At 59.7% G+C, this 56,899-nt stretch carries 54 protein-coding genes and 1 other annotated feature (1 of these 55 only partly in view); of the genes, 31 read left to right on the top strand and 23 right to left on the bottom strand.

Annotated features, from left to right (window positions below):
• The 5 genes from nrdD to tal form a co-directional block, all read left to right on the top strand.
• Positions 1–832: the end of an anaerobic ribonucleoside-triphosphate reductase gene (gene nrdD / locus CZ322_RS00800; RefSeq protein ID WP_087069819.1), read on the top strand. The gene continues 1,328 nt to the left of window position 1, outside the view; 832 of the gene's 2,160 nt are visible here — the last part of the coding sequence; its start codon lies beyond the left edge, outside the window; the stop codon is at positions 830–832.
• Positions 833–994: 162 nt separating this feature from the next.
• Positions 995–1,624, top strand: a complete 630-nt coding sequence (gene nrdG, locus CZ322_RS00795) for an anaerobic ribonucleoside-triphosphate reductase activating protein (protein WP_087069818.1) — start codon at positions 995–997, stop codon at positions 1,622–1,624.
• Between the two features lies 1 nt (position 1,625).
• Entirely contained in the window at positions 1,626–2,897 is a 1,272-nt protein-coding gene (locus CZ322_RS00790; RefSeq protein WP_159454962.1) for an MFS transporter, read from the top strand.
• A 36-nt stretch (positions 2,898–2,933) separates the two neighbouring features.
• Positions 2,934–3,344, top strand: a complete 411-nt coding sequence (locus tag CZ322_RS00785) for an OsmC family protein (RefSeq protein WP_087069816.1) — start codon at positions 2,934–2,936, stop codon at positions 3,342–3,344.
• A gap of 117 nt (positions 3,345–3,461) precedes the next feature.
• Complete coding sequence (gene tal, locus CZ322_RS00780) at positions 3,462–4,565, top strand: transaldolase (protein ID WP_087069815.1); 1,104 nt, start codon at positions 3,462–3,464, stop codon at positions 4,563–4,565.
• On the opposite strand, the gene CZ322_RS00775 is transcribed toward tal, so the two are convergent.
• The 4 genes from CZ322_RS00775 to CZ322_RS00760 form a co-directional block, all read right to left on the bottom strand.
• Complete coding sequence (locus CZ322_RS00775) at positions 4,562–6,124, bottom strand: glycoside hydrolase family 32 protein (RefSeq protein WP_087069814.1); 1,563 nt, start codon at positions 6,122–6,124, stop codon at positions 4,562–4,564. The genes tal and CZ322_RS00775 overlap by 4 nt on opposite strands.
• A gap of 2 nt (positions 6,125–6,126) precedes the next feature.
• A complete protein-coding gene (locus CZ322_RS00770) occupies positions 6,127–7,005 on the bottom strand; it encodes a carbohydrate ABC transporter permease (protein WP_087069813.1) in 879 nt (292 codons plus the stop codon).
• The gene (locus CZ322_RS00765; protein WP_087069812.1) at positions 7,002–7,985 is read right to left on the bottom strand and encodes a carbohydrate ABC transporter permease; all 984 of its coding nucleotides are present in this window, start codon (positions 7,983–7,985) and stop codon (positions 7,002–7,004) included. The genes CZ322_RS00770 and CZ322_RS00765 overlap by 4 nt, the downstream gene beginning before the upstream one ends.
• 66 nt (positions 7,986–8,051) lie before the next feature.
• Positions 8,052–9,350 (bottom strand): ABC transporter substrate-binding protein, encoded by a 1,299-nt coding sequence (locus tag CZ322_RS00760; protein WP_087069811.1) that lies wholly within the window; start codon positions 9,348–9,350, stop codon positions 8,052–8,054.
• Between the two features lie 232 nt (positions 9,351–9,582).
• On the opposite strand from CZ322_RS00760, the gene CZ322_RS00755 reads away from it, so the two are divergent.
• Positions 9,583–10,599: a LacI family DNA-binding transcriptional regulator gene (locus CZ322_RS00755; protein ID WP_087069810.1), complete on the top strand. Its 1,017-nt coding sequence runs from the start codon at positions 9,583–9,585 to the stop codon at positions 10,597–10,599.
• Positions 10,600–10,614: 15 nt separating this feature from the next.
• Here the strand turns inward: CZ322_RS00755 and CZ322_RS00750 are convergent, their stop codons facing one another.
• The 3 genes from CZ322_RS00750 to CZ322_RS00740 are packed head-to-tail and all read right to left on the bottom strand — an operon-like array spanning position 10,615 to position 12,947.
• The gene (locus CZ322_RS00750) at positions 10,615–11,655 is read right to left on the bottom strand and encodes a hypothetical protein (protein WP_087069809.1); all 1,041 of its coding nucleotides are present in this window, start codon (positions 11,653–11,655) and stop codon (positions 10,615–10,617) included.
• A gap of 2 nt (positions 11,656–11,657) precedes the next feature.
• Positions 11,658–12,614, bottom strand: coding sequence for a nucleoside hydrolase (locus CZ322_RS00745; RefSeq protein ID WP_087069808.1), 957 nt, complete (start codon positions 12,612–12,614; stop codon positions 11,658–11,660).
• Positions 12,615–12,653: 39 nt separating this feature from the next.
• On the bottom strand, positions 12,654–12,947 hold the full coding sequence (locus CZ322_RS00740) for a YgjV family protein (RefSeq protein WP_087069807.1): 294 nt from the start codon (positions 12,945–12,947) through the stop codon (positions 12,654–12,656).
• Positions 12,948–13,069: 122 nt separating this feature from the next.
• On the opposite strand from CZ322_RS00740, the gene mtnA reads away from it, so the two are divergent.
• The 11 genes from mtnA to CZ322_RS00685 all read left to right on the top strand — a co-directional run bounded on the left by mtnA (position 13,070) and on the right by CZ322_RS00685 (position 23,066).
• Positions 13,070–14,092 carry an S-methyl-5-thioribose-1-phosphate isomerase gene (gene mtnA, locus CZ322_RS00735; protein WP_087069806.1) on the top strand — a complete coding sequence of 341 codons (1,023 nt, stop codon included), beginning with the start codon at positions 13,070–13,072 and terminating at the stop codon, positions 14,090–14,092.
• A gap of 23 nt (positions 14,093–14,115) precedes the next feature.
• Positions 14,116–15,183 (top strand): BMP family ABC transporter substrate-binding protein, encoded by a 1,068-nt coding sequence (locus CZ322_RS00730; RefSeq protein ID WP_087069805.1) that lies wholly within the window; start codon positions 14,116–14,118, stop codon positions 15,181–15,183.
• Positions 15,184–15,249: 66 nt separating this feature from the next.
• Positions 15,250–16,770, top strand: a complete 1,521-nt coding sequence (locus CZ322_RS00725) for an ABC transporter ATP-binding protein (protein WP_087069804.1) — start codon at positions 15,250–15,252, stop codon at positions 16,768–16,770.
• Positions 16,760–17,959, top strand: a complete 1,200-nt coding sequence (locus CZ322_RS00720) for an ABC transporter permease (protein ID WP_087069803.1) — start codon at positions 16,760–16,762, stop codon at positions 17,957–17,959. The genes CZ322_RS00725 and CZ322_RS00720 overlap by 11 nt, the downstream gene beginning before the upstream one ends.
• A complete protein-coding gene (locus CZ322_RS00715) occupies positions 17,959–18,879 on the top strand; it encodes an ABC transporter permease (RefSeq protein WP_087069802.1) in 921 nt (306 codons plus the stop codon). The genes CZ322_RS00720 and CZ322_RS00715 overlap by 1 nt, the downstream gene beginning before the upstream one ends.
• Positions 18,860–19,309, top strand: a complete 450-nt coding sequence (locus tag CZ322_RS00710) for a cupin domain-containing protein (RefSeq protein ID WP_087069801.1) — start codon at positions 18,860–18,862, stop codon at positions 19,307–19,309. Before CZ322_RS00715 ends, CZ322_RS00710 begins: the two co-directional genes overlap by 20 nt.
• A 1-nt stretch (position 19,310) precedes the next feature.
• On the top strand, positions 19,311–20,084 hold the full coding sequence (locus CZ322_RS00705; protein WP_087069800.1) for a GntR family transcriptional regulator: 774 nt from the start codon (positions 19,311–19,313) through the stop codon (positions 20,082–20,084).
• A gap of 42 nt (positions 20,085–20,126) precedes the next feature.
• Positions 20,127–20,723: a class II aldolase/adducin family protein gene (locus tag CZ322_RS00700; protein WP_234984398.1), complete on the top strand. Its 597-nt coding sequence runs from the start codon at positions 20,127–20,129 to the stop codon at positions 20,721–20,723.
• Entirely contained in the window at positions 20,720–21,484 is a 765-nt protein-coding gene (locus CZ322_RS00695; protein WP_087069798.1) for an SDR family NAD(P)-dependent oxidoreductase, read from the top strand. Before CZ322_RS00700 ends, CZ322_RS00695 begins: the two co-directional genes overlap by 4 nt.
• A gap of 15 nt (positions 21,485–21,499) precedes the next feature.
• Complete coding sequence (locus tag CZ322_RS00690; RefSeq protein ID WP_234984397.1) at positions 21,500–22,273, top strand: MTAP family purine nucleoside phosphorylase; 774 nt, start codon at positions 21,500–21,502, stop codon at positions 22,271–22,273.
• A gap of 19 nt (positions 22,274–22,292) precedes the next feature.
• Complete coding sequence (locus tag CZ322_RS00685; RefSeq protein ID WP_087069796.1) at positions 22,293–23,066, top strand: nucleoside phosphorylase; 774 nt, start codon at positions 22,293–22,295, stop codon at positions 23,064–23,066.
• A gap of 34 nt (positions 23,067–23,100) precedes the next feature.
• Here CZ322_RS00685 and CZ322_RS00680 read toward each other — a convergent pair whose 3' ends face one another.
• A complete protein-coding gene (locus tag CZ322_RS00680) occupies positions 23,101–23,931 on the bottom strand; it encodes a hypothetical protein (RefSeq protein WP_087069795.1) in 831 nt (276 codons plus the stop codon).
• A gap of 271 nt (positions 23,932–24,202) precedes the next feature.
• Between CZ322_RS00680 and CZ322_RS00675 the strand changes: the two genes are divergently transcribed.
• Complete coding sequence (locus CZ322_RS00675; protein WP_087071115.1) at positions 24,203–25,576, top strand: class II fumarate hydratase; 1,374 nt, start codon at positions 24,203–24,205, stop codon at positions 25,574–25,576.
• A gap of 62 nt (positions 25,577–25,638) precedes the next feature.
• Here CZ322_RS00675 and CZ322_RS00670 read toward each other — a convergent pair whose 3' ends face one another.
• From CZ322_RS00670 to CZ322_RS10050, 6 genes are all read right to left on the bottom strand, one after another.
• Positions 25,639–26,598, bottom strand: a complete 960-nt coding sequence (locus CZ322_RS00670; RefSeq protein ID WP_087069794.1) for an SGNH/GDSL hydrolase family protein — start codon at positions 26,596–26,598, stop codon at positions 25,639–25,641.
• Positions 26,599–27,165: a dihydrofolate reductase gene (locus tag CZ322_RS00665; protein WP_087069793.1), complete on the bottom strand. Its 567-nt coding sequence runs from the start codon at positions 27,163–27,165 to the stop codon at positions 26,599–26,601.
• A 9-nt stretch (positions 27,166–27,174) separates the two neighbouring features.
• Positions 27,175–27,975: a thymidylate synthase gene (locus tag CZ322_RS00660; RefSeq protein WP_087069792.1), complete on the bottom strand. Its 801-nt coding sequence runs from the start codon at positions 27,973–27,975 to the stop codon at positions 27,175–27,177.
• Between the two features lie 110 nt (positions 27,976–28,085).
• The gene (locus CZ322_RS00655; protein WP_159454961.1) at positions 28,086–28,544 is read right to left on the bottom strand and encodes a DUF2505 domain-containing protein; all 459 of its coding nucleotides are present in this window, start codon (positions 28,542–28,544) and stop codon (positions 28,086–28,088) included.
• Between the two features lie 94 nt (positions 28,545–28,638).
• Positions 28,639–28,899, bottom strand: a complete 261-nt coding sequence (locus CZ322_RS00650) for a helix-turn-helix domain-containing protein (RefSeq protein ID WP_087069790.1) — start codon at positions 28,897–28,899, stop codon at positions 28,639–28,641.
• A 37-nt stretch (positions 28,900–28,936) separates the two neighbouring features.
• Positions 28,937–29,494 (bottom strand): DUF2335 domain-containing protein, encoded by a 558-nt coding sequence (locus CZ322_RS10050; protein ID WP_200807157.1) that lies wholly within the window; start codon positions 29,492–29,494, stop codon positions 28,937–28,939.
• Between the two features lie 214 nt (positions 29,495–29,708).
• Between CZ322_RS10050 and galK the strand changes: the two genes are divergently transcribed.
• On the top strand, positions 29,709–30,890 hold the full coding sequence (gene galK, locus CZ322_RS00640) for a galactokinase (protein WP_087069789.1): 1,182 nt from the start codon (positions 29,709–29,711) through the stop codon (positions 30,888–30,890).
• A gap of 7 nt (positions 30,891–30,897) precedes the next feature.
• Here galK and galE read toward each other — a convergent pair whose 3' ends face one another.
• The 3 genes from galE to CZ322_RS00625 form a co-directional block, all read right to left on the bottom strand.
• The gene (galE, locus tag CZ322_RS00635) at positions 30,898–31,914 is read right to left on the bottom strand and encodes a UDP-glucose 4-epimerase GalE (protein ID WP_087069788.1); all 1,017 of its coding nucleotides are present in this window, start codon (positions 31,912–31,914) and stop codon (positions 30,898–30,900) included.
• 52 nt (positions 31,915–31,966) lie between these two features.
• Positions 31,967–33,523, bottom strand: coding sequence for a galactose-1-phosphate uridylyltransferase (locus tag CZ322_RS00630; RefSeq protein ID WP_087069787.1), 1,557 nt, complete (start codon positions 33,521–33,523; stop codon positions 31,967–31,969).
• 66 nt (positions 33,524–33,589) lie between these two features.
• Complete coding sequence (locus CZ322_RS00625; protein ID WP_159454960.1) at positions 33,590–34,774, bottom strand: ROK family transcriptional regulator; 1,185 nt, start codon at positions 34,772–34,774, stop codon at positions 33,590–33,592.
• A gap of 73 nt (positions 34,775–34,847) precedes the next feature.
• Here CZ322_RS00625 and CZ322_RS00620 point away from each other — a divergent pair, with 73 nt between their 5' ends.
• The 6 genes from CZ322_RS00620 (at position 34,848) to CZ322_RS00595 (ending at position 41,780) form a co-directional block, all read left to right on the top strand.
• On the top strand, positions 34,848–35,846 hold the full coding sequence (locus CZ322_RS00620) for a carbohydrate ABC transporter permease (RefSeq protein WP_234984396.1): 999 nt from the start codon (positions 34,848–34,850) through the stop codon (positions 35,844–35,846).
• A gap of 16 nt (positions 35,847–35,862) precedes the next feature.
• On the top strand, positions 35,863–36,774 hold the full coding sequence (locus CZ322_RS00615) for a carbohydrate ABC transporter permease (protein WP_087069786.1): 912 nt from the start codon (positions 35,863–35,865) through the stop codon (positions 36,772–36,774).
• A 73-nt stretch (positions 36,775–36,847) separates the two neighbouring features.
• The gene (locus CZ322_RS00610) at positions 36,848–38,212 is read left to right on the top strand and encodes an ABC transporter substrate-binding protein (protein WP_087069785.1); all 1,365 of its coding nucleotides are present in this window, start codon (positions 36,848–36,850) and stop codon (positions 38,210–38,212) included.
• 78 nt (positions 38,213–38,290) lie between these two features.
• The gene (locus CZ322_RS00605; RefSeq protein ID WP_087069784.1) at positions 38,291–39,817 is read left to right on the top strand and encodes a glycoside hydrolase family 36 protein; all 1,527 of its coding nucleotides are present in this window, start codon (positions 38,291–38,293) and stop codon (positions 39,815–39,817) included.
• A gap of 84 nt (positions 39,818–39,901) precedes the next feature.
• On the top strand, positions 39,902–41,224 hold the full coding sequence (locus CZ322_RS00600) for a family 16 glycosylhydrolase (protein WP_087069783.1): 1,323 nt from the start codon (positions 39,902–39,904) through the stop codon (positions 41,222–41,224).
• 133 nt (positions 41,225–41,357) lie between these two features.
• Entirely contained in the window at positions 41,358–41,780 is a 423-nt protein-coding gene (locus tag CZ322_RS00595) for a hypothetical protein (RefSeq protein WP_087069782.1), read from the top strand.
• Between the two features lie 25 nt (positions 41,781–41,805).
• Here CZ322_RS00595 and CZ322_RS00590 read toward each other — a convergent pair whose 3' ends face one another.
• The 4 genes from CZ322_RS00590 to CZ322_RS00575 form a co-directional block, all read right to left on the bottom strand.
• Positions 41,806–42,309 carry a hypothetical protein gene (locus tag CZ322_RS00590; RefSeq protein WP_087069781.1) on the bottom strand — a complete coding sequence of 168 codons (504 nt, stop codon included), beginning with the start codon at positions 42,307–42,309 and terminating at the stop codon, positions 41,806–41,808.
• Positions 42,306–43,472 (bottom strand): MFS transporter, encoded by a 1,167-nt coding sequence (locus tag CZ322_RS00585; protein WP_087071112.1) that lies wholly within the window; start codon positions 43,470–43,472, stop codon positions 42,306–42,308. The genes CZ322_RS00590 and CZ322_RS00585 overlap by 4 nt, the downstream gene beginning before the upstream one ends.
• A gap of 69 nt (positions 43,473–43,541) precedes the next feature.
• Positions 43,542–43,757, bottom strand: a complete 216-nt coding sequence (locus CZ322_RS00580) for a hypothetical protein (RefSeq protein WP_087069780.1) — start codon at positions 43,755–43,757, stop codon at positions 43,542–43,544.
• Complete coding sequence (locus tag CZ322_RS00575) at positions 43,738–45,123, bottom strand: amino acid permease (RefSeq protein ID WP_234984395.1); 1,386 nt, start codon at positions 45,121–45,123, stop codon at positions 43,738–43,740. The genes CZ322_RS00580 and CZ322_RS00575 overlap by 20 nt, the downstream gene beginning before the upstream one ends.
• 150 nt (positions 45,124–45,273) lie before the next feature.
• On the opposite strand from CZ322_RS00575, the gene CZ322_RS00570 reads away from it, so the two are divergent.
• On the top strand, positions 45,274–46,731 hold the full coding sequence (locus CZ322_RS00570) for a sensor histidine kinase (RefSeq protein WP_087069779.1): 1,458 nt from the start codon (positions 45,274–45,276) through the stop codon (positions 46,729–46,731).
• A gap of 111 nt (positions 46,732–46,842) precedes the next feature.
• Here CZ322_RS00570 and CZ322_RS00565 read toward each other — a convergent pair whose 3' ends face one another.
• Entirely contained in the window at positions 46,843–47,103 is a 261-nt protein-coding gene (locus tag CZ322_RS00565) for a WhiB family transcriptional regulator (RefSeq protein WP_016441656.1), read from the bottom strand.
• Positions 47,104–47,339: 236 nt separating this feature from the next.
• On the opposite strand from CZ322_RS00565, the gene ligA reads away from it, so the two are divergent.
• Positions 47,340–49,940: an NAD-dependent DNA ligase LigA gene (gene ligA / locus CZ322_RS00560; protein ID WP_087069778.1), complete on the top strand. Its 2,601-nt coding sequence runs from the start codon at positions 47,340–47,342 to the stop codon at positions 49,938–49,940.
• On the opposite strand, the gene CZ322_RS00555 is transcribed toward ligA, so the two are convergent.
• Positions 49,937–51,178 (bottom strand): phospholipase D-like domain-containing protein, encoded by a 1,242-nt coding sequence (locus CZ322_RS00555; RefSeq protein ID WP_087069777.1) that lies wholly within the window; start codon positions 51,176–51,178, stop codon positions 49,937–49,939. The genes ligA and CZ322_RS00555 overlap by 4 nt on opposite strands.
• 80 nt (positions 51,179–51,258) lie before the next feature.
• Between CZ322_RS00555 and gatC the strand changes: the two genes are divergently transcribed.
• From gatC to CZ322_RS00535, 4 genes are all read left to right on the top strand, one after another.
• On the top strand, positions 51,259–51,555 hold the full coding sequence (gatC, locus tag CZ322_RS00550; protein ID WP_026429253.1) for an Asp-tRNA(Asn)/Glu-tRNA(Gln) amidotransferase subunit GatC: 297 nt from the start codon (positions 51,259–51,261) through the stop codon (positions 51,553–51,555).
• Positions 51,556–53,085: an Asp-tRNA(Asn)/Glu-tRNA(Gln) amidotransferase subunit GatA gene (gene gatA, locus CZ322_RS00545; protein ID WP_087069776.1), complete on the top strand. Its 1,530-nt coding sequence runs from the start codon at positions 51,556–51,558 to the stop codon at positions 53,083–53,085.
• Between the two features lie 3 nt (positions 53,086–53,088).
• Positions 53,089–54,588 carry an Asp-tRNA(Asn)/Glu-tRNA(Gln) amidotransferase subunit GatB gene (gatB, locus tag CZ322_RS00540; RefSeq protein WP_087069775.1) on the top strand — a complete coding sequence of 500 codons (1,500 nt, stop codon included), beginning with the start codon at positions 53,089–53,091 and terminating at the stop codon, positions 54,586–54,588.
• A 119-nt stretch (positions 54,589–54,707) separates the two neighbouring features.
• Positions 54,708–55,892, top strand: a complete 1,185-nt coding sequence (locus CZ322_RS00535) for an NAD(P)-dependent malic enzyme (RefSeq protein WP_234984537.1) — start codon at positions 54,708–54,710, stop codon at positions 55,890–55,892.
• Between the two features lie 586 nt (positions 55,893–56,478).
• Positions 56,479–56,899: a sequence feature (16S ribosomal RNA rRNA prediction is too short), on the top strand.

The following is a 56,899-nucleotide window of genomic DNA, read 5'->3' as shown; positions in this document are numbered from 1 at the left end:
GCAGGTGGTCAAGGAAGCTCTGGTCTACCGGGCGCAGCGCTGTGAGGATGCCACTCCGGAGAACGCCCCCATCCTCTACCGCTACGGTGCCCTGGGTATCCGCGCGGAAGAGGGCGATGAGGACGTCACAAAGTTCTTCCACAACCAGCGGTCCACGCTTTCCATTGGCTACATTGGCCTGTACGAAGCGGCTACCGCGTTCTACGGCCCGAATTGGGAGCATAACGCGGAAGCGAAGGAATTCACCCTGGATATCGTGCGCCGCTTGAGTGCGTACGCTGACCAGTGGAAGAAGGAGTACCCCTACTGGTTCTCCGTGTACTCCACCCCGGCCGAATCCCTCACCAACCGTTTCTGCTCCATGGATCGCGAGCGTTTCGGTGCGGTTCCGGATATCACCGCGAAGGATTACTATACGAACTCCTTCCACTACGATGTGCGCAAGAAGATCACTCCCTTTGAGAAGATTGACTTCGAAGCGCCCTACGCGGAGTACACCAAGGGTGGTTTCATCCACTACTGCGAGTACCCCAAGCTGACCCACAACACCGCGGCTCTGGAAGCGGTCTGGGATTACGCTTACGATAAGGTGGCCTACCTGGGCACCAATACTCCTATTGATAAGTGCTACGAGTGCGGCTTCAACGGGGAATTCGATCCCACGGCGGAAGGTTTCAAGTGCCCGAATTGCGGCAATGATGATCCCGACCGTTGCGATGTTGTCAAGCGCACCTGCGGGTACCTCGGTAACCCGGTCAAGCGCCCCATGGTGCACGGCCGGCATGAGGAAATCATTTCCCGCGTCAAGCACATGGACGGTCCCTGCGCTTAAGCGCGGTGGGTGTTCGGTGCCGCGCGGCCTGAGCACCCTAGCGCCCAGCGCCCGGTGTGCCTAGCTTGTCGCGGGCACACTCTCGCAAGGCTCCCCGCACTCGGCGAATGTGCCGGGCGCGGGGAGTATTGTGACTCAGGGACCGTGAGAAGGTAAGGAAGAATGCGAGAATTGCGCCTGCTCTCCACACCTCCGGAAGCTCCGGGGGTGCACCAACCCAAGCGCCCCGGCGCCTGGGATGGGCGGCGCTTATCGCGCAGCTATGTTGCCGATTACAAGCCCTTCGTTATGGTGGACGGGGAAGGGGTGCGCTGCGCGATCTACGTATCCGGCTGCCCCTTCAAATGCCCGGGCTGCTATAACGTGGCGGCCCAGAGTTTCCGCTACGGCACCCCCTACACAGAGGAACTAGAAGAACGCATCCTCGAGGATTGCGCGAAAAGCTACGTGGCCGGGGTGTCTTTCGTGGGCGGCGAGCCCTTCCTCAATACCCCGGTGCTACTGCCCCTGGCCCGGCGTTTCCGGGAACGCTTCGGGAATAGTAAAACAATTTGGAGCTGGAGCGGCTACACCTTCGAGCAGCTCCTGGAAGAAACCGAAGATAAACGCGAACTTCTTTCCCACGTGGACGTGCTGGTGGACGGGCCTTTTATCCAATCCCAGTTCATTCGTGACCTCACGTTCCGCGGCTCGAAGAACCAGCGCATTATCGACGTGCCCGAAACATTTGCCGCCATGGAAGCCGGGTGCGAAGCCCCGGTGCGGCTCTGGAAAAATGGAGATTACGACTAACGTGACCAGCACTCACCCTGCCGCTCAGGAACCCGCGGCCCAGCCGCCGGCAACGATGCCGCGCCGCAGCCGCGTTCTTATCGGAACACTTCTTGCCATTATGACCACGGGGGCGCTCACCGCCTTCTCTATTTTTGTGCGCCCGCTTGCCGCGAGCCGCGGATGGGCAGCGCCGGATATTATGCTGGCCTTCGGGCTCGCCTCCCTGGTAGTGCCCTTTATTATGATTGCCTCCGGCACGCTCTTGCGGCGCGGTTACGCGGCCCAGATGATGGCGGTGGGCGGTATCTGCTTCGGGCTGGGGCATATCCTGGCCGGCCTAGCCCCCACCCTCGCGCTGTTCGTGCTTAGCTACGGGTTGGTCACCGGCGGCGGTCAGGGTCTCTTCTACTCGGCTGCGCTCACCAATACCATGCGTTTCTTCCCGGACCGGCGCGGTATGGTAGCTGGTCTTATCACCGCAGGGATGGGAATTGGCCCCATGATCATCGCTCCGGCCGGCCAGCATCTCATTGCTGGCTACGGCGTGCATAGCTCCCTGGTGATTCTCGGCATTGCTTTCACAGTGATTAACGCCGCCGCGGTCATCTTCCTGGTGCGTCCCTTCCGCGAAGAATACGGGGCCTACCTACCCCGCCCGGCGGGCACGGCCGCAGCCGCCGGACCGCGCGCGAGCCTGAGCCCGCTCCAGATGCTCGCCACCCCCACTTTCTGGCTCATCCTCGCTATTTTCGTCACGGCTGCTTTCGGTGGCATCATGGTCAATGCCAATATGGCCCCGCTCGCCACGAGTATTGGGTTCGACGCCGCAGCCGCGGCTCTCACCGTCTCGCTTTTCGCGGTCGCGAACGCGGCCGGGCGGCTGGCCTGGGGCTGGCTTTCCGACCGTATCGGCATCCCGCTGTGCCTGGTGGCGGTGCTCGGCTGCGCGGCAGGCGGGCTCGCGCTTCTCGCGCTATCCGAGCGCGGGGCAACGGTACTCTTCCTCAGCGGTGCCATCCTGGTAGCCCTGGCCTTCGGGGGCACCATGAGTCTTTTCGCGCCGCTGACCATGCACAGCTTCGGGCCGCGTCACAATGGAACCAACTACGGCCTCATGTTCCTCGGTTTCTCGCTGGCCGCCGTCGTCGCCCCGCGTTGGGCCGCTGCAAGTGCCGGCGCGCACGGAGGATCCTTCACCCCGGCGCTGTGGGGTGCTTGCGTACTGGCAGCGATCGGTCTTTTCTTGGCCGGACTTTTCCGCTGGTGGAAAGCGCGCTCACCACAGCGCTGAGCTTTCCCGTAAAGTGAAAGAAACAAGGAGGTAGCTATGGCTCAGCTCTCTGCCCGGCGTATCGGGCATCTTCATTTCACCGCCGTTAATGATCGCGGCGCCAGCGTGGAAATCGGGAAAGGTCCCGAACAATTCACTCCCGGGGAACTCATGCAGCTGGCGGTGGCCGGTTGCCAGGCCCTCAGCGCGGATTCCCGTTTCGAGCAGCTCCTCGGGGAGGACTATAGCGCCACCTTTACGGTGAGCGCGGATGCGGATCGGGAAAATAACCGCTACACCGCTTTCCACACCGCGATGGAGGTGGAATTCGCCGATATGCCTGAAGAACAGCGCGGTGCCTTGCTTCAGCGCGTGGACCGAGCCATCGCGCGGGCCTGCACGGTGGGCCGCACCCTCGACCATCCCGCCCCGCATGACCTGGAGATCCGCAGCGCCGCGGATAACTAAGCCCCTAACGGCGCAATCAGGATGCCGCCGGGCACCGTGAGAACGTTGCCCGGCCCGTGAGAAAGCCGGAAGGCATCATGAGAACGCCACCGGGCTCCACCAAGAAAGGACACGAATATGAGTACCGCTAGCCTGAGCGCCGCCGGAGTGAGTATCTGGCTGGACGATCTATCCCGGGAGCGTATCGCTTCCGGGAACCTCGCTTCCCTTATCGAGACGCATACTGTGCGCGGCGTGACCACGAATCCCACGATTTTCGCCGCGGCCCTGCGCAATGGAGAAAGCTACACTGAGCAGGTGGCCGCCACTGCCGCGGCCGGCAAGGACGGCGACGAAGCGATCTTCGACATCATCATTAAGGACGTCCAGGACGCCTGCGATATTTTCCGCCCCATTTTTGAAGAATCCGGCGGGGAAGACGGCCGCGTTTCCATCGAGGTCTCCCCGGAACTCGCGCATGATACCTCGGCAACCGTGGCCCAGGCCCGCCAGCTGTGGGACCGGGTGGACCGCCCGAATGCCATGATCAAAATCCCGGCCACCAAGGAAGGGCTGCCGGCTATTACCGAAGTGATCGGGCACGGAATCTCCGTGAACGTCACCCTGATTTTCTCCCTGGCTCGCTACGGCGAAGTGGTGGATGCCTACCTGGCCGGCCTGGAAAAGGCTCAGCGTTCCGGGCATGCGCTCAGCGATATCCACTCGGTGGCCTCGCTTTTCGTTTCCCGCGTGGATACCGAAGTTGATGCCCGCCTGGAGAAGATCGGCACCGAGGAAGCCCTGGCGCTGCGCGGCAAGGCCGGGGTGGCCAACGCCCGCCTCGTTTACGAAATCTTCGAGAAGAAATTTGCCTCCGAGCGTTTCGCTACCCTCGCGGCGGATCACGCGCATGCCCAGCGCCCGCTATGGGCTTCCACCGGGGTGAAGAACCCGAATTATCCGGATACTCTGTACGTCACCGAACTGGTGGCGCCGGCAACCGTCAATACCATGCCGGAGAAAACCCTGGAGGCCACCGCGGACCACGCGGAGATCACCGGGGATACCGTGCGGGATAACTACGGCCAGGCCCACCGAGTCTTCGAAGAGCTGGCCGCGGTGGGCGTGGATATGGGCGATGTGGCCGCCCAGCTCGAGAGTGAAGGCGTGGAGAAGTTCATCGTCTCCTGGAAGGAACTGAGCGAAACCGTTAGCGCCGCGCTCGCGGCTGCTCGCGCTTAGCTTCCCGCTTCGGCGTCAATTTCTAGCACTGGCTCCGCCTGGGGGAAGGCGTCCGTCATCTCCCATACCGAGGCCGCGACCGTGATATCACCCTCCTCAGCCAGGAGGGTGATATCACGTTTGCCCTCCACAAAGGCCAGCGAGGAGAGCACCCGCTCGCCGTTCCCGGCTATCACTTCCACCGAGCCGGCATCCACAAGCACCCGGAAACTTAGCTCAGCAAGCGGAGCTGAGTCCGCAATCTCGGCGGCGCGCTCGCCCCAAAGCCGGTAGGCCGGAGCCCAGGGCGCAGCCCGGTAGCCCAGATTGCCCACCGCGCCGCCGCGATCCACCCCGATGGTGCCGCTATTACGATCCACGATAATGCTCACCGAACTGGTATCCGAACCAATGCGCAGGCGCAGCCGTTCACATGCACCCGCAAGCAGAGTCACGGAAATATCCGCCGCGGTCACATCGCGGGCGAGGATGGTAGGCGCGCTGGCCGAAAGGGCGGCGTCGTCGTTCCATAAACAGCGGCCGTGCAGGCGCGTGAGGGTAGGGGCGGGCCGTAAGCACAGTTCACCGGACTCGAGGTGGACGCTCATCGGTACCGTGAGCTGGCCGGACCAGCCGTCGGCCGCGGAGGCCGGGGCGCGCCCGAAGCTGCCCATCCAGCCGAAAAGGGTGCGCTGGCCATTGATGAGGCAGGTCTGTGGCGCGTAAAAACTGTGCCCCCAATTGAGGGTGCGGTACGGCGCGCGGGGTTCAAAACTACCTCCGGGCCGCCAGCTGCCCAGCAGGTAGCCCGCGCTATTGACGTTGCAATGCGCGAAACCTTCCGGGCGGATGCCCATGGGCGAAAAAATCAGCACCCAGGTATCGCCGAGCGGGAAGAAATCGGGGCATTCGAGCATGAAAACCCGCGGGTCCGGGTGGCGGTAGAGGACGCGGTCGAAAGTCCAACGGGCCAGGTCGGGGGAGCTGTACATCCACACTTCGCCGCGGCGGTCGCGGCTTTGCACGCCCACGACCATGCGGTAGGTATCGCCGTGGCGCCAGACCTTCGGGTCGCGGAAATCGCGCACGCCTTCCGGGGTAGGTACGACGACGCCCTTCTTCTCAAAAGTCACTCCGTCGCGTGAGATCGCCCGGCACTGCGACTGCCCGCAGCTGGCTGGAGCCGGCTCCGCCACATTGCGGTTCCCGGTGTAGAACACTTCGAGGTGCCCGCAGGTGGCCTGGAGGGCTGATCCGGAGAAGACGCCGTCGCGGTCGGCTTCCAGGGAAGGAGCCAGGGCGAGGGGGCGGCGCTCCCAGGTGGCGCCGTCGCGCGAAACCACGTGCCCCCAGTGCATGGGCCCCCACTCGGTGGAATAGGGGTGGTGCTGGAAGAAAACGTGGAGTTCCTCGCCGGTGTGGACCAGGCCGTTCGGGTCGTTGATCCAACCGGCGGGTGCCGCGATATGGAAACGCGGGTACCAGCGCGGGTTCACGGCGGCGGCGAGCTGGGCATTCGCGGCGCGAGCCCGGGCCAGCGCCGCATCGTGGTCGGCGGTGAACTCAAAGGAAAGCGACATGGTTATCCCTTAATACCGGAAGCGGCAATAGAATTGACGAATTGTTTCTGGAAAGCCAGGAACAGCATGATGACAGGAACGGTGATCAGCGTGGAGAACGCCATGATCTGGCCCCAGGATACGTTGAGCTGCTGGAAATAGTCGATCCCGATCATCGCCGGGCGCAACTCTTCCGAGCGCACCGTCATGAGTGGCCACAGGTAGGAATTCCACGCCGGTAGGAAAGTCAGAATCGCGACCGTTGCGGTAGCCGGGCCGGAGAGCGGCATGACGATAGAACGGTAGATCTTGAACCAGCTTGCCCCGTCCACGCGTGCCGCTTCATCCAGCTCGCGCGGAATGGAATCGAAGTACTGGTAGAAGAGGTAAATCGAGAGTGCATTGGCAATAAAGGGCACAATCTGGACCTGGTAGGTATCCAGCCAGCTCTGCGAGAAGCCGTTCGCATCCAACCACGGGAGCTTATTGACCCACCACAGCAGGGGCAGTGCCAGAGTTTCAAAGGGAACAATGAGGGTGGCGATCACCAGCGTCAGCGAAATCTTGCGGCCCCGGAATTGCAGGCGGGAGAGCGCGAAGGCCGCCATGGAATTGACGATGAGCCCGAAAACCACGATGCACACCGAGATGATGACGGAGTTGAGGAGGAAACGCCAGAAAGGTACCCGGTTGAATACTCCGGAGTAATTATCGAAGCTGAGGTCGCCCACCGGGAGGAAAGCCTCCAGGCCGCCCATATCCCCGAAAATCTGGGTATCCGGTTTGAAACTGGAGACCACCATGAAAAGGAGCGGCAGGCCGAAAATGGCGGCCAGCCCAATACGCAGCGCCCAGATTCCAATAGCGCGGGGGATGCTGCGAGATGACGTCGCGGTGCTCATGCGCGGGCCTCCTTATCGCGAGTGAGATAGCGTTGCACCAGATTGACGGCGAGAACCAGGACGAAGAAGACCAGGGAAATCGCCGCGGCGTAGCCGGTTTGCTGCTGGTCGTATCCGGTGCGCACCGCCTGGTAGACCACCGTTGAGGTGGAATCGAGGGGCCCACCCTTCGTCATAATATTGATCTGGGTGAACAGCGAGAACGCTGCGATGGTGATCGTAATGAGAATAAAGGTGCGGGTTTGGCGCAGACCCGGCCAGGTCACGTGTTTGAATTGCTGCCAGCTCGACGCCCCGTCCAGAGCCGCCGCTTCATAAAGTTCACCCGGGATCGTTTGCAGGCCGGAAAGCCAAATAATCATATGCATCCCGGCGGCCTGCCAGGCGGACATCACGATAATGGCGAAGAGCGCCCAACTGGGATCACCCAACCAATCCGGGCCGGAAATACCGATTTTGGCCAACAGCGCGTTGAGCAGGCCATCGGGTTGGTACATGAAGAGCCACAGCATGGATACCACCACCATGGAGGTGACCATGGGCAGGAAGAAAACGGTGCGGAAGAAATTCAAGCCCGGGAACTTCTTATTTACGAGCAGCGCCATAATAAGCGCCAGGCCCGACTGCCCGGGCACAATAACGAGGGCGAAAATGAGGGTATTGCGCAGGGACGCCCAAAAGACCTCGGTTCCAAACAACCGCTCAAAATTCTCCAGGCCGATGAATTGCATCGGGCGCGGGGAGATGAGGCGCGCGTCGGTAAACGCAAGGATAAAAGTCAGGACGATGGGAACCACAAGGAAAAGCAGCATGAGGATTCCCGCGGGGGCCAGCATTCCCCACCCGGCCCGTGCTTGCGCGGAAGTTTCGCGTCGGTATTTTCGCGACGACGCAGCAGCTGGCTGAGCACGCTGAGAAGATGCTGGCGCCGGCCGGAGCGCGTGCTTACTCTCCGCGGTGGCCTGGGGTGCAGAAGTCATATCACTGGCCTTTCGGCAGGGCGCGTGAGCTGCCGGTGGTAGCTCACGCGCCTCGCGCATCAGGTGTTACTTGAAGAAGCCGTTGGCTTTTTGGTTGGCGTCAATATTCGCCACGGTTTGGTCGAGGATCTTCTTGGGATCCCCGCCGTTGAGAATGTCCTGGGTTGCCTTGGTGAATTCGGTAGCGATGAAGGGATAGCCGGCAGTTTCGGGGCGCAGCACCGCGTACTTCTTGGAGAATTCCCGGAAGATGGAGTACTTCCCGCCCTCGGCAAAGGCCGGAACTTCCGCGGTGGCAGCATCGGTTGCTGGGATATTACGGGTAGCCACCGAAACCGAAGCCACGTACTTATCCTGAGCGGCGAACTTCATGTAATCCAGCGCTCCCTCGGGGGCTGGGCACGACGGCGACATGCCCCACTGCCAGGAGCCGCCGCCAATCTTCGGGCCCTTGCCAAAATCGGGCGGCGGGAGGAAGACGACGTCGTCGCCAAAAGCCTCTTCGGTGGGCTGCGCTGCCCACGAACCCATCCACAAGAAAGCCGATTTTCCGTTAATGAAGTCCTGGGTGGGATCCGAACCCGCATTGGCCGGCGTGTATCCCTCAGTGACCAGAGAACGCATCCACTTCGCCCATTCCAAGGCTTCCGGGCCGTTGAGGGCGCCTTCCGCGCTTTCAAACTTCGAGCGGTCAATAAGATCCCCGCCGAAGCTTTGCAGGTAGGGGGAGTAAGCGTAGGGATACCATTCGCCCTGGTCAGCGGTGTTGATATCGAAAGGCACCGCGTACTTCCCGGAAGCCTTCACCTTGGCGAGCGCGTCGGTGAACTCCTCACGCGTCCAGGGCTGATCCACGGTGGGGGTGCGGATACCGAATTCGTCGAGGATGGACTTGCGGGTAATGATAGAGAGGGCCACATCGTAGTAACCGTAGGAGTAGATCTTGTCCTCGTAGCGCCCCACCGTGGTCGGGAGGAATTTATTGAGGGTGTCATCCATGCCTTCGAGCGGGGCAAGGTAGCCGGCCCACGCCCAGTTAGGAACATTGGGGCCGTCAATATCCATAATGCACGGCAGGCTATTGGAAGAAGCGGCCGCCACCACGGATTGGTTGTAGGAAGCCTGCGGGAACGCTTGCATGGTGACCTGGTACTTATCGGATTGTGCGTTGTAATCAGCAACGATCTGCTCGATGGCGGCGAGCTCTTCTTCGTTGCCGGCGTTATGAGTCCACATGGTGACTTCTTGTTTCCCGTCCGCAACATTGCCTTGGGACGTGGTTCCGCCCTTGCTGCAGGCGCTCAGCGTGAAAGCAAGTGCAGCGGCGGATGTTAGTGCGGTGAGTTTCCGGAATCTTTTACTCATCACCCCTCCTTGGGTTTGGTTGGCGCCCCGCCCGGGAAGCGGGAACGTGCTAAGAACCATCACGCGGCACCTTTGCACCGTGATAAATGCATTTAGCACTTGCCAGAAACTATAGGACCGCCGGTGAGTATGCGCAATGTGGGGACGTAGGTGAGCTTGGTCACCTTGGTGATCGGATACCCTTAGCTCAGGCTGTGGCCCAAGGGTGGGAAGAACGGCGCGAGGAGGTTGAATGAAGCGAGCGACGATCGCTCAGGTGGCACAACGAGCGGGTGTTTCACCCACCGCGGTGAGCTTGGTACTCAATGATCGCCCCGCGCGTCTCTCCCAAGAAGTACGGGATCGGGTGATTGAGGCAGCGGCTGCCCTCAATTACCGCCCCAACCCGGCCGCGCGTTCTTTGCGGACCAATACCACCGGGATTTACGGGGTGATCAGCCGGGATGTTACGGTCACGCGCTACGCCTCGGCCATGCTGCGCGGTATCCTCGATGCCGCAGACCAGGCGGAAAAAATCGTGTTCCTCGCGGAAGTGGGGGATAGCGCGAGCCGTGCGGAGAACTCGGTACGCGAGATGCTCAATCGCAACGTCGATGGCCTTATTTTCGCGGAAATGGGCGCAAAAATGATCACCGTTCCGGAGATTGTGCGTGGCCTGCCGGTGGTGGTGTGCAATGCGGTGCCGGATCGGGAGGGAAGTTTCCCGGCGGTGCTTCCGGCCGAATACGAGGCGGGGCGGCGCGTGGCTAATGTGCTTATTGAGGCGGGGCATCGCAACATCGCGATTATCGGCATGGATGACGAATTGCGCGAGCCACGCATCTCCGCCACCATCTGCCATCGTTTTGACGGAATACTGGATGCTTTTGAAGAAGCGGGCCTCAGACCGGTGAAGATTTTCCCGGGTACGCTGTGGGATCCGGATCTCGGATACGAGGCGATGGGCGAGCTGCTGGATAACGGCCCGGAGTGCACCGCGATTCTCGCTCTCAACGACCGTATTTCTTTGGGTGCGATTCAGCAGTGTTTGGGGCGCGGCATGCACCTGCCCGATGATCTCTCGATTGCTTCGTTCGACGACGATGAAATCGCGCTCTACGTTCACCCGGCCCTCACCACCATCGCAATTCCCTACTGGGAGATCGGGCAAACTGCCACCCGGCTCCTGGGCGAGGAAGGTGCGGGGGACCGCGATATTCACCTGGTGGATATGCCGCTACGTATGCGCGAATCAGTGCGCCGAATCTAGGTGCGGGGCTCGGGCTTATTCTGCCCGCAGCACCTGCGCCACCCGCCGAGCGAGCTCGGGCATCTGGCCGGGGCAGTAGCGCTGGTCGATGGGCAGGGCGAGGATATGCGGCCAGTCCACGCTGTGGCTGAGCCGCGGCCAAAAAGCAGGGGTGTAAACCCCGCGGGCGGCGAGGCGCTCGGCAATGTTATGTGGGTTATGCGCGGCGGACCGGCTTGGCGGTAGTGCGCCTAGACGCAGGGCGAGGGCGTAGGGCGCACCGTTTTCTTCCCCATCGCCGAAGAGCGCAGCCTCTGGCACGCCCTCGCTGACCAAGGCCGCCCGCAAAGCCCGGGCATTGGCCCGCCGCCGTTCCAGCGCCGCTCCGACATCCAGGTGGTCAAGAATATCCCGGGCCGGCCCGCTCATCGGGCTCGGGCTGAGAGCGGCATCAATGGCGGCCTCAGCTGCTCCGTCGTGCTCCTCCCCGCGCAATTGCAGCAACCCGCAGCGCGTCGCCTCGCGCGCCAACGCATTTTCCGCAGCCGCGGCGGGAAGCGCGGCGCCGAGCGCCCAGGCGCCGTCGGGAATCGGAAACCATTTCCGCAAAGATGCCACGGCATAACGCGTCGGAACCTTGTGTATGGTTGCGGCACTAAAAGGCGCGTGCGTGAGATCGGCGACGACGACGCCACCGCGGCGCTCCCACCCCTCGAGCACGGTGCGCAACTCTGGCGTGGGCCGGGCGCCGAAGGTGGTGGAGACGAGCACCGCGCAGCGCCGCGGCTCGGTGAGGAGTTCGGCGAGGAGGGCCGGGGCGGGCAGGAGATCCGGGCCGACCTGCACCCAGTGGACCCGGATGCCTTCGAGCTGGAAAGGCTCAAGCGCGGTGGCGCACAGGAATCCGGGCGCGATTAAGCGGCGGATGCCGCGGGCGGCGAGGGCCTGGGCGATGAGGCCGAGAGCCTGGCGCCCCGATTGCACCAGCACCGCGCCGGGCGGAACCGGGAGTGCGCGCGAAGCGGAGCGGGGCGGAAGGGATATGAATTCGCCGCCGAAGGTGAGTGCGGGCACCATTTCTAGATAGCGCAGCTACGCAGAAGAGTTGATATCCGGTGCATGAATTCCTTTAAGAAGAGCTCGGCATTGACCTCGAGTGCCACCTTGACGGTCTTATTCGGATCGTTAAGGCGGTGCTCATCTCCGATTGTCCTACCTCGGAAAGGTTCTTCCACATCGACTTTCAGGTTGGTTTCGAAGAAAGAAGCGAGTGACGGATCTATTGCGATAGCTACCGCGAGTGGATCGTGAAGTCCGCAGCCACCTAAATAAGGAGCGATTGTGCCGTATGCCCGAATGTATGAGTCGGTTATGTCTGCTACGTAGTTTCCTGCCGGTGTTCCAATTCGGCGCCAGGCTGCGGTTTCTTCGTACGTGAGGAGCGTTTGTAGTGTGACGTCCAAACCGATCATGGTGACCTTCGCTCCGGAACGGAACAGGGCATCAGCGGCTTCGGGATCCTGGGAGATATTTGCCTCTTGTACGGGATTGCAATTGCCCGGAACCGTCAGGGCCCCACCCATGATGACAATCTGGCACCGATTGTGGAAACCTGGGTCTTTTTCCAAAGCTTGAGCGAGGTTAGTCATTGGTCCGGTCGCCACGATTACCAAGTTCTCGCCGTATTCCTTCGCCGATTCGATCAGGAAGTCGCAGGCGGATTCTGGCTCAGGCTGCCGGTTGGATTGTGGGATTTGTACGTCACCAAGGCCGTTTCGTCCATGAATCAGCGCTGATGCTTCTTGGACAGTGAAAGTAGAACGCTGGAGGGCGTGGGAAGCTCCGGCAAAGACGGGAATGTTGTGATGGCCGAATAGATCAAGAAGGCTAAGGCTGTTCTGGATGCCCGTATCCCGCTGGACATTCCCGAACGTGCCGGTTACTCCAATGACTTCTACCTCCGGGGAACCCAAAGCATAGGCAAGTGCCAGGCAATCATCGATGCCGGTATCAAGATCTAGGATCAGCTTCTTCATGGAAAACTCCTGTGAATGTTGATATCTCTTTGTAGGTTCTTACGTATTGGAAGCGGGCGTTGGCGCTTGGGACTGCGCATTGGAATCCGCATCTTTTCGGTGATCGCGGTCCTTCCGTATGAGGCGCTGAAGCCAGTAAAGATCAATAATCACGATTGCCGTATTCATGATAACCATAGGCCAAATGCCCAAGATGAGGTTGTAAATAGCGGCGATACCGCTGCCGACGAAGTTCCAAAAACGGAACTTTCTTTGGTTAGGCAGGATCAGGGAAAGAACGACAAGGAGCGACCCTAACCACCCAAAAGCCTCAAGTAACGTTTTCTGATCCATATGTACTTACCTCCTTGTGAGTACATGTCCAACAATAGACTTAGATGTAGAATAACTTATTGACAAGATGGCACAGCTGTGACAGGCTTGTAGAACAACTTACAAGATGAAGGAGGTAGTCAATGAGGACTATTGATTGGATCGATGGGCATATTGAACTCATTGACCAGACGAAACTGCCGGGCGAACTGGTAGTGCGAAAAGTGTCAGATCTTGACGAACTTATCGATGACATCAAGCGACTGGCAGTACGCGGCGCACCCGCTCTGGGAGTTTCGGGGGGCCTGGGCGTTGCACTGGTTGCCCAGCAGGGACTGACCGGAAGTGAACTAGAAGAGGCTGCTCATCGTCTCGCGAATGCTCGTCCGACTGCTGTCAATCTTTCCTGGGGCGTTAAACGCGTTATGCAATACGCGAGTGAAGGCAAGGAGCGGATTCTTGAAGAGGCGCTAAAGATTCGCGACGAGGATATTGCTTCGTGCTATTCCATGGGGCAGTACGGTGCGGATCTTATGGAAGAACTGCTTGGTGAAGGGCAGCATTCGGTTATGACTGTCTGCAACACCGGTGGTTTGGCTTGCGTGGAGCGGGGAACCGCACTCGGTGTTATCCAGACCATGTTCGAGCGGGGAACTCTTAAGGAAGCACTTCCGGTTGAAACGCGTCCCCTACTGCAGGGATCGCGACTTACCGCTTGGGAACTCCAGCAAATGGGTGCACCCTACCGGCTCATTGTTGATTCCGCCGGGCCTTTCCTGCTTCGTCGCGGTTTTGCTCAGGCCTTCTTTGCCGGAGCTGATCGCATCGCGGCTAACGGTGATACCGCTAATAAAATCGGTACCTACTCCCTGTCGCTTGGTGCTAAGGCAATGAATCTTCCAGTCATTATTGTGGCTCCGGAATCGACCATCGATATGGCGACGAAGACGGGTGAAGATATCAAGATCGAGGACCGTGGTAGCGAGGAAGTTGCGAACTTCCACGGAGTTCGGACGGCTCCTGAAGGAACCGAGGCTATCAACCCTGCATTTGACGTGACACCGCACGAGAATATCACCGCTATTGTCACGGATCGGCGAGTCATTCGTATTGCTCGTGGTGAAACACTTGCAACGGTACCTCTCGGACCTATTCGCACAAAATAGAGAAATAATCTAAGGAGAACAGCGTGGCTACTTCAAAGGCGAAGTCAAAGCTTGCGGCTATCTTAGGTGTCGCGGCTCTGTCCCTTTCCCTCACTGCATGCGGTGGAAGTGACAACGCGGACAATGGGACGGCCAAGGGCGGTTCCGATGGCCCTACTTATATCTACCTGACCAATGACCCCATCGGCGTTAACAAGTTCCTGGAATCGGGAAAGATTGGCGTTGAGAAAGCCGCTGAAAAGCACGGAGGAACCGCCAAGGTTTATGAGGGGAATAGCGATCAAACCTCGATTCGCCAAAATATGGATCAGGCAATTGCCGAAAACCCTGACTACATCGTAACTATCACGTATTCCTATACGGACGTAGCGTTCGAATATGCAGAACGCTATCCGGACCAGAAGTTCATTCACATTGATGACTGCCCGGCGGGCCCCTACCCGTCCAATATGTACTGCGCAGTCTTCCGCGAACACGAAGCTGCCTATCTACTCGGATATGAAGCTGGATTACTCACAAAGAGCAATCGTGTTGGCTCGGTCGGAGCGGTAGATATTCCATTCATTCACCGGTACACCGACGCGTACGCTGCGGGAGCTAAGGCTGCCAATCCGGCGGTATCGGACCAGCAGCTGTTCATTGGTGGTGATAGTCCCTTCTCCGATCCTGCACGAGCCAAAGAGCAGGCATCTGCCTTAGTTGCTCAGGGAGTGGATCATATCTTCGCTGTAGCTTCCGGATCGAACGGCGGCATTTTTGAGGCGACTGGAAGTGGCGGTGTAACCGGGTACGGCGTTGATGTGAACCAGTGCCCGCTGACTCCTGGCGGGGTTGGTGACGGCACTTTGAAACTCATGGATTCGCTAATTCCGCAACTCATCGACAAGATTGATGCTGGACAAGCTGAATCGTTCTCATCCTTCGGTTTGGCAGAAGGCGGCATGGATCTTGTTTCGCTCGCTCCGGGTGCGGCGGAATCGCAATGCACGGTCATGGATCATCCGGATGTGGTTGCGAAGCTTGCGGAAATCAAGCAAAAAATTATCGACGGCGAAATTACGCCACCTGACGCAACCGGCAAGTTTAACTAATCCCAACGGAGTGGGGCTGGAAACCTACACGGCCCCACTCCACTTTTGTAAGAAGGGAGGATGCCAATGCTTGATATCGAAATGAGAGGCATCACAAAATCCTTCCCCGGTGTCCAGGCAAATAAGAACGTCACTTTTTCGGTGAAAAAGGGTGAGATTCATGCGCTCATGGGCGAGAACGGCGCAGGGAAATCAGTCCTCATGTCCATTCTGTCTGGACTCTATACCCCGGATGAAGGTTCGATCTTCCTTGATGGGACGGAAGTTCACTTCTCAAGCCCGCTGGACGCTATCAGAGCCGGAATTGGAATGGTATTCCAAGAGTTCCAGATGTTCCCGTCCATGACGGTTGCTGAGAATGTCGTATTCCGCAAGGAACCGACAACCGGAGGTTTGATTAACCGGGCTGAGGCTGTCGAAATTGTCGAAAGCTACGCGCAACGCTTTGGTCTGGATGTAGATCCTCGCATGCGCGTGGCAGATGCACCCGTAGGTCTCCTGCAACGCGCGGAGATCATCAAGGTTCTCTATCGTGGCGCGAAGGTGTTGATTCTCGATGAACCAACGGCCGTCTTGACTCCGCAAGAAACAGACCAGTTATTTGATGTTTTGCGGCAGCTCAAGGAGCAGGGTCAGACCATCATTCTTATTACCCACAAGCTCCGGGAGGTTATGGAGATCTCTGACCGGGTTACTGTTTTGCGCGACGGGCAAGTGGTAGCACGAATGAATACGGCCGAAGCTACTCCGGAATCGGTGACGCACGCGATGACGGGTCGCGATGTGGATCTCACGCAGGCGCCCTCCCAACTTGCTCCGGGACGTACGGTGCTTGAGGTAAAGAACCTGTGTGTTCAAGACTCCCAAAAGCAAACGAAAGTTCGTAATCTTTCGCTCGAAGTCCGCGAGGGAGAAATTCTCGGGATAGCTGGAGTAGCCGGAAATGGACAAACCGAATTAGCGAGCGCCATCGCCGGGCTGATTCCGATCACGAGCGGTTCGGTATCTATATCGGGATCCGATGTCACCAGCGCAACCGTACGAAAACGGCGCGAAAAGGGACTCTCGTATATCCCGGAAGATAGGCAAGGTGTGGGTGCGGCGCCGGAGGCATCCGCGGAAGAGAATCTGGCAATGGGGCACCATCGCAGCAAGGAACTGACTAAACGGAAAGGAATCATTGATCGCCCCGCCCGCGCTTCCTTCGCGCGGCGACTCATCGAAAAGTTCTCTGTCAAGATCGCGAATGAGAATATTGCGGTTGGCACCCTCTCTGGTGGGAATCTGCAAAAGATACTCATTGCGCGCGAATTGGAATACAACTCGCCACTGTTAGTTGCGGAGCAGCCAACCCGCGGAGTTGATATCGGAGCTATTGAGTTCATTCACTCAACGCTGACCCACTATCGTGATGCCGGTGGCGGAATCCTCCTGATTAGCGCGGAACTGAGCGAGATTCTCTCGCTATCCACCCGCGTTGCCGTCATGTATGAAGGCGAGATAGTAGCCGAGATGCCGGTTAGTGAAGCTACTGAAAGCAAGCTGGGCCTACTCATGGCAGGAGGTGCACTAGGCCATGAAGACTAAAATGAACGCTGTTTTGCGCTGGTTGGCGGGGCCGATTCCCCTGTCAATCCTTGCCGCGTTTATCATTGGCGCGATATTTATCGCTGCTGCGGGATATTCCCCCACCGATGCCTACACAACAATGGCAGAAGGCTCAATCCTTACCTCTGCCGGCGTCACCAATGCGATACAGCGAGCGATTCCTCTGATCGGAATGGCAATGGCTACGGCGGTTGCTTTCCGGTCTGGAATTCTCAATATCGGTACTGAAGGCCAAATGATCATGGGCGGGCTAGTGGGTGGCATCGTGGCACTGTACATGCCAGGTCCTGGCCTACTCGTGATGGTATGTGCGATTGTCGGTGGAATTATTGGCGGAATGCTCTGGGCGTTGCTCTCTGGTATTCTCCAGTTCTGGCCCGGAGTGCCGATTCTCATCACATCGCTTCTACTTTCATATCCAGCACGTTTCTTTGCATCGTGGATGATCCGATACCCGTTGAAAGACCAGTCATCGCAGATGGTTGCCTCGGAACAGATATCTCTTGACGTTCAAATCCCCATGCTTCTTCCCTTGAGGTCAGGGCTTGGCAAGTCAATATCGGAAAGCCTGGGACGCGGTAATTTCATTTCCACTATAGGTAATTCTGTGAACTGGTCATTCGTTATCATTCTGCTCGTTGTGATCGGAATGGCTTACGTCAACCGGAACACGATCTTTGGATATGAATCCGGGCTCAACGGGAAGAATCCCACTTTCATTCGCTACGGCGGTGGGAGCGAACGGAAACTGAGCCTCCAAGTCATGGCTCTGTCTGGTGGAATAGCGGGGCTAGTTGGCGTGATGCTCACGATCGGAGCTCCTGAAACACGCCTCATTGACGGAGCTTTGTTATCTTCCGGGTACGCATGGACCGGGCTGATGGTGGCACTCCTAGCTCTGTACCGTCCGTATGCAGTTCTCATCGCAGGTCTGTTCTTCGGAGCCATTATGGCGGGCGCCGGTTCAATGAGCCGAGGCTTGGGAATGTCTCCCCAGATTGCTGCCGTAATTCAGGGCGTCGTTATCGTTTTGATCGTCTTCAGGGTTGCACTTCCGTCCTTCAAGAAGAAGCAGAAAGCAGATCCTAGTGGCGAAACGACAGATAACGCATCGTCATCACAACCTCAGGCCGAAAACCACGCCTTTGCTGAAGGGGGCGAGAAATAATGTTTGATGCTGCACTCATCGACTCTATTGTTCGAGCTCTTATCCCAATTCTATTTGCTGCGCTTGGGGGTTTGATCTGCGATAAAGCAGGCATATTCAATATTGCGCTTGAGGGACAACTCCTGATCGGCTGCTTCTTCGCGGTGGCCACCTCGTATTACACCGGCAGTGCTCTCCTGGGTGCGCTGGGAGGCATGTTTGCTGCGGGAATCTTTACATTGATCCTGGCCTATGGAAGTGTCAACCGCGGGGCGGAACCAATTGTTATCGGCGTCGCTATGAATATTCTGGCAACGGGTGTCACCTCCTTCCTCTTGGTGGGGCTTTTCCATACGTCGGGTACATTCGTGGATCCGCGGATTGTGGGATTGAAAACCTACTCGATCCCCTTGCTCAGTGACATTCCGTGGATTGGCAAGGCGCTATTCAGCCAAACGGTATTGGGCTACCTCGCATTCGTACTTGTTTTCGTCGCATGGATTGTTATCTTCCGTACGCCACTCGGGTTGCGGCTTCGCGGGGTTGGAGAGAAGCCTCTCGCGGCACAAACCCTTGGTGTCAATCCTGTTTCCTACAAGTACGCAGCTGTTATTATTTCGGGTCTTCTGTGCGGCCTAGGTGGTGCCCAACTGGCGTTGGGGAACGTTGTGCAATTCTCTGAAGAGATGTCCGCCGGGCGCGGATGGATTGCCGTTGTTGCAGTCATGCTCGCACGTTCTCACCCAATTGGAGTTCTTGGAGCCGCGGCCCTCTTCGGTACGGCCGAAGCTCTCGGCTTCCGAGCGCAGGGAATCGGTATTCCAACCCAAGTGACCGACGCCGCCCCCTACGTCGTTACTCTGCTCGCACTGTTGCTGACGACCGTGAATTTCGTCAAGAAAAAGAAGGAGGAGACGAAACGTGAACCCATTGACGCGTGAGGAAATTGCACAGCTGCTAGATCTTTCCGAGCTTGACCAGGAAGGCGGACTGCATCGACAAACCTATGTCGATGAGCATTCCACCGCAATCTACTACCTCGTGGGTGGAGATCAGTGGTCCGAACTCCACAGGTTGAGTGGCCCCGAAGTGTACCACTGGTACGCCGGAGCACCGTTGCTTCTGGTCGAGATAGATGAAAGCGGGGAACGCCGCGAAACAATACTCGGAAACGATTTGAGAGCGGGGCAGCGGCCTCAGCACGTGGTGAAAGCCGGTGTATGGCAAGGGTCGATGTCTTTAGGAGAGTGGACTCTTCTGGGCACAACAATGGCCCCAGGTTTTTCCTGGGAAGGGTTCGAAATAGCAAGTAAGGAGATGCAGGATGCCTATGGGATAAAGTCAATGCAACAGCACGACGAAGGGAAATGATATGACTCTGAGCCCTATGTATCCGCATTCTGATAATCCGGTAACTCCAGTGGTCACACGCGCACCCAATGTCGGTGCGGCCGCCGAAGTGGCATCGGTTTTAAGGAAGAGAATCCATGCGGGTGAGTGGGAACCGGGAGAGGCGTTGGACTCTGAGCCGGTGCTTGCGGCGGAACTTGGGGTATCTCGAAATACCTTGAGGTCAGCATTACAGGAGTTGGCCGCTCAGGGTTTGGTTATTCGTCGCCGAGGCTCGGGAACATTTGTTACTGACGTACAGGCGGTGATGGCTTCTAATCTCTCAGAGTTAACATCGATGACTCAGACAATCGCAGCGGCGGGGATGGATCCAACGATTCGATATACCGAAAAACGTCTCCGTGCGGCAACAGAAACAGAAATAAAGTTGCTGCGTCTTGAGGATAACGAACCAGTTATCGAAACTCGTCGTGAAGTGGAAGCAAATAAAGCGATGGTATCTGTATCGTTCGAAGTCATTCGCGCCGGAATCTTCCCCCCTGAATTCGATGTGCAGTCGATACACGGCTCGATTTTTGCGCTATGCGATCTTGTAGGCCACTCGATCAAATACGCCTCGACCGATCTACACGCGGTTGTGGGAAGTGATTTCGGGATGCAACACGAAGCCCGCGATGAGTCCTTCTTAGGGCTGTACCAGTTGCATTTCGATAGAGACCATTTACCGATTTTGTTCGCTAAGACGTATTTCCGCGAGGGACGTTTTCAGTTCTCGATGATGCGGGTGAGAAGTTGACAAATACATGGAGGAAAATTGTACAAGACGACAGAGGAGTTGGTGGATAGCCTGATTCGGCACGCACATACAGCGGTAGCCTCGGGATTGGTCCTAGGCTCCGGCGGTAATATTTCGGTGCGTACCCCTGGCTCCGATGAGTATTTCATTACCAAGTCGGGTACCTGGCTCGATGAGCTAACCCCGGCATCTTTCGCGAGAATGAAAATTGGGCAAACCGGTCCTTTCGATTCTCGCCCCTCAAGTGAGTGGAAACTCCACGACAGAATCTATCGAACCCGTTCGGATGTGAATTCAATTTTCCATTTGCATCCCCAAACGGCAGTGCTGCTCAATGCTCTGGGTTACGAGATTCGGTTCTTTACACTCGATGATGCTTTGTACGTGAAGTCTGTTGGTGTTGTTCCCTATCATCCAAACGGGTCGGACGAACTCGCCGATGAGGCTGCGCGGCAGATGGAAAAACACAATTGTGCCATACTTGCGCACCACGGTTGCTGCACGGTTGGCGAAGACCCTGAGATGGCTTTCAGGCGTGCATCCCTATTAGAACAGGCCGCTCAGAACACTTACCGAGCGATGTTGCTCGGTGATAAAGAGACCGCATTCCCCGAAGGAGTGGAGCTGATTCACGCATGAACGAGCTAAAAGATAAAGTCGTTTTGATTACGGGAGCCGATGGCAATCTCGGCTCTGGAATTGCCCGAGTCTTTGCGCAGGCGGGGGCTTCGGTAATCGTGCATTCGTTGCGCGAAAGCGCCAGAGCGGATGAACTTGCAAACGAAATACGCGGTGTGGGCGTCTCTGCATTCCAAGTGGTTGGAGATATCTGTTCCGAAACCGATGTTGATGAAATGATCGAAGCAGCGGTGCAAGAATGCGGAAATGTCGATGTGCTTGTCAATAACGCGGGTGTTCAACCTGTAATCTCGCTCGAGGAAATGACGGTTGAGCAGTGGAAGCAAGTGGTTGATGTCAATCTCAACGGGACGTTCATTGTCTCGAAAAAGATGGCATCCCAGATGGCGCAAGCAAATGTAGCTGGCTCCATCATCAACATAGCCTCGGTTGAGGCATCTGTTCCGGCAATGAATCACGCGCATTACGATGCCTCCAAAGCTGGCGTCAAAATGTTAACTCGTAATTTTGCTTTGGAATGTGGGAAATACGGGATTCGAGTGAACTCTGTTTCTCCTGGCCTCATCGATAGCGACGGTACTTTAGCCACAAGCTGGCCGGCCGGGTATCAAAGTTGGATGGCGGGTGTTCCTCTGCAAAGAACAGCGACTACGCAGGACATTGGCCGTGCTTGCGTGTTCCTTGCATCGGAGGCGGCCAGTTTCATCAGCGGACATGACCTTGTTGTCGATGGTGGTATGTCCGCAGTAGCAGGATGGTGATAAGAAATGCCACAGATGGGAATCATTGGCGGGTCAGGACTTTATGAACTTCTAGAGGACCCGGAACATGTTGTTGTCGATACTGAATATGGAAGGCCTTCATCTGAAGTATCGATTGGAGAAATCGGAGGAAAAGAAGTCGCTTTCATGACAAGGCACGGTAAGGATCACGGGGTTCCGCCCCACATGATTAACTACCGAGCTAACCTGAAAGCGCTGCATAACCTTGGTGTTTCGACGCTGGTTACCTCATCTGTCGTGGGGTCTCTGCGTGCTGATTACGCACCGGGAGACTTCGTCATTACTGACCAGTATTTTGACCGAACCTGGGGGCGGGATCAAACATTTTACGAAGGCCCGAAGGTCGTCCATGTGTCGGTAGCGGATCCGTACTGTCCCCGCCTGCACGATGCGGCGGTGGCGGCACTGGATAGCTTGCAGGAGAAATACCATGACGGTGGAACGGCAGTAGTCATCCAGGGCCCACGCTTTTCCACTCGTGCAGAGTCACAGGTGTTCCAAAAACTAGGGTTTTCCGTCATCTCGATGACGCAGCATCCGGAAACAACCTTGGCTCGTGAACTGGGGATGTGCGTCTGTAATCTCTCGTTTGTTTCGGATCTCGACGCCGGTGTCGAAGGAGTCCAGGACGCTCCGGTCACGGCGGGTCTGGTGTGGCGAACCGTGGCCGATGGCCAGCCCCGAATCAAAAAAGCACTCGCTGAAACGGTGGCTCGTTTGGAGGTGGATCCTTCCTGCCCGTGCCACGATGCACTATCAGATATTTAGGATTTCAAAGGAGAAATAGATGACTAAGAATGAATACGTCCCGCTCCGGCAGGGGCAGGATGAAACGCTGGCGCTCACGAAGATCCCGGTAGCGGAACTCGCTGATCGAGTTTTGGTGGTTGGTGACCCAGATCGAGCAGCAAAAGCCGCCGGCCTTCTCGCCAACGCGAAGCCCATCGCGAAGAATCGCGAATATCATTCCTACGTTGGGGAATACGAAGGAAAACGCATTACGGTTGCCTCGCACGGCGTTGGTGCAGCTGGTGCTGCGTGCTGCTTTGAAGAGCTGTGCCGAGGCGGCGCGAAATACATCATCCGCGCTGGTACAGCGGGTGGAGTGCAGCGCGATGTGGTAGACGGAGACCTTCTTGTTGTTACCGGTGCTGTGCGGTGTGATGGCTACACAGAACTTGTCGTTCCCATGAATTATCCCGCGGTTCCTGATCTCCAGGTCACGAGTAGCCTCGTGCGCACCGCGGAGGAATCCGATTTGAATACGCATGCGGGTGTCGTTATCACCAGCGCTAACTTCTACCCGAGTCCGATCCTGGGCAATGACCAACCAAAATGGCGTGATGCCGGGGCCATCGGAGTCGAGATGGAGGTCGCCGCGCTATTCATTACGGCTTCAATTCACCGGGTTAAATCGGGAGCCATCTTGGCTATCGATGGTAATCCCCTCAAGGATGAGGACGAGGATATGACTTCCTACGAACCTGATCGTGAGATTGTTACGAAAGCTATCGATGCCACACTGGAAACTTCTCTGAAGGTGCTGGCCTCCTTGGAATAAGGCGATACGTCAATGTACTGAACGTGCCGTCTTATTAGAGAAGAACAATGAGCAAAGCAATACCCAGCGCTGCCGCGAGTCCTCCCATTCCGAGGCTCAGGTAGCGCTGGGTTTGCGCGTGGGATTGCGCCTCGCTCAGCTCCGCCTGCGCCTCGGCCAGCTCATTCTCGCTGGTCTCCAGCTGGGTGCGGGTGGCGGCCAGCTGGGCCCGCGCCTCGCGCAGCTGCACCTCAAGGGTGCTGATCTGGCTGGTATAACGTTCCTCATGCGCGGCCGACGTGCGCGCCGAATCCACGGTCAGGCGCGCTTCCCGAGCCCGCCCCGCCGCTTCGAGGGCCGCGTAGCGCCGTCGTTCTTCTTCCAGCTGCTGCTCTAAACCGCGCACGCGCGCAACCAGGCGGGCCGCGCGCCGCATCGCGTCCTCGCTGCGGGCCTGCGCGGTCACGGCGCTTTGCTCCACGCCGGAGGCATAGACCACGCCCGCCTCCAATTCTTTTTCACGACGACGCAAATCAGCCACCAGGCCCTCCAGCTCGGCAACGCGGCTCTGGAGAGTGGCCGCCTCCGCGCGGGCGCCCTCATGCTCGCCGCGCAGCTGGGAATTTTCGGCATTCAGCTGGGTATTTTCCGCGCGCAGCGCCTCTGCTTCGCGGTGGAACGCGGCGCTTTCGCCTCGCAGCTTGTCGTTCTCACCGCGCAGCTTGTTGTACTTTTCGCGCAGGTTTTCGCACTCGGTGCGCAGCCGGTCACGTTCTTCCCGGAGCGCTGCTTTTTCCGTGGTGGGAGAGGGCGCGGGCGCCGAGGCGCGTTTGCCGCGCGCGGGAGTATCAAGTGCCCGAGAACCGCGTCGTCGCTCCGTAGCCATGACCCTCCTTCGTCCGCGCCTGACTTTACCTAATAAACATAGCGCGCGCAGATCTTCGCGGCCCGCCCGCGGCCGGCTTTCCTGGCCAAATACCGCGAGCGTGAGCGATGCCACTTCAGTGGCGTAGGCAAGACGGCGCAGGGCGTGCGTGGGTAGCGCAGGCGCTACCCTTGGAATCATGACAAAGGATCAGCTCACCGGCGCGGCCGGCACCGCCGCCGCAACGCAGCCCGCCGCCGCAGCTCAGCTCACCCGCACGGAAACGGATTCGATGGGCCCGGTCGAGGTGCCCGCCGCGCACTACTGGGGCGCGCAGACCGCTCGCTCGCTCCAGCATTTCCCCATCGGCGGGGAACGCTACACCTGGGGCGGCCCCCTCATCCACGCCTTTGGGCTACTCAAAGGCGCTTCCGCCCGCGCGAATGCCGAACTCGGAGTACTTGATCCGCAGCTCGCCACCCTTATCACCGCCGCTGCCAGCGAGGTAGCCGAAGGCGTGCTCGACGCGGAATTCCCGCTCAAGGTGTTCCAGACCGGTTCGGGCACCCAAACGAATATGAACGTCAATGAGGTGATTGCCGCGCGCGCGAATGAGATCGCTACCGGCCAGCGCGGTGGGAAAAGCCCGGTGCACCCCAATGACCACGTTAATAAGGGCCAGTCCTCGAATGATGCTTTCCCGACCGCGATGTATGTGGCGGTGGCTCGCCAGGCGCACCGCCACCTCATCCCGGCGGTGGAGGCCCTGGCGGCCACGTTCCGCGCTCGCGCGAGCCAGTTCCCGGATGTGGTGATGGTGGGGCGCACCCATCTGCAGGATGCCACCCCGATCCGCTGGGATCAGGTGGTGGGTTCCTGGGCGGCGCAGCTGGAGGGCACGCTCGCGGGGGTGCGGGCAGCAGTGCGGGGCCTGTACCGGGTGGCGCTGGGCGGTACCGCGGTGGGTACCGGCCTGAATTCGCATCCGCGTTTCGCGGCGCGGGTCTGCGAGCTGCTCGAGGAGGCGACCGGCTTGCCGTTCCGCCCCGCGGATGATCTGCCCGCGGCGCTGGCCGCCCACGATGACCTCGTGGCTTTTTCGGCTAGCCTGCGCACCCTGGCCGCCGCGGCCATGAAGATCGCGAACGATATTCGCTGGTATGCCTCCGGCCCGCGCACCGGCATCGGTGAAATCGCGATCCCCGATAACGAGCCGGGTTCCTCGATTATGCCGGGCAAGGTGAATCCGACCCAGGCGGAGGCCCTCACCCAGGTCTGCGTCGCGATTTTCGGTTTCGACGCCGCGGTTGCTTTCGCCGGCTCGCAGGGCAATTTCCAGCTCAACGTCTACAAACCGGTCATGGTGTTTTCGGTGCTGGAGGCACTGCGCCTCCTCGGCGACGCCCTGCGCACCTTCGAACGTTTCTGCGCGGCCGGCATCGCCCCGCGCGAGGACGTCATCTCCGCGCACCTGGACCGCAATCTCATGCTGGTCACCGCACTCGCTCCTCATATTGGGTACGACGCCGCAGCCAAGCTGGCCCGCGCCGCTCAGGCCAGCGGGGCGTCGCTGCGGGAGGTCGCGCTTGCTTCGGGGCAGGTGAGCGCGGCTGATTTTGACACGTGGGTGAATCCGGCGGCAATGACCGAACCGGAGGCTAGCTAGGTGTGCAGCTCCCGGAAGCCGCTACATCAGGTCTACTCGGATAGCAGTGCTCGGGCAGGAGGCTACGGTGTTGCTGGAGCACTTTCGGGGATTGAGAGGATGGCGAAGCCGGCTTGGGCGAGGAGCTCGCGCAGGTAGGCGTGTATTTCGCGGTAGCCGCGCGCGGTGGGATGCATCCAGGCTCGAATATCCGTGGAAGTGAAGGGGGAGACGAGCCAGGCTTCTTCACTGTCTTCACTGTCCTCACTGTCGCGGAAGGCGTGGGCGTGCGGTTCGTGCCCGGCGAATAGTGCTTGGGTGGAGGCGAAGAGGAAACGCTCGGAGCCGGTTTCTTTCCGCATCTGTGCGGTGACACGTTCTTGCATGGCGTCCGCGGCGCCTTGGAGCTGGGCGAGGGCAGCCCCGGCATCATAGCTTTCCACGACCGGTGGGATGAGGTAGGAGTGTTCCGCGAAGAGCCGCGGATAGCCCACCAGGATAGCGGTGGCCTGGCCGTGGGAGGCGGCATTAATGGACCGCAGGATCTCCAGTGTGGCGGTCTCGATAGCCGGGAGGGCCGCGGTGGCTGCGTTCATGGCTTCTTCGCAGCTCTTCGGGGCGCGGAGCACGAAGCAGGAGCTGACGATCTGGGAGAAGTTGGCATCGTTGCCGCCGGCGGTGAGGAACACGACCGAGGTCGCTGGGGTGACAGCGCTGACTTGTTCGGCTATATCGGATGTGCGCGCCCCGGAGCACGAGGCGTTGGTGTAGCTGGCGCCGAGTTCGCGGGCGAGCGGGGCGGAGTAGTTATCAGGGGAGCGCCGGCAGGTATCTTCTTCGTAGGCGCCGGCCCCGTTACCGGAGGAAAAAGAATCGCCCAGCTGCACGATGGCGGTGATGGGCCGCGGGGTGGGGGAGGGCTGCCCGCCCGCGTTGCCAGCTGGAGTGCAGGCCGCGCAGCTGAGCGCCACGGCGGCAAGGGCGGCAGCGACCCGCACAGTGCGCGCGCTGCCTAGCCCGCGGCCGGCGCCCGCACGCGGCATTTAGGCCACCTGCCAGGCCGCATCCGGGGTAGCGGGAAGCAGACCCTCCGGGATAGCAACACCGGGGCGAGCCCAGACTTCGTACCGGTAGCGCAGCCCGGTACGCGAGGTATGCCAGCCTTCATGAGCGGCTCCCGGCGAGCACATCCGCAGTTCCCATTCCGGGGTGATTGCGGGCGCGAAAATATCAGCATCCACATCGGCATCAATAACAGTGCGGATAAGCACCTGTGAACATTCCCGGGTTTCGGCATAGACCCCGGCACCCCCGCATACCCAGGCGGCATCCGCCCCGGTAGCGCGGGCCAGCGTGAACGCCTCCTCAAGATTCGCGGCCAGCTGGGCACCGGGAACCTCAAAATCTTCTTGGGTGCTCACCACGATGGTGGGGGAGTGTGGCATGGGCCGCCGCCCCGCTGAAATCCAGGTTTTCCGCCCCATAATAACGGGCCGCTCGCGCACCGCCGCCCGGAAAAAGGCCGAATCTTCTGGAACATTCCAGGGCAGCCGCAAGCCTTTCGCGAGGGCGTGGTCATGGGCTTCCGCCCAGATTTGTGCAATGAGCATGGCTTCCTCCTAGACCGAGACCGCGCCGGTGAGCTTGGGGTGGTGCTGGTAGCCCTGGGTGGCCGAAATATCATCCATCTCATAGGAGAAGAGGGAATCGGCTTTGCGCAGCTCCAGGGTGGGGAAGGGGTAGGGCTCACGCGAAATCTGTTCGCGCACCTGATCAAGATGGTTGAGGTAGATATGGCAATCCCCGCCCGTCCACACGAAATCACCAACATCCAGGCCGACCTGCTGGGCAATCATATGGGTGAGAAGAGAATACGAGGCAATATTGAAAGGCACCCCGAGGAACATATCCGCACTGCGCTGGTAGAGCTGGCAGGACAGCTTGCCATCAGCCACGTAGAACTGGAAGAAAGCATGGCAGGGCTGGAGCGCCATCTTATCCAGATCCGCCACATTCCACGCGGAAACAATCATGCGCCGCGAATCCGGGTTGCTGCGCAGGGTTTCCAGGAGCTGGGAAATCTGATCGATATGCCGGCCATCCGGCGCGGGCCAGCTGCGCCACTGGTAGCCGTAGACCGGGCCGAGCTCACCATGTTCATCAGCCCATTCATCCCAAATGGTGATGCCATTGCGCTGCAACCACTCAATATTGGTAGAGCCGCGCAAGAACCACAGCAGTTCCCCTTTAATGGGCTTCATGGCCACGAACTTGGTGGTGATACGCGGGAAACCATCAGCCAGGTGGTAGCGCAGCTGGCGCCCGAAGACAGAGAGGGTACCCGTGCCGGTGCGGTCCCCCTTGCGAGTCCCATTGGCGAGGATATCGGCAAGCAGATCTTCATATTGGCGATTAATCATGAACCCATCCTACGTGGCTACTACGACAGAAAAATTGGCTGCGAAAAAGCACCTGGCTCGGCCGCTTCGGCAAGCCTTCCCCGAGAAGGGCAGCATGCCGGGCGAGCATCCTAGCCCTGCGCGATGATCTCGCGGATAAGCGCGGCGTCGTGCTCCACCACTTTCGCGGCGTACTGGGCCACTTTCTCTTCAATTTTCTTGCCGACGAAAGGAATGGAGACCCGCACCTCACCGGTGACCGTGACGGTGGCCGGCCCGGAACCGGAAACCTGGAAATCAGCGCTGGCGTGGACGGGGAGTTTGGCTTCCAACTGCGCTGCGACGTCGTTCCCACTGCGGGTGAATACAATACTGGCCGCTAAACCGGAAGAAAGGAAACGCTGGGCCTGCGCGGGAAGCTGGTCGGTGCTGACCTGCACCGTCATGACCGCGCGCTCGGCGCCGGGCGTGAAGGAGGACGGTTGCGTATGGAGCGCTGCGAGGCGGCGGTTGGCGAGTTCTTCGGACATGAGAACGGTGGCGACGGCGCTCGCGGGGGCGCTGATCTCGTAGGTATGGGAAAACTGCATGGCTATATTTTCCCGCATGGGTGCGGCGCGAGGGAAGCTCGGTCGGATTTTTCAGCGCAGAGCCGGAGAGGTGGGGGCGTGGCGCGCGGAATGGTTACTCAACGTCGAGGTCTCTTACGTTGTATTCGATGGCGACGCCGATATCTACCGCGTAGGAATGCAGCCGTTGCAGTGTAGGGTTGATGACCCCTGACTCTAACTCGGAGACCCACTCCGGTGTTACGCCGAGGCGTTGGGCAACAAGGTCTTGAGAGATGCCCTTGCTTTCACGCATGGTGCCGAGAGCTTCGAGAAATAGGCGATTTCGGCGTGCCTGCTCATATGAGCGTTGCGTAACTTCGGGAAGGAGGTCCATGGTTATTGCCCCTCTACGCGGGAAGTTGCTCTTTTAGCTAATGACTACTTTCATCATCGTTTTTCCCCTTTATTGCGGCGATAAGTTTTGGTGCAGAAGTTATCGCCGCAGCGCCAAAACCAGCCCAGGTCCCCGCGTCGCTCCCCGTCCAGACAGAAAGCGCAGCAATGCCGAGACACGCAAGTGGAACTAAGGCAAAAGAAGCACTAACCAGGATAGACGACCATTTTTCGGTCTGGGTTAACCTTCGATTGTCCTCAATGATTGATTGCTGGTTTGCCTGCGCCATTTCCAGGATGGTGCGCGCAGCCCCGGGTAGGGCCTTTTCATATGCTGCAAACTCATGCGCCGGTGGAAGTGGTCCAGCATGAAATTGAGCGTATTCGAGAATTTTCAGCTCATTTTGCGATAATCCGACATCGCCTGGCGCAGCGAGTTCCCGGTGAGGATCCAGGCCTGTTCGACCGTGTTCCGCTTCCTTATTGCTTCGCGATTCTGACGCAATCTCTTGGATAGATCCGGGGTCGTCGAGATTTCGATTCCCCGGGCCACGCCTCTCTTGAAAGCGTTCAGTCTGCTCGTCATCCGTACTCACGACCTCTCCTAGCTTTCTCTACATACTTCGTTACAATCCTAACCTAAAAACCAGTGTTCCCATATGGTTAAAACGAGCGAAATACGTATGAAACGCATAGCTTCGCGGCGGGAGGAACGGGCTTGTGACGCTGCATCGCTTCTCGCCAAATCGCTTATTCCGCTCTGGTAAACTTGGCTTGTTTCTCAACGACGAGCGAGCATAGGGACACTCAATGTCATTAGCTTTCACCGCTGCGTGGGATACTGCCGAAGGAACTCGGCGGGCTCAGGAGCTTTTCACCCGTACATTTGGCGAAACGGCTGAACGCGTGGCTTTCGCACCCGGGCGAGTCAATCTTATTGGCGAACACACCGACTACAACGCCGGGCTGTGCCTCCCCATCGCGCTACCGCACCGCACCTACGTTGCCCTGAGCGTGCGCAGCGATAACCGCGTTCGGCTGATATCCGAGCACGGTGAACTGTGGGAGGGGTACGTTGAAGATATCAATTCCGCTATGCCGGGATCGTGGATTTCCTATGCTGCCGGACCCGCCTGGGCATTAGATGTGCAGCGCGGCTACGACGCGGCCATCGTCTCCTGCGTTCCGCTGGGAGCAGGGCTTTCCTCTTCGGCAGCCCTCGAATGCGCCATGGCATGCGCGATCAACCCGCGCCTCATTCAGGAAGAACCGAACGCTGTTGTCACTGCCTGCATCCGCGCGGAAAACGAAGTGGCGCACGCGCCCACAGGCGGAATGGACCAAACGGTATCCGTCTTCGGGAACGACGGCGCAGCTGTTGCGCTAGATTTCCACTCCCACACGCACAGCCTTATTCCCGCAGATTTCGCGGCAGCCGGATTGCAACTCGTTGTTATCAATACCCGCGCCAAGCACTCCCTATCTGACGGCCAATACGGAAATCGCCGCCAGGAATGCGAAGAAGCCGCAAAGGTTCTGGGGCTGAGCTCCTTGCGTGAAGCAAACGCGGAGGACATCGCCACCCTTAGTGGAGCGCAAGCGAAGCTCAGCGGGGTGCACGCCCGGCGTGCGCGGCACGTTATCACCGAAAACGCCCGCGTGACCCGTGCCATCGAAGCCCTGAGGGCAGGTGATTTCCACACCCTTGGCAAGCTGTTCAACGCATCGCACGCATCGCTACGCGATGACTTCGAGGTTTCCTGCCCCGAACTGGATTGCGTGGTTGAAGCAGCATGCCAGCACGGCGCCTTGGGCGCACGCATGACCGGCGGCGGATTCGGCGGCTCCGCAATCGCGCTGGTTCCGATTGGCAAAGTAGAGGCGCTCGCGGCCGGTGTTATGGAAGCGGCCGCAGCCCGCGGATTCCCCACCCCGGAACTGCTGCTAGCGCAGGCAAGCTGTGGGGCCCGCCTGGTCAGCGGGGCGCTCTAAGCGCTGCTTAGCCCCGCAAGCCCGCGGGATTCATTCGCTGCCAGTGCAGGGAAGAGGCCGCCATCTCATCAAGGGAATGGGTGGCCCGCCAGCCCAATTCACGCGCGGCTTTACTGGCATCGGCATAGCTGGAAGCGATATCGCCGGGGCGCCGGGCAACCACCCGGTAGGGAATCTTGATCCCGGCGGCCTTTTCATAGGCGTGAATAACCTCCAAAACCGAGGAGCCGTGGCCGGTGCCCAGGTTATATACGTACACGCCCGGCGCAGTGACCTTCTCAACCGCAGCAACGTGTCCGCGTGCTAAATCAACAACGTGGATGTAATCGCGCACACCGGTACCGTCCGGGGTGTCATAGTCATCGCCGAAAACCTGGACGTGGTCCAGCTCGCCGACCACAACTTTCGCCACATACGGGGTGAGATTAGCGGGGATTCCCTTGGGGTCTTCTCCGATCAAGCCGCTGGGATGGGCGCCAGTAGGATTGAAATACCGCAGCAGCACCACCGTCCACTCCGGGTCAGCTTTCTGGATATCCTCCAAAATCTGCTCGGTCATCACTTTGGTGTGCCCGTACGGATTCGTGGCCATCCCCGCCGGAGACTCCTCCGTCAACGGCAAAGACACCGGATCCCCGTAAACCGTGGCCGAACTAGAAAATACAATCTTCTTCACCGAATGGGCTTGCATAACCGACAGCAATGCCAGCGCCCCGCCAATATTATTCTCGTAATACTTGAGTGGGTGCGCCACGGATTCACCCACCGCTTTGAACCCGGCGAAATAAATGACCCAGTCAATCGAGTGGCGGCTGAAAACCCGGTCGAGGGCTTGCGTATCACGAACGTCAATATCGTAAGCGGGCAGGTCATGATCGGTAATCCGGCGCACGCGCTCCACGGCTTCCGGGCTGGAATTCGCGTAATTATCCACGCACACCACGGTGTAACCCTGCTCAAGAAGTTCAATACTCGTGTGGGTGCCGATATAGCCAGCACCTCCGGCTACTAAAACAGTTGTCATCACTAACCTCTTTTCACAAACCTGTTGTCTAGTTCTGTGCGGACGTGCGGTATCACGCCTGCGGATACCAGCCGCATTCAGCCAGGAAGCTCGCGGTATCCGCTTCGCTCGGGAAAACTGCGGTATTTTCGAGAATGCGAACGCAGACGCTACCCAGTTCGGTCCGGATCGCATCCTCCACACTTTCCTTATCGCGGGCCTCACCAAGCAATCGGCGGATCTCTTCGAAAATCATGGCGAATTCCGGAAGCTCTTCGGGCAGGCCCCGTCCATCCTCCAAAGCTTGCGCGAGCAGCGCGAGCTGCCGCTGCAAACGAGCCGGCAAAATAAACAAGCCCTGCGCTTCGATCAGACCAATGGATTCCTGCTTGACGGGGAAAAACTCCGGGTGCGCGTGGAAAACTCCCTGCGGATAGCGTTCGCTGGTGATATTCGAGCGCAAAATGATGTTCATTTCGTAGCCACGCTCGGTACGCACACAGGTGGGCGATACCCCGGAATGCTGCCCCTCCGCGTCCCGCGAAATAATGCCGAGCCGCTCATTCGTGTACGCATTCCACGCCCGAGTGATGCCGTAGCTGGCTCGCCGCACGGCCGCGCGGTCACGCCCCACAACGCGCAGCACACTTCCGGGCCACTCCACGCTTTCTAGTACGACGGCGCACTCTTCTGCCGAGGTGTAGCTCTGGCGAGCAGGGGTGGTGTGGAGGGGGAGGGTTTCCAGGCCGCCCTGATAGTGATCATGCCCGAGCACGGAGCCCCCGATCCGGGGGAGGGTGGCATTGCACCCAATAAAGTACCCGGGGAAGGTATCAACGAAGTCCATGAGCCTGTCAAAGGTGGCTTCGTCGATATGCATGGGGATGTGCTTAGTGTTCACCGCGATCCCGTGCTGCGTGAAATATCCGTAGGGAGAGAACTGCCAGAACCAGTCCTGGCCCGCTAAACGCAGGGGCACCGTGCGGAGAGTGGCTTTAGATCGCCCCGCAAAGCCTTCGTTCTCCGGGCAGATCGTGCATTTGGGATAGCCGCCCGCAAGGGAATTTCCACTCGCCGCGGTACGCGGGTCTTTGAACTCGGGCTTGGCCAAATTGATGGTAATAATCAGGCCTTGAGATTCGAAACGCGGATTGCGGTCAAGCACGCTGCGCTTCACGTAGTCATTTGCCACGCCGTAGTTATAGAACCATTCCATAGCCGCTCGGCCACCCGCCGCAGCGCTCAAAGCGGCAAACTTGGTGCGGATAACGGAGGGTGGGCTGCTTACGATTCCCATGACCCTATCGGCCAGAGCTGCTCGGCCACCCGGCTCAATGAGCGCGGCGTTTTCGCATGCGTCCAGAAACTCGTTCAGCACGCTATCGGGCCTGCCACCGCGCGCGGGATTTGCACCCGATGGACTCGAGGGGGCGGGCTTCGCACCCTCATCACTATCGAGCACAGCCCGAACTTTTTCCGCTCCGGGGTACGAATTCAGAGAAAAAATCTCAAAGATGCGATTGCGGGTCAGGGTGATATCGCGGGTATCAAGATCAAGATATTCCTGGGCATAGGTGAGCAGAGCATCGATGCTGCGGTACACCTTGAGGAGGTGTGGGGGAGGTGTCATGGCCACTTCTTCCGCTGAGGACGTGCCGCCCAGCCAACCCGGACAACCACGTCAAAATCGAACTAGTTATCTACGGTAAATTTCTTGGAAACCTTGGACGGATGGGAATACTTCCGAGGAAGAAGCCATCTGCGTGAGGTCATCGGTGAGGGTGTCCAGTCCTTGCCGCAATGCTCCTAAGCAAATAGCGCGCGGGCCCAGGGCTGATACGGAAACTTCCGGCATAATCGGGCAGATCCTCCGTAAGTTCTCGATGAATCGCTCCAAGAACGTATCCGCATAGGCGGAGTATTTCCCGCCCACCACCACGTGGGAGGGGGCAAGCGCGAGGATCATAGCGGAAGCTCCCAGGGAGAGAGCATCGGCGAAGTCATCAACGAAATCGCGGGCGCGCGGATCGCTATCCACGCTCTCGAAAATCTTGGTGCGGGAGGGAACGTCCCCTTCGGGGTACAGCTCCCGGGCGTGGGTTGCCGCTTCGATATCGCGCCAGCGCAGTACCCCAAGTTCGCCGATCAGGCCGGCCCCGCCTCGCAGCCCGCGGTGGATACGCCCGCCCACGATGGCGGCTGCACCGGTACGTTCACCGGAGAGGATATACAGCACTTCGTCGTGGCCTTCCGCGGCTCCCTGCCAGGCTTCCCCGAGGGCACCGAGGGCGCAATCGCCGGCCACCACCGTGTGGCAGCCCAGCCTGCTGGAGATTTGGGCTGCGATGTCGCTGCCCTGCCACCCAGGCATTCCACTCCCGCCGAAGTACTCAACTGCGCCGTCGTTAATAACACCGGGTGACGCGACCGAACAGAGTGTAATATCTCTCACGTCTAGTTTCGCGTCCGCGAGGGTGCTCCGCCCCAAATCGACGGCCGCGTCAATACGCTCATTAGCCACCTGAGCTGCGGAAAGTTCGCAGGTGCGCTCGGCAAGAACCTCGCCTCGGGCATTGCAGAGCATCGCGGTGCAATGGTGCGCGCCAATATCTAAACCGAGCACGTAAACGGCCTGCTCGTCCAGCACCCAGCGCACCGCCGGGCGCCCCAGCGTGTTTTCGGGCTCCAGCTGTTTGAGCCAACCCAAATCATCAAGATCGGCCACGATGCTTTCCGCAGCCGGCCGCGTGACGCCAATTTTCCCCGCAATTTCCGCGATAGTCTGCGATTCGCGCACCAGGTACTGGCACGCCGCAAGGAGGTTCATGCGGCGCTGCACCCTGCGGGTCACCGCAGCCGGGAACTTCGAAACGTTTGACATACTAAAGAAACTAACGTAATAATGTTCGCGAGGCAACCGGTAACCAGATACTGGACCAGATACTGGATACGCAATGAAGCGAAAACCTGCCCCGGCAGGTATGGAGGCGATGATGCACACAGCCGCAGCTACAGCCGAGAACGGCGTAGTACCCGCACGAAAGAAACCACGCGCGCAAGGAACTCCGCGCGGGAGCCGCTTCCACCGCAAGGGTGAGGGGCGCGCGGCGGTACTCTTCCTGGCTCCGGCAGTCATCGGATTCGTGGTCTTCTACCTCATTCCGATTGTGCGCGGCATCCACATGTCCTTCACCGATTGGAACCTGCTCGAGGATGCGAAATGGGTGGGCTGGGATAACTACGCGCGGCTCCTTTCGGACGACACCTTCCTGAACTCCATCAAGGTGACGGTCATCTACGTGCTCGTGAATATCTCTACCCAGACCATCCTGGGACTCGGCATCGCCTTCCTCATGCAAAAGGTTTCGCAATCCACCCTGGTGCGTTCCGTTTTGCTGCTCCCCTGGCTCGTTCCCAATGTCACGATCGCGGCCATTACGCTGTTCATCCTCGATCCCACGGTTGGCCTACTCAACCACCTCATCGGTTTTATCGGGGTTGGTCCCATTTCCTTCTACGGCAACCCGGATATCGCGATCTACACCGTGGCTCTGGTGAACTCCTGGCGCAATATGGGCTATACCGGGCTGCTGCTTTTCGCGGGAATGCAAACAATTCCCCGCATGATCTACGAAGCTGCGGAAACGGAAGGCGCCTCCACCTGGCAAACGTTCCGCCACGTCACCCTCCCGCTGCTGCGCCCCATCCTCGTCATGGTTGTGGTGGTCTCCATGATCGGTTCCTTCCAGATCTTTGACACCGTTTCGGTTGCCACCTCGGGCGGGCCGGGCAACTCCACCCGAGTGATCTACCTGTATATCTACGAGAAAGCCTTCGAACAATTCGATATGGGCTATGCCTCCGCGATGGCAGTGGTGCTCATGCTGGCTCTGGTTGTTATTACGATCATCCAGCTGCGGCTCGCTCGCTCCAACGAATCCGATATGAACTAAGGGGCTGGGAAGAACAATGAAGCTGATCGCACGCACAACGAAAAAACGGCACCAGCCCGTGACGGCCCGAAAAGTGGCGGGATGGGGATTGCTTATTCTTCTCATTATTGTCACGGTTCTTCCGCTGCTGTGGGCGCTGCGTACCGCGCTCACACCCAATTCGGAAATCTTCTCCGGGAACTATTCCCTCATCCCCGAGAACGCCACCACCATCAATTTCCGGAGGGTGCTGGGCATGACAACCCCGGAAGAAAGCGTGGCCGCGGGAGGCACGGCGGCCACCATTAACATCTGGCTCTATATGCGCAATTCGCTGCTCTTCGTGGCGATTCTGGTTTTCGCTCAGGTGACCACCTCCACCATGGCGGCCTACGCGCTCTCACGCCTGCACTTCCGCGGCCGGGATACCCTTTTCGTCACGCTGCTGGTGGCGCTTATGATTCCCCCGATTTTCGTGGCCCTCCCCAACTTCGTGCTCATGGACAAATTGGCGTGGATCAACACCTTCCAGGGTTTGCTCGCCCCGTACGTGCTCATCTGCCCCTTCGGGATTTTCTTCCTGCGCCAATTCATGCTGTCGCTCCCGCGGGAAGTGGAAGAAGCCGCCATGCTCGACGGCGCGAGCCGGTGGACGGTTTTCCGGAAAATGATCGTGCCCATGTGCGCCGCACCCATCACCACCCTCGCGATTATTCAAGCGGTATTCGGATGGAACGAATACATGTGGCCCCAACTCATCGCCAAGGGTGACTCCGTGCGGCTCCTCAATGTGGCCCTGTCCGTTTTCGCGCAGTCTTCACCCTCCACCCGCCCCGATTGGGCCGGTCTCATGGCCGCGGCGACCTTGCAGATCATCCCGATGTTCATCTTGCTCATTATCTTCGGTAAGCGCCTGGTTAACTCTCTTGGTTTGACCGCCGCGAAATAGGCGGGCACAAGTCAAGTACCCAAAAATTGAAATAAGTAACGACGACGACGTCACCTTCGAGAAAGGAACTCAGATGCGTAAGGTATCGCAACTGGTCGCCATAGGTGCAACTATGTGCCTCGCATTGGGAGCGTGCTCCAACGGCACCTCCGTATCCCAAGGGAAAAGTGACTCTGGCAAAGAGTCCAACTCCAAAGAAGTCACCTACCGGCTCTGGGACGCTGGCCAGCAGGCCACCTACCAGAAGTGCGCGGTTGCTTTTGAAAAGGAAACCGGTATCAAGGTCAAGATTGAACAGCAGGGCTGGGATGACTACTGGAAGAATCTGACCACCGACCTCGTTTCTGGCACAGCGCCGGATGTTATTACCAACCACGTGCAGTACTATCCCGAGCTCGCGGGTAAGGGCCAGCTCCTGGACCTCAACCAGTACATGAAAGAGGGGGAGATCGATTTCTCCAAGTACACCGGTGAACTCGCCAACCTGTGGGTCAAGGACGGTAAGCGCTACGGCATCCCGCAGGACTGGGACACCATCGCATTTGTCTACAACACCAAACTCATCGAAGAGGCGGGAGTCTCCGCCGATGAGCTCAAGAAGCTGACCTGGAATCCGCAAGACGGCGGTACCTTTGGCAAGCTCATCGCCCATTTGACCATTGATAATAACGGCAAGCGCGGCGATGAACCCGGTTTCGATAAGAACAATGTCAAGGTTTACGGCTGGGGCCTGGAAAAGGGCGGCGGAATCGTCGGCCAGGGCCAGTGGTCGTGGTTCGCCCTCTCCAACGGTTTCAAGTACCTCGATAAGAATCCCTTCGGCACCGAGTACAAGATGAACGATCCCAAGCTCGCCGAAGCGATGACCTGGTGGCAAAAGCAGATCGAAGCCGGCTACGTTACCCCGCTGGAAATTGCCGGTCCGCTGGGCCTGGAACCCATGATGGAACAGGGCAAGGCCGCGCTGGTTCCGGACGGTTCCTGGCGTATCAAGATGTGGTCTAGCTCGGAGAAGAACAAGTTCGGTTTCGCCCCGCTTCCCGAAGGCCCGCAAGGCCGCAAGACCATCATTAACGGCCTGGCTCCCTCCATCACCAAGCAGGCAAAGAATCCCGAAGCTGCGTTCCAGTGGGTCAAGTTCCTCACCTCGGATAAGTGCCAGTCCATTGTTGCCGAAGACGCGGTTGTCTTCCCCTCGCTGACCGAATACTCCGAGAAGGCCGCCCAATCGCATGAGAAGGCAGGCCGGGACGTTTCGGCATTCACCGAAATCACCAAGGATGCCTCCAACCTCGCCTACTACCCGATCACCGATAAAGGCAATGAGATCGCAACGGAAGGCCAGGTCACCTTCGATGAGATCGAACAGCTCTCCGTTGAGCCGGCCGAGGCACTGGCCAAGCTCAATGACAAGGTGAACTCCATCCTCACCAAGTAACCCCATTACCTACACGGCGGGGTGCGGTTAGGCACTCGGGCAAACCGCACTCCGCCGGATATCTTTCGCGGAGAAAACATGGACATCCACACCGACTCAGGTACGTTCACCGTCCACGGGGCCAGCGCCGTCGTACCACTTAATACAAGCGACTACCTCATTACCGGAACGTCGTGGAAACTTTCCCACCCGTGGGGCGCCACCGAATACTACCGGCACGGGTGGAATTCCTGGACCCCCACCCGGTGGTGGACGCTGCGCCGCGAACCGTGGCGAATCTGGGACAAGCCCGCACGCGCGCTCACGGCCGACGACGCCGCAACGGATACTCCCACGGAGCACCACTCGTCCATGGTCACCGCCTTGAGCGGCCCGGAAGGGCGCACTCTCCTTATCGGAGCCGTGCACGCCTCCTCGCCGCTCTTGAGAATCACCGCGGAAGAAGTAGCAGCCAGCGCGGAAGCCGGGGAAGCTTCGTGGCTGGTGAGCATAGGGACCGAACCGCAGGCATTTGGCCGCTACGCGGGTGTTCTTAAAGAAGAATATTTGGGGGAGCGCACCCCGCTGCGGGCGGCGGAAACGCTCGGACCGGTGTGGTCCTCCTGGTATTCCTGGTTTGAAGAAATAACCGCGGAGATTATTACCGCGGAAATAGCGCCCGCACGGGAGCTGGGCTACGGCACCATTCAGATCGACGACGGCTGGGAACGCCGAGTCGGGGACTGGCGGGCCAACGCGAAATTCGCCGCGGGCATGCCGGATGTGTTTGCCAAGATTCACGATGCGGGCCTGAAAGCCGGGCTGTGGGTCGCCCCCTTTATCGCCCTTCCAGATACTCCGGTGGTCTCCTCCTACCCGGAACTGTTCCTCCACAACGCGGATGGCTCCCTGACCGTGACCGGTAATAATTGGGGAGAAAACTATTACGCGCTCGATTTTTCCAAGCCCCAATCGCACGACTGGCTGGCGACCACTATGTCCGCGATCCAGAGCTGGGGTGTGGATATGTTCAAACTTGATTTCATCTATGCCGCCGCAGTAGCCGGGGAACGCACGGGCGGTATGCCGCGCGAAGACGCCTACCGAAGCGGCCTGGAAACAATTCGTGCCGCCCTGGGTGACGAGGTGTATTTGCTCGGTTCCGGAGCGGTTATAAACGCGTCCCTCGGCGTGCTGGACGGGGTCCGGGTTGGCCCGGATACCGCACCCTACTGGGATAATAGTGAACGGGTGCGGGACCCATCCGGGCCGGCGGTGGTCAATGCGCTGCGGAATTCGCTCTCGCGCACCTGGCTCAAGCCGCTCCTTGATTGCGACCCCGATGTTGCCTACTTCCGTACCCGCGGATCGCTGCTTTCTCCCGAGGTTAATGCCTTGACCGCGGAGGCGGCCCTTGCGTGTGAATTCGCGCAATGCTCGTGCCCGGCGGCCTGGCTCAGTGACGAAGAAAAAGCGGCGGTGCGCGCCTGGACCACGCGTTTCCGCGGGGCTCCGGAGGTTCGCCAACTCGGGCGCTATCGCTTTGAGATCAACGGAGAAATCATCGATTTTGATCCCTACCTCAACCCGACAACTCGTGTTTCTGACCGGCTCTTGGTGAAGTAACGCATGGATGCCACTTCTATCAGCTGGCCGGAGCATGGAGCAATGCCGCTCCGAAGGTGAAGCACGTTCCCGAAAGGACACCTCATGAAACTCGGTAAAAATATGCTTCTACGGCGAAGTGTGAGCAGTGCTGCGCTCCTCGCTGTGGTTGGCGCAGCAACGCTCCTTCCCTGCGCCAGTGCCGCGGCTCCCTCGAAAGACCTGGGCGGTAGCGTTGCTGCCCCGGAACAGATTATTGACCCATCCACGCCGGCTAAAGAAGGAATGGTGCTGACCGCATCTTCCGAATTCAACGGCACAAGCGTCAACGATGCCCTGTTCACGGACCGCTATCTACCCCATTGGTCAACCTCGCCCGGCACCAAAGCGAACTACGAAGTGAGTGGCGGCACGCTCAAACTCAAGATCACCGCGGACCAGCAACCCTGGGACCCGAACTTTGACGGCTCGACGCGGGTTTCCTCGCTGCAGACCTATCAAAAAGACTATCTGCACGAGTGGACCAAGTACCCCGGGATCGCGCAGCATACGCAGCCGTTCCGGGGGCATCTCCAGAAATACGGATATTTCGAGTTGCGAGCCCGCGCCGCGAGCGGGGGAGGCCTGCACAGCGCCTGGTGGATGACCGGAGCTAACCAGGACGTGCCCGAAGGGCAGGGCGGATGGTCACGCCAGAACGGCGAAGTTGATATTTTTGAGATCCTCGGGCGCAATAACGCCACAGTGGCGCAAAGCGCGATTCACCCCTGGGGTGATTGGGGTCGGCTCTTCCCCTGGACAACCAAGATTTCCACCGGCACCGATCTTTCTGAAGGTTTCCACACCTACGGCTTTGAATGGAAGCCCTCGGGGATGAAGGTGTACATCGACGGCGTTGAGAAATTCTCCACCCCGCTATCCCCGAATTATCCGATGCTCACCTACCTCGGCCTGTACGAGAAACGCGAAGCTGATTCTTGGACCGGCCCCTTCGATCCCGCGATTCCGTATCCGAAGACGTTCGAGATTGATTATTTCCGCGCTTACCAATTTGCGCCGAGCTCACTGCCCTATACCCTCGCGACGACCGATGGCGTGATGCGGGGCGAAACCCGGGTTGCGAGCGGGACAACACGGTGGCTAGGTGGCGCGGGTAATGACGTTACTCTTACCTCCGTTTATGCACCGGAAGCTGGCACGTATCGCCTCGGTATTGAATACCGTAGCGGTGAGGTGCGTGACCTCCACGTAAATGTGAACGACGACGCATATGTGCTCGGCGGCCTCTCAACGGGATCTTTCAGCGGCGCATTCTCCTGGGCGAATACCTCGATCTCCTTACGTCAAGGTTGGAATACCGTGCGCCTGGGGAATCCGAACGCTCCCGCACCCGACCTCCGTAATATCAGAATAGAATCGAGGGAATGAGGATGACGCAGGCGTTGGTTAGCAGATAGCGCTTGCGGCACGCGCGCCCAGCGGAGGTGATATGGCTACTGATATAACGACGATACTAAGTCCTAGAACGATCAGGAATATCCTGCGTTTTCGAACGGCTTGTATGGTTGTTCTTGCCGTGCTCGTTGCGTGGCTCGGGGCGATAGGCGCGATCTACTGGAATATCGTTCCAGGATTCTATATTGACCGAACTCCTACGATTCCCGAGGATGCGCACATCGTTGTCAATCAGGCTACTGCCGGGGAGAAGATTTTCACGGTATATCGGGATGAGGGCGATGTGTGCGTCGCCGCGTACGGGAAGGTATTTGATATCCCGTATACGGAATGTGTGCCTACCGCAGAACAGATTGAGCCCTCAGATATCACCGTGCAATGGCTTGGTTTCAACGGCGAAGAAGTGGATCCCGCTTCTCTCGAGGTTGCGGCGGTTCGCTTTCGCATCGAAGCCGGAGGGAAGATCATCCTCGAGCACACCGAATCCTACTTTGAGGAAGCGTTTCATATACTTGGAAAGATCACCTAGCGTGATGATCTAGTTGGCGCGCGGGCTATAAGCCAGGGGCTGGTTCGTCCGGTGTCGATACATCGGATGTTGGCGCATTCGGCGCGGTTGTGCCCGGAGCGTGCTCATGGGCGCGCAAATCTTGGTTCTGTGCTTGCTGCCGGAGGAAAGTTTCATAACGGATTTTTTCTTTGCGGAAGCGGCAGGCCAGTAAGCAGACAAAGGTATAAACTCCGCAATTCACAAGGAAATAACCACCGAAAAAGCGCGGCATATCCAGAACCTTATCCCACGTCAGCGGCCACATTCCCAGACCTGCTACCAATCCGATAAAGATGCTGATCCCGCACAACACTAAGGATTTTCGGGATACCAGGCGCAGCGGAAGAATCAAACCGAGGAGGCTACAAGCGAGTATTGATCCTAAGGCCAGGTACCCGGCGTAGTAGCGCTTATCGGGTTGAATGAGGTCCAAGATGGGATACGCGGCATGGCACACAAAGATCAGCAGAGCTACGGATACGTACGACTTCCAGCTAAGATTCTTCACCGTTGCTCCTCTTTCGTTTCCTTGACCTGAACGTAACGATTTGCGATTGGAATCCAAGTCAGCATGACGAAGAAAAGAACAAGGGCGATTCCACCCACCGTCACCACCGGACTTTGATCTGCGCCCCAGCCGATGACCGGGTTGAGCAAGATTCCGATGAGACTTCCCAGTGTGCTCGCCACGTTTAAAACTGTCGCACGGCGCTCGCTCGGAATTTCCTTGTTAGCGACTGCCCGAGTGATCGGTCCACGCGCGAACATGCTGATAACCACCAATGTGAAACCACTGATTACGCATATGATGTGCGGAATCATCATCAAGATAAATCCAATGACGCCGTATCCGAAAGCGAGGAGAAGGCCTACTCGCCGGCCGACTCGCTCAACGATCACCCCGGAGAAATGATCGTAAACTGCCGCAGCTAATTGCGCACCGCCAACGATGAAACCCCAGAAGGCAAGCGGTACATCAACTCGATCAAAAATTGGCTGGTTGAGCGTAAACACTGAATTGAAGAGCACGAAGACCGCTGCCGAAGCGACAGCGGTATACAGCAGTACCGGGGAGCTGAACAACAAGCTAATTCCCTGCTTCAAAGAAACAAGTGCTGTTTCTTCCGTGGCTTTTTCAGATGCAGAAGCGGGTTGTGGTGGGAGGAAAAGAACCGCTACCGAGGCTAGACAAGCAGCGATAGCGGCCGCGCAAGCCGGCAAAGCAACATCAATCTTTGCGAGCACTCCACCCACGAACGAAGCAAAGACCCCGGCCACTAACTCAAGGGCGCCGAAGTGTCCCCACACCGCAACTGAGTCCCGATCTGCATCGTCGCCGAGAGCTTCGTAGATGTAGGCATCCTGCGTGCCGGTGAGCATCGCAATTCCTAGGCCGCTCAGCACAAATGACAAGGTGAACGCAGTGAACGAGTTACCCAGCGCAAAAACAACTTCCGCACACCCGTTGAATACGAAACCGGAAAGGATAACCCACCGGCGATCAATTCTGTCCGATATAAGCCCGCTGGGTACTTCTGCAACAAGGATGCTCGCTAAGAGAATACTCTCGAAAATGAAAATATCTTCGAGGGACTGCCCTCGAGAAGTCAGGAAAACTACGCTAACCGGAACATAAAAGGTCAAGCCGGCAGCAATAATAGCCAGGGCCATGGGCGCTAACGAACGGTTATGCCACACCAATCTGAGTGACGTGGTAGCTTTCATCGCAACACCCAATATCTACATCCTTATTTCGGTATCAGTGTTGCCACGAATCTCAGCACGCCTACCCACCAGCAACCCGTACGCAATTTCAACACCGCCAATCACCAGCAGCAGCGCCCACGGCACCCACCAGCCGCGCTGGAGAATGACGGTGAGAAGAAGGGGGAGGAGGCCGGCAGCAATAGAGCTCGCCCCGGCCCACATCCAACGTTTAGTTTTCGCTGACTCCATTAGTTGTAGCTCCTTCGCTCCCGGCCGCGGCATTACGCGCAGCCTCGGTACCGCGCGCAGCTTCGGTGCCGTGCGTGGCCTCGGTTCCCCGCGCAGCATCGCCGCCATGCGAGGCCGCAGCACCTCGCCCAGCTTCCTCACCGGCTAGATCGCGCGGCGCGGGCAGCCCGCGCACCCGATCCAGAAAAACATAGATAAGAAGAAGGATACCCAGATAGGGCAGCCCGGCATACCAGGCTACCGGCATGAGCCAGAAGAGCGCCACAAAAATAGCCAGGCAGCCGGCCATGACGGCCAGATTCGTCACCGGGGCGCCCCAGAGGCGAGCCGATGGGAGCTCGAGTCCCAGCTGCTTGCGGCATCGTCGAAAAGCAATATGAGTGGCCATCACTAAAGCCCAGGTGAGCAGGGTCCCGACCGTAGCGCAGCCGTACAAATACGAGAAGCCGGCCTGCGGGGAGGTGAGCGCCAAAATACAGGCGACCACCATTCCCACCATCGCCAAAGTGACCGCACCGCGCGGGGTGCCCTTCGGGGTGGTGCGCGCGGCAAAAGCGGGGGCCATGCGGTCGGTTGCCAGGGCGTGAATCATGCGCGAGGAGGTGTAGAGGCACCCGTTCGCAGCGCTCAGCGCCGCCACCAGGAGCACCGCGTTCATAATATGCCCGGCGGCGGGAATCGCGGCGGCATCCAGCGCGTGCACGAAAGGTGATTGGGAAATATCGTGGAGCGGCTCGGCGGTGACCGTCCATGGCTGCATCGCCACCACCACCGCAATCGCCCCCACGTAGAAGAGCAGCAGCCGCCAAATCATGGTGTGCGCGGCGCGCGGAATATCGTAACGGGGATTCCCCGATTCCGCGGCCGTGACCGAGACCGTTTCAATCCCACCGAAGGAAAAAACCGCCATGCATGCGGCAATGAAAACCGAGCCGGCGCCCAGCGGCATAAACCCGCCGTGCTCGGTGAGATTGACCAGCCCCACCGGTTCGCTCGCGGGCAGCCCCACAAAAATAATAATGAGACCCAGCAGAATAAAAACTGAAATGGCGGCCACTTTAATCATGGAGAACCAGTATTCCGCGGTGCCGTACAGCCGCACCGTGGCCATATTCAGGCCCACAATAAAGAGGGAACAGGCCACCGTTCCCACCGCGCTATTGAGCTGGGGCAGCCAGTGCTGGAGGTATTTCGCGCCGGCCGTCACTTCCGCGCCCACCGCCACAATGTAGGTGACCGCCAGATTCCAGCGCGTTACAAAAGCCCCCAGGTTCCCCAGATAAGCCCCTGCGATGGTGCCGTGCCCGCCGGGAACGGGATGCGCGCTGACCATCTCCGCCAGTGCCCACNGGTGGCGTGCGGCCATGCGGGCTTCCCTTCGTGGATAGAACGACGGCGCAGCGCGGCGCCGCCCCACCCGGCCTCCACCGCCGGCGCAGCCCGGCCCTCGCACTGCCGTGAATATAACTAACGCGGAACTACTAGTGTACTCGCGCGAGCGACTACTCTTAGGGGTATGCCATCTCTCGGTCATATCTTGGAACGGTCCCAAACGCTCTCCGCTTCGCAACGCGAATGGTTGCATCAGCTGGTGGGGGACTGGCAGTTACTCTCCGATTTTTCCTTCGCGGACCTCGTGCTGGTCACCCCGCTCCAGGATGAACGCTTCATTATCGCGGCGGCCTGCCGCCCGGCCACCAATGCCACCGCGCTCGATAATGACGTGGTCAATATGACTTTCGATCCGGCCGATTCGGAGAAATTCCGGGAGATTATCGCCACCGGCCAGCGCGGCACCGTTTATATTCACGGCCTGCGTTACGAAGGCTATCCGGTGCGCCGGGCGGGTGAGGATCCTTTCGCGGTGCTCGCCCTGGTGTATTCGCAGCGTTCGCGCAAAGAAACGGTGCTGCGGCATTCCTCCTATGAGGAAATTGAAGAGCAGCTCCTCGATATGGTCACCCAGGGCCTGTTCCCCATGGAGGGTACCCCGAGCGGTTTCCGCCACGGCGCCCCGCGCGTCACGGATGGCTTCACCCACATCGATGCCGACGGCGCGGTGATTTTCAATAGCCCGAATGCGGTTTCTAATCTGCACCGCCTCGGGATTCGTTCCACTTTTGAAGGCCAGCTGCTCGCCGAGCAAATCACTTCGAGTATTGACGCGGAAACTCGCTTGGATGATGCGTTGCCGGTGGTGCTGCTCGGGCGTGCCCCGTGGATGACGGAGCTCGAATTGCGCGGGGCGGTGCTCTCCCTGCGCGCGGTGCCGCTGTGGAAGGACGGCAAGCACGTGGGCGCCGTGGTGCTCTCGCGCGATATTAGCGAGCTGCGCCGGCGCGAATTGGAGCTGGTCAGCAAAGACACCACGATCCGCGAAATCAACCACCGCGTCAAAAATAATTTGCAGACCGTTTCGGCGCTGCTACGGATGCAGGCGCGCCGCGCCGACGATAAAAAGGTGATCGAGGTGCTCTCCGAGGCGCAGCGCCGCGTGGAAACCATTGCCCTCGTGCACCAGATTCTCTCCCAAACCGTGGACGAAATCGTGGACTTTTCCGAGGTCCTCACCCCGCTTATCACCATGGCCACCGATATTGCCTCCACGGATGTGCGTGTTTCTTCCGAGGTGCGCGGGGAATTCGGAATGGTGGACGCAAATACCGCCACCCGCCTGGCCGTTGTCCTCAACGAACTGGTCTCCAACGCGGTGGAACACGGCCTGCCGCACGGCGGTCATATTGTGGTGAGCGCGGACCGTGAAGGTGACGTTCTCACGGTGCAGGTGAGCGACGACGGCGTGGGCTTGCCCACCACCGGCGTCAAGCAGGGCCTGGGCACCCGGATTGTGCGCACCATGGTGGAAGGCGAATTGCACGGCACCATTAAATGGGAGGCGCGGGAAGGTGGGGGGACCACCGTCACGCTCACGATTAATGTGACGGCCGGGCTACCGCCCACGGATGAAAAATAGTTTCCTCTCCCGGCGCGCGTAAAGATTAAGTACGAGGACGCAGCCCACTAAGTACGACGACGCAGCCCACGCGCAAAGCACGTGGGCTGGTAGGACTTGGGCCGGTTCGCCTTAGGAGGCAAGTTCGCGCACTCGGCGGGCGCGGGCGGTGCGGCGGCGCAGCCGGCGGCGTTCATCTTCGGAGGTGCCACCCCACACACCTGAATCCTGGTTATGTTCGAGGGCGTAATTCAAGCAGTCGTCACGGACGGTACATTCCTGGCATACCCGCTTGGCCCGATCCGTTTGGGCCAGGGCCGAGGCCGAACTACCAATCGGGAAGAAAAGCTCCGGGTCTTCCGTCAGGCACGCGGCACGCGAACGCCAATCCATGAATCCTCCTTTTCCCCGCCAGCGCGGGGCATTCCCGCCTCTGCGGGATATAGCCGTATGTGAGACCCATATATCTTTGCAAAGAGCGCAGCCGCGGTAAAGAGCCCACAGGTGTGATATTTCAACGCCCGTCCTTTCCGGGCTACTCACTTGTTATTCCAGGCTTAAACGACTATGGGGTGGCCCGCCGCGCGCTGGGGGTTTGAGGTAACCGGGTGGTGAGGGACAATAGGGGCATGAGCATTGACGAGGCCCGCCGCCGTTGGAATGAGATTGCCCCCACGCTGACCCGCGCGCAGATTGCCTACCATTCCGGGGCCGATCCGCTCATGACGGATGACCACTACGACCGCCTCATTCACGAGCTGCGCGATCTGGAAGCACGCTACCCGGAGCTCGCGGCACCGGATTCGCCCAGCCGCGCCGTCGGGGCACCGGTGAAGAACGACGGCGCAGCCACGCTGGCTGCGGGCGCGATGGTGGATGAAGGTACTGAACCGGAGCTCGGCGGGGGACGGGAGCCCGGTGCCGAACGGGAGCAAGGCGCCAACTCTGAGCTCGGCGGCGCGCCGGTGCCCGATGCTCAGCCCTTCGCGCCGGTGCTCCACCGCGAGCGCCTCTACTCCCTCCAGGATGTCTTTTCCCTCGAGGATCTGCGCGCTTGGTACGCCGCGCTCCCGGGAGTATCCGAGGCATCAGGCACCGCCGTCACCGCGGAAGCAAAAATCGACGGCCTCGCGATCAACCTGCGCTATAACAACGGCGCGCTCACCGTGGCCGCCACCCGCGGGGACGGCGTGACCGGGGAAGATGTCACCCGCAATATCGCCACCATCGCCGCCATTCCGCAGCGCCTGCGCGGCAGCGATATTCCGGAGGTCATGGAAGTACGCGGGGAAGTTTTCTTCCCTCTCGCCGATTTCGCGCAATTCAACGCCGAGCAGCGCGAGCGCCGCGAAGCAGCCGAACGCGAGCGCGCGGCCGCGGAACAGATTGGGGATACCGCAGCGGTGCGCGAAGCCAACCGCATCATCCGCTCCTGCCGCGAATTCGCCAACCCGCGCAATGCCGCGGCCGGCTCGCTGCGCCAAAAAGACCCGGCCGTCACCGCCTCCCGCCCGCTCTCCTTTATCGCCCACGGCATCGGGGCGCTCGCGGGCGTGCCCGCCTCCCTAGCCGAAACGCTCTCCACCCAGGCCGGCGTATACGAAGCATTCGCGCGCTGGGGTCTGCCCATTTCCCCCTACACCAAACTCGCCTCCAACTGGGAAGATATCGAGGCCTTCGTGGCAGACCTGGCCGCCCACCGCTACGATCTCATCCACGGGATCGACGGCGCCGTCCTCAAAGTCAATGACCGCGCGGCGCAGGCCGGGCTCGGCTACACCTCCCGCGTCCCGCGCTGGGCCATCGCCTATAAATACCCACCCGAAGAAGTGGAAACCACCCTCCTGGATATCCAGGTCAATGTGGGCCGCACCGGGCGCGCCACCCCCTACGCCATTATGGAACCCGTGCTCGTAGACGGCTCGGTCGTCACCCAAGCCACCCTCCACAACCGCGAAGAAGTAGCCCGCAAAGGCGTGCGCATCGGCGACGTCGTGATCGTGCGCAAAGCCGGGGATGTTATCCCCGAAGTGGTCGGCCCGGTCCTCCTCGAGCGCGACGGCACCGAACGCGAATGGGTCATGCCGCGCGCCTGCCCCTCCTGCGGGGCCACCCTCGCCCCCGCCCAGGAAGGCGATGTGGATATGCGCTGCCCCAATGCGCAATCCTGCCCCGCCCAACTGGCCGAACGCGTGGTCCATATCGGCTCGCGCGGGGCGCTGGACGTGGAAGCGCTCGGCGAGGAAACCGCCCTCTGGCTCACCAACCCGGACGCCCGGCGCCGCGAAGCACTCATCGCCCTCGCCAGCGGCCACCGCCTCGAAATCGAAGGTACCGACGGGCGCAAAAAAACCCTGCGCCTCGCACGCGAAGCGGCACGCGACCTGGGCATTGTGGACGGCGACGGCGCCATCCTCGACTCCGAGGTGATTATCCCACCCGCCGTGGCTCGCAGCCTGGGTGTTCCCGAACCCCAAGAACCGGTGCTCCACAGCGAAGCCGGACTTTTCGCGGTACAAGCCGCGGACGTAGCCACCACCTGGGTATGGAAAGAAATCCGCAATGCCGGCCAACCCACCGGCGACTACCGCTACGTGCGCGCCGCCTGGACCAAACCCACGTGGGGAAGCAGCGCCGGCCAACGCGTCATCACCAAAGAAAGCGAACCCGGCAAAGCCCTCCTCACCATGCTCACCGAGCTGGAAAAAGCCCGCGGCAAAGAACTCTGGCGCAAACTCGTGGCCCTCTCCATCCGGCACGTCGGCCCCACCGCGGCCCGCGCGCTCGCGGCGGCGTTCCCGGATTTGGCGCAGCTGCGCGCCGCTTCCGTGGAGGAACTCTCCGCGGTGGACGGCGTGGGGGAGATTATCGCCCGCTCCTTTAAGGAATGGTTCGAGGTGCCCTGGCATCTGGAGATTATTGAGCAATGGGAAGCCGCCGGGGTAGTTTTCGCCGATGATACCGCGGCCGCGGAGCAGGTTCCCCAAACGCTGGCGGGCATGACCATTGTGGCCACCGGCTCCCTGGAGGGCTATACCCGCGATTCGGTCAAAGAAGCGATCCTCAAGCACGGCGGGAAAGCCGCCGGCTCGGTTTCCAAGAAAACCACCGCGGTGGTGGTGGGGGAGAACGCCGGGTCGAAAGCCGCCAAGGCTGAAGAACTCGGTATCCCGCGCCTGAGTGAAGCAGAATTCACCGAGCTGCTGCGCACCGGCCAGCTGCCCGCCTAAAGCAGCGGCGCGAGCGGAGCCATGACCTTTTCGGTTACCCGTGCCAGCGTGCCGCGCTGGTCCCATTCCCCCAGAGTGAGTTCGCGGGTATTCCGCAGGTCGAATTCGAAAATCTTTTCCATCACGGCCGCGAAACCGGCATCGTGAATCGACATATTAATTTCGAAATTCCCCCGCAGGGACAGCCGGTCAATATTCGCGGTCCCCACGGTAGACCAGGTGGAATCCATCGTCATGGTTTTCGCGTGAATCATGGCGTCCTGGTAGAGGAAAATCCGCACCCCGGCGCGCAGCAGCCGCTCGTAATGCGGCCGCCCCACCCAATCCGTATAAATATGATTGGAGTACTGCGGGATAAGAATCCGCACGTCCACGCCGCGTTCGGCCGCGTCGGTGAGCGCGTCGAGCATGGGCGCATCCGGAATGAAATACCCCATGGTGATCCAGGCCCGCTGCGAGGAGCGCGCCAGCGCGTCCAAATACAGCGAAGAAATAGGATAAGTATTATGCGCGGGGGAATTCGTGACCGCCCGCATGCGCGAATCCCAGTGGTGGGTGAGGGCGCGGCGCAGGGTGGGATGATCGCGCTTGCGGTAGGCATTCCACATATCCACAAAAGCCACATCCAGCTCCCACACCGAGGGACCCTCCACGCGCAGGTGGGTATCGCGCCATTCGGTCACGTACAGGCCGCCAATATTGTAGCCACCCACGTAGCCGACGCGCCCGTCCACCGTCAAGATTTTGCGGTGATCGCGCCCTTTATCGCGCGAACGCCCGGTTAAAATACCGGTGCGCACCAGCGGGAAATTCATCCAGTGCAGATTCGCGATCCGCGGCGGGTGCCGGAACGAGGGCGGCTGATTGAGATTCCCCCAGGTGTCCAGCAGCACATGGACCTGCACCCCGCGGTGCGCCGCCGCGATAAGCGCGTCGCGGAAACGGTGCCCCACGTGATCCGCTTTGACAATAAACCACTCGAAATAAATATGGTCCCGCGCATTATTAATATCGGCGAGCATCGCGCGGTACACATCCGCGGCACCCGTATACAAGATCGCGTGGTCACGCCCGACCTGCACTTCTTGCGGGGGCAGATGCGGGTAGGAACTGACCGGTGGGGTGCGGCGTTTGCGCATTTCATCTACAACGACGACGGCGCCCGCGGCGGCCAAAGGCGCCGCGGCCGCGAGCATACCCGCCGTGCGCAGCACCCGGCGCGAAGTCCACTCAGTCATAGCGCCAATTGTAGACGCTCCCCGCTTCTCACTAATCCACGGGTGCGCCATCGCGCGGTGCAACCGCGTAGACTTGAGCCATGTCGTCATTTTCTAAGGAAGAGGTAGCGCGCTTAGCGGAGCTATCCCGCATCGCCCTGACGGATGCCGAAGCCGAAAAAATGGCCGGTGAGCTTTCCGTCATCGAGGATGCAGTGAAGGCGGTATCCGAAGTTGTTAGCCCGGATATTCCCTTTACCTATAATCCGCTCCCGCTGGCCAATGTCAAACGCCCCGATATTCCGGGGGAAACCCTTGATCGTGAGGAAGTCCTCGCCGCGGCCCCGGCCGCCGAAGAAGGTAAATTCCTCGTCCCGCGCATTATGGGGGAGGAATAAATGAATAGCTTGTTGCTCAAGTCCGCCGCTGAACTTTCCGCGCTGCTGCGCGCGGGGGAGATCACCTCCGTGGAACTCACCACCGCCTGCCTGGATCGCATCGAGGCGCTCAACCCCAAGGTGAACGCTTTCCTGTACGTAGATCGGGAGGGTGCCCTGGAGGTGGCCCGCGGGGTGGATGCCGCCCGCGCGGAAGGCCAGGAACTCCACCCGCTGGCCGGTATCCCCATCGCGGTAAAGGACAATATTTGCACCCGCGGGATTCCCACCACCGCGGCGTCGAAAATCTTGGAAGGGTGGCGCCCGCCGTACGATGCGAGCGTCGTCGTAAAAATTAAAGAAGCCCGGCTCCCTATCGTGGGCAAAACCAATATGGACGAATTCGCGATGGGGTCCTCCACGGAGCATTCCGCTTTCGGGCCCTCGCGCAACCCCTGGGATCTGGACCGGATTCCGGGCGGTTCGGGCGGCGGTAGCGCCGCGGCCGTCGGTGCGTTTATGGTGCCGCTCGCCCTCGGTTCCGATACCGGCGGGTCGATCCGCCAGCCGGCCGCGGTCACCGGAACGGTGGGAACAAAACCCACCTACGGGGCGGTGTCCCGCTTCGGTTTGATCGCCATGGCATCCTCGCTGGACCAGATCGGGCCGGTCACCCGCACCGTGGAAGATGCCGCGCTGCTCCAGGAGCTGCTCAGCGGGCACGATCCCCACGATTCCACCTCGCTTCCCGATACGCCTTCCGGCCTGGTGGCGGCCTGCCACGGCGAAGCCGGGAGCTGGGACGGTGCCGGAAGTGATCCGGAGCGCCCGCTCGCGGGCCTCAAGGTGGGGCTCGTGGAAGAAATGCACGGGGAGGGCTACGCGCCCGGCGTGCTCGAGGCTTTCGAAAACGCGGTGGCGCGCATGCGCGAACTCGGCGCGGAAACGGTGGAGCTTTCCTGCCCCAGTTTCCACTATTCGCTGGCCGCCTACTACCTCATCATGCCCGCCGAGGTTTCCTCCAACCTGGCCCGTTTCGACGGAATGCGCTACGGCCTGCGGGTGGAACCCGAAGAAGGGCCGGTCACCGCGGAAACCGTGATGCGCGCTACCCGCGCGGCCGGTTTCGGTGAGGAAGTCAAACGCCGCATTATCCTGGGCACCCACGTGCTCTCCGCCGGGAATTTCGATGCCTTCTACGGCGCGGCCCTGCGGGTCCGCACCCTGGTTCAGCGTGATCTGGAGCAGGCTTTCGCCCGGTGCCACGTGATCGTATCGCCCACTTCGCCCACGGTGGCCTTCCCCTTCGGCTCGAAAACGAACGACCCGCTGGCCATGTACCTCAACGACATCGCCACCATTCCCGCCAACCTGGCCGGAATCCCGGGTATTTCGCTGCCGGCCGGGCTCTCGGAAGGGCTGCCGGTGGGCTTGCAGATTCTCAGCCCGGCCCGGGCGGACGCCCTCATGTACCGGGTGGCCGCGGCTATCGACGCCGCGCTCGGCCACAACGTCCCCGCTGCCTGCCCCGCGCGGGATTGGGAGGAATAAAGCATGGATGAACTCATGAATTACGAGGACGCCGTCGCGCGTTTCGACCCGGTGATCGGTTTGGAAGTGCACGTGGAGCTGTCCACACACACCAAGATTTTCGACGCCGCACCCGTGGCTTTCGGTGCTGAACCCAATACCGATGTGCAGCCGGTCTCCCTTGGGCTTCCCGGTTCGCTCCCGGTGGTCAACGAGGCGGCGGTGGAATACGCGGTGAAGCTGGGCCTGGCCCTCAATTCCCGCATTAACGAGCTCTCGCGTTTCGAACGCAAGAACTACTTCTACCCGGATCTGCCCAAGGCCTACCAGATCACCCAGAACGCCCAGCCGATTATCCTGGGCGGCTACCTGGATATCGAGCTGGCCGACGGCACTCCCTACCGTTTCCCCATCGAACACGCGCATCTGGAAGAAGACGCCGGGAAGAACACCCACGTGGGTGGGGCCGATGGGCGCCTCCAGGGGGCGCGCTACTCGCTGGTGGATTACAACCGTTCCGGGGTGCCGCTGATTGAGATCGTTTCCGATCCGGCCACCGGGGTGGGGAAGAACGCCCCGGAGATCGCCGGCGCGTACGTGCGTGGGATCCGCGAACTGGTGCGGGCGCTCGGCATTTCCGAGGGGCGGATGGAACGCGGCAATATCCGCGCGGATGTCAATGTGTCCCTGCGGGAAAGCCCGGATGCTCCTTTCGGCACCCGTACCGAAACGAAGAATGTCAATTCTTTCCGCGGTATCGAAAACACCATTCGCTACGAGATCTCCCGCCAGGCTGCCATCCTGGCTGCCGGTGGCACGATTCTCCAGGAAACGCGCCATTACAAGGAAGAAATCCAGGGCACCATTGCCGGGCGCGTGAAGTCGGACGCGGATGACTACCGCTACTTCCCCGAACCGGATCTGGTTCCGGTGATCTGCACTCCCGAGTACGTGGAGGAGGTGTGCGCGGGGCTGCCCGAACTGCCGGCGGCGAAGCGCGCCCGTATCACCGAGGAGTGGGAGCTTTCCCCGGAGGAATTGCGCGATCTTATCAACGCCGGCGCGGTGGATCTGGTGGACGCCACCGTCCGGGCCGGGGCAACGCCCGCCGGAGCCCGCAAATGGTGGATGGGTGATATCGCCCGCTACGCCAAGGATAACGACGTCGAACTCGAGGACGCCCCCATTACCCCGGAGGCGGTTGCCGAGCTGGACGGCCTGGTCCAGAGCGGGCGGCTCAATGACAAGCTGGGCCGCCAGGCGCTGGCGGGAGTCCTCGCCGGGGAAGGCAGCCCGGAGGAGGTTGTTGCCGCGCGCAATCTGGAGATCGTTTCCGATAGCGGAGCTCTGGAGAAGGCCGTGGATGAGGCCCTGGCTGCCAACCCTGACGTCGTCGAAAAAATTCGCGGCGGAAAGGTGCAGGCCGCCGGTGCCATTATCGGTGCCGTCATGAAGGCGACCCACGGTAAGGCCGACGCCGGTGCCGTGCGCGCCCTCATTATGGAGCGCGCCGCGGCCGAGTAAAGCGGCGGTGGTGAACCGGGCCGAAAAGGCGCGGTAGCGAACCCGGACGAAACCGGGCATATCTCGTGAAGGAGGCGCAGGTGGCGCGAACACAAGCAGGGACAGAGCAACAATCTGACGTGGCATCGCCTTCGGGTGAGGCCCAGCAGTTCGTGCCACCTCCCTCCCAACGCGAGATTTTTGCAGCCCACGAAGGCGGCAAATTAGAAACCCACGCGACGGCCGCCATCGAAAACCGCGAGGACCTGGCCCGGGTATACACGCCCGGGGTGGCCAAAGTCTGCGAAGCGATTCACGCCCAGCCGGAACTGGCCCGCCGCTACACGGTGAAATCCAATACCGTGGCCGTGGTGACAGACGGCACCGCGGTGCTCGGCCTGGGCGATATCGGGCCGCTGGCCTCCCTCCCGGTCATGGAGGGGAAGGCCGCGCTCTTCAGGCGTTTCGCGGGCGTGGATGCCTGGCCGGTGCCCCTGGCCACCACCGATACCGAGGAAATCATTGCGGCGGTGCGAGCCATCGCCCCTGCGTATGCCGGTATCAATCTGGAAGATATCTCCGCCCCGCGCTGCTTCGAGATCGAAAAACGCCTGCGCGCGGAACTTGATATCCCGGTCTTCCACGACGACCAGCACGGCACCGCCGTTGTGGTGCTGGCCGCCCTCATCACCGCGCTGCGTGTGGTTGGGAAAAAACCCGCAGACGCACGCGTGGTGGTATGCGGAATCGGCGCCGCCGGCACCGCGATTATTCGCTTACTACTGGAATACGGGGTGCGGGACATCATTGCCGTGGACCGCGCCGGCACTCTCGGTCCCTTCCGCAGCGAAATCAACCCCGGTCACGCCTGGGTTGCGGGCCGCACCAATCCCCGGCAGATCGACGGCGATGTGCGTGCGGCCCTGCAGGGTGCGGATGTGTTTATCGGCGTTTCCGGCCCTAATATTCTCGACGGCGCAGCTCTGGACACCATGGCCAAAGATGCCATCGTTTTCGCCCTGGCTAATCCCACCCCGGAAATTGCTCCCGAAATCGCGCGCGAGCACGCCGCGGTGGTGGCAACTGGCCGTTCGGACTACCCGAATCAGATCAATAACGTGCTGGCTTTCCCCGGGATCTTCCGCGGTTTGCTCGACGCTCATGCCACCGAGGTCAGTGACACGATGCTGCTGGCCGCGGCTAAGGCGCTCGCTGATCTGGTCGGGGAGGAAGCGAATCCGGATTACATCATCGTTTCTGCCTTTGACGAGCGGGCTGCCGCTGCGGTGGCGCAGGCGGTTCGCGAGAGTGTGGCAGCTGTCTAGGAAACTCCGACGCGGTTCCCTCGGGTGTGTGGTGGGTGTCTCTCTGGTTTGATTTGCGTCTAGCGGGGTGGGCTTGTAAGCTTGTTATCCGTCGCCGAGAGCCCGGTAAGGGCCCGGAGCGGCAAACAAATCCCTGTGAGTGGCCAAGGCCACGAGCTTCCCGGTTTGCTGGGAATGCTTGGTGGTGGTAGGCTAACGGGGTTGCTCTTCTTGAGCGTGAATGATTCTCCCTGGATCAACCAGTCTGTTTGATGTGGATGGTTGGTGTGGGGTGTGGATATGGTGTTTGGATGCTTAATAGCGTGTCTGACTAATATATTTTTTACGTGAATTTTTTGTTCACACAACCGGGCCAGGTTGACTGATTACTGATTGTTGGTTTCCTGGTGGTTGTGTGGGTGTGTGCAAGGACAGTTAGCACGCCAACAATGAAGACTGGATGCATTCGTTTGTTATATGTGGGTGTGTTTGGTTTGTTTGTTGGTGGTGTTTTTGTTCTTGTTATTTATTTTTTTGTTGAGCTAGATGTTGTCTTGCTCTTTACAGTTTTTTGTGGAGAGTTTGATCCTGGCTCAGGACGAACGCTGGCGGCGTGCTTAACACATGCAAGTCGAACGATGAAGCCTGCAACTTGTTGTGGGTGGATTAGTGGCGAACGGGTGAGTAATACGTGGGTAACCTGCCCTCCTTTTTGGGATAAGCCTTGGAAACGGGGTCTAATACCGAATATTCTGGCGCTCTCGCATGGGGGTGTTGGGAAAGCTTTTGTGTGAAGGGGGATGGGCTCGCGGCCTATCAGCTTGTTGGTGGGGTGATGGCCTACCAAGGCGGTGACGGGTAGCCGGCCTGAGAGGGTGACCGGCCACATTGGGACTGAGATACGGCCCAGACTCCTACGGGAGGCAGCAGTGGGGGATATTGCACAATGGGCGAAAGCCTGATGCAGCGACGCCGCGTGGGGGATGAAGGCTTTCGGGTTGTAAACCTCTTTCGCTATCGAACAAGGC

The sequence above is a fragment of the Actinotignum timonense genome (genome assembly GCF_900155575.1).
Classification (GTDB): domain Bacteria; phylum Actinomycetota; class Actinomycetes; order Actinomycetales; family Actinomycetaceae; genus Actinotignum; species Actinotignum timonense.
Note: the sequence above shows the minus strand (reverse complement) of the source record. Positions and strands in the feature narration are given on the sequence as shown.

Bases quoted from the DNA above. Each gene is read 5' to 3' on its own strand.
- nrdG (WP_087069818.1), top strand. From the start codon at position 995: ATGCGAGAATTGCGCCTGCTCTCCACACCTCCGGAAGCTCCGGGGGTG.
- CZ322_RS00785 (WP_087069816.1), top strand. From the start codon at position 2,934: ATGGCTCAGCTCTCTGCCCGGCGTATCGGGCATCTTCATTTCACCGCC.
- tal (WP_087069815.1), top strand. From the start codon at position 3,462: ATGAGTACCGCTAGCCTGAGCGCCGCCGGAGTGAGTATCTGGCTGGAC.
- CZ322_RS00775 (WP_087069814.1), bottom strand. From the start codon at position 6,124: ATGTCGCTTTCCTTTGAGTTCACCGCCGACCACGATGCGGCGCTGGCC.
- CZ322_RS00770 (WP_087069813.1), bottom strand. From the start codon at position 7,005: ATGAGCACCGCGACGTCATCTCGCAGCATCCCCCGCGCTATTGGAATC.
- CZ322_RS00765 (WP_087069812.1), bottom strand. From the start codon at position 7,985: ATGACTTCTGCACCCCAGGCCACCGCGGAGAGTAAGCACGCGCTCCGG.
- CZ322_RS00760 (WP_087069811.1), bottom strand. From the start codon at position 9,350: ATGAGTAAAAGATTCCGGAAACTCACCGCACTAACATCCGCCGCTGCA.
- CZ322_RS00755 (WP_087069810.1), top strand. From the start codon at position 9,583: ATGAAGCGAGCGACGATCGCTCAGGTGGCACAACGAGCGGGTGTTTCA.
- CZ322_RS00750 (WP_087069809.1), bottom strand. From the start codon at position 11,655: ATGGTGCCCGCACTCACCTTCGGCGGCGAATTCATATCCCTTCCGCCC.
- CZ322_RS00745 (WP_087069808.1), bottom strand. From the start codon at position 12,614: ATGAAGAAGCTGATCCTAGATCTTGATACCGGCATCGATGATTGCCTG.
- CZ322_RS00740 (WP_087069807.1), bottom strand. From the start codon at position 12,947: ATGGATCAGAAAACGTTACTTGAGGCTTTTGGGTGGTTAGGGTCGCTC.
- mtnA (WP_087069806.1), top strand. From the start codon at position 13,070: ATGAGGACTATTGATTGGATCGATGGGCATATTGAACTCATTGACCAG.
- CZ322_RS00725 (WP_087069804.1), top strand. From the start codon at position 15,250: ATGCTTGATATCGAAATGAGAGGCATCACAAAATCCTTCCCCGGTGTC.
- CZ322_RS00720 (WP_087069803.1), top strand. From the start codon at position 16,760: ATGAAGACTAAAATGAACGCTGTTTTGCGCTGGTTGGCGGGGCCGATT.
- CZ322_RS00715 (WP_087069802.1), top strand. From the start codon at position 17,959: ATGTTTGATGCTGCACTCATCGACTCTATTGTTCGAGCTCTTATCCCA.
- CZ322_RS00705 (WP_087069800.1), top strand. From the start codon at position 19,311: ATGACTCTGAGCCCTATGTATCCGCATTCTGATAATCCGGTAACTCCA.
- CZ322_RS00695 (WP_087069798.1), top strand. From the start codon at position 20,720: ATGAACGAGCTAAAAGATAAAGTCGTTTTGATTACGGGAGCCGATGGC.
- CZ322_RS00690 (WP_234984397.1), top strand. From the start codon at position 21,500: ATGGGAATCATTGGCGGGTCAGGACTTTATGAACTTCTAGAGGACCCG.
- CZ322_RS00685 (WP_087069796.1), top strand. From the start codon at position 22,293: ATGACTAAGAATGAATACGTCCCGCTCCGGCAGGGGCAGGATGAAACG.
- CZ322_RS00680 (WP_087069795.1), bottom strand. From the start codon at position 23,931: ATGGCTACGGAGCGACGACGCGGTTCTCGGGCACTTGATACTCCCGCG.
- CZ322_RS00675 (WP_087071115.1), top strand. From the start codon at position 24,203: ATGGGCCCGGTCGAGGTGCCCGCCGCGCACTACTGGGGCGCGCAGACC.
- CZ322_RS00670 (WP_087069794.1), bottom strand. From the start codon at position 26,598: ATGCCGCGTGCGGGCGCCGGCCGCGGGCTAGGCAGCGCGCGCACTGTG.
- CZ322_RS00665 (WP_087069793.1), bottom strand. From the start codon at position 27,165: ATGCTCATTGCACAAATCTGGGCGGAAGCCCATGACCACGCCCTCGCG.
- CZ322_RS00660 (WP_087069792.1), bottom strand. From the start codon at position 27,975: ATGATTAATCGCCAATATGAAGATCTGCTTGCCGATATCCTCGCCAAT.
- CZ322_RS00655 (WP_159454961.1), bottom strand. From the start codon at position 28,544: ATGCAGTTTTCCCATACCTACGAGATCAGCGCCCCCGCGAGCGCCGTC.
- CZ322_RS00650 (WP_087069790.1), bottom strand. From the start codon at position 28,899: ATGGACCTCCTTCCCGAAGTTACGCAACGCTCATATGAGCAGGCACGC.
- galK (WP_087069789.1), top strand. From the start codon at position 29,709: ATGTCATTAGCTTTCACCGCTGCGTGGGATACTGCCGAAGGAACTCGG.
- galE (WP_087069788.1), bottom strand. From the start codon at position 31,914: ATGACAACTGTTTTAGTAGCCGGAGGTGCTGGCTATATCGGCACCCAC.
- CZ322_RS00630 (WP_087069787.1), bottom strand. From the start codon at position 33,523: ATGACACCTCCCCCACACCTCCTCAAGGTGTACCGCAGCATCGATGCT.
- CZ322_RS00625 (WP_159454960.1), bottom strand. From the start codon at position 34,774: ATGTCAAACGTTTCGAAGTTCCCGGCTGCGGTGACCCGCAGGGTGCAG.
- CZ322_RS00620 (WP_234984396.1), top strand. From the start codon at position 34,848: ATGAAGCGAAAACCTGCCCCGGCAGGTATGGAGGCGATGATGCACACA.
- CZ322_RS00615 (WP_087069786.1), top strand. From the start codon at position 35,863: ATGAAGCTGATCGCACGCACAACGAAAAAACGGCACCAGCCCGTGACG.
- CZ322_RS00610 (WP_087069785.1), top strand. From the start codon at position 36,848: ATGCGTAAGGTATCGCAACTGGTCGCCATAGGTGCAACTATGTGCCTC.
- CZ322_RS00605 (WP_087069784.1), top strand. From the start codon at position 38,291: ATGGACATCCACACCGACTCAGGTACGTTCACCGTCCACGGGGCCAGC.
- CZ322_RS00600 (WP_087069783.1), top strand. From the start codon at position 39,902: ATGAAACTCGGTAAAAATATGCTTCTACGGCGAAGTGTGAGCAGTGCT.
- CZ322_RS00595 (WP_087069782.1), top strand. From the start codon at position 41,358: ATGGTTGTTCTTGCCGTGCTCGTTGCGTGGCTCGGGGCGATAGGCGCG.
- CZ322_RS00585 (WP_087071112.1), bottom strand. From the start codon at position 43,472: ATGGCCCTGGCTATTATTGCTGCCGGCTTGACCTTTTATGTTCCGGTT.
- CZ322_RS00580 (WP_087069780.1), bottom strand. From the start codon at position 43,757: ATGGAGTCAGCGAAAACTAAACGTTGGATGTGGGCCGGGGCGAGCTCT.
- CZ322_RS00570 (WP_087069779.1), top strand. From the start codon at position 45,274: ATGCCATCTCTCGGTCATATCTTGGAACGGTCCCAAACGCTCTCCGCT.
- CZ322_RS00565 (WP_016441656.1), bottom strand. From the start codon at position 47,103: ATGGATTGGCGTTCGCGTGCCGCGTGCCTGACGGAAGACCCGGAGCTT.
- ligA (WP_087069778.1), top strand. From the start codon at position 47,340: ATGAGCATTGACGAGGCCCGCCGCCGTTGGAATGAGATTGCCCCCACG.
- CZ322_RS00555 (WP_087069777.1), bottom strand. From the start codon at position 51,178: ATGACTGAGTGGACTTCGCGCCGGGTGCTGCGCACGGCGGGTATGCTC.
- gatC (WP_026429253.1), top strand. From the start codon at position 51,259: ATGTCGTCATTTTCTAAGGAAGAGGTAGCGCGCTTAGCGGAGCTATCC.
- gatA (WP_087069776.1), top strand. From the start codon at position 51,556: ATGAATAGCTTGTTGCTCAAGTCCGCCGCTGAACTTTCCGCGCTGCTG.
- gatB (WP_087069775.1), top strand. From the start codon at position 53,089: ATGGATGAACTCATGAATTACGAGGACGCCGTCGCGCGTTTCGACCCG.